Source organism: Maritimimonas sp. 2210JD6-3, assembly GCF_056591795.1.
Genome location: NZ_JBWQOJ010000023.1, coordinates 1 through 56497, shown reverse-complemented (window position 1 = coordinate 56497; position 56497 = coordinate 1). Strand labels below are relative to the sequence as shown.

Here is a 56497-nt window from a genome sequence, read left to right as displayed (position 1 = left end):
ATTATATAAAAAAGAAAAACTCTTAGCAAACTCAAATGAAATTCTTGAAATAAGGGAAACACAAGATAATAGAACAGTAACGTTAGATGATATTCCATTTGCTGTTGTTGATGAGGCTCCAATATTTCCAGGTTGTGAAGGAAGTAGTAACCCTAAAGATTGCTTTAATAAAAAAATACAAGAGCATGTAAAGAATAATTTCGACATAACCTTGGCAAATTCTCTTAATTTATCTTCTGGTAAAAAAAGAATTTTCACTTTATTTAAAGTAACTGCGCAAGGTGATATCGAAATATCTGGTATAAGAGCTCCCCACAAAGAATTAGAAGATGAAGCTAGAAGAATAGTAGCTAATTTACCTAAGTTGAAACCTGGAATGCATAATGGTAAGAATGTTAGAGTACCTTATCAACTTCCCATAACATTTGAAGTAGAATAAGTTTATGAATAAGATTTTAATCTTTATTTTATTTTCATTGTTGATTTTTAAAACCGAAGCACAAATTTCGGTTTTAAAAATTGCGGATAGTTTACTTAAAACGGGTGATTATAAATCTGCACTAATAAGGTTAGAAGAACAAAAAGAACCTACATTTTTTGAAATTCAAAAAATAGCCAATATTTATCAAAAAGTGGGTAGCTACTCAAAAGCTATTAAGTTTTATCAAAAAGCTTATACTGTAAAGCCATCTCTAAAAATAAAAGAAGAAATGGGTAAATGCTACCAAGCAATTGGTAACGCAGAAAAGGCAATACAGTTGTACAATGAAATTGTTCAAAACAATCCAAACAATTTATTATTAAAATATCAACTTGCCAAATTATACATGGGTAATAGGAAAGTGAATAAAGCTGTTGATTTATTGCAAGAACTTATTGACAAGGATCCTGAAAATCCGAATTATCACTACCAGCTAGGAGAAGCTTATAACAAATTAAAAAAGGATGCTTCAATAGGATATTTACAAGCGTATAAGCTAGATACAACACATATAAAGAGTATTTATGAATTGGCAAAATTCTACAAAATTGTAAATGTAAAAGACTCGTCTCGTTTATTCATTGATAAAGGATTAAGACTGTACCCTAAAAGTTTAAATTTTTTACAATTAAAAGCACAGACTGAATATGCAAGAAAACAATATGATACGACCTTAGTGTATCTCAAAAAACTAGAAAAATTAAATTTCGAAACAAGCTTTACATTAAAACTATTCGGGTTGTGTTATAATAGAATAGAAAATTATGAACAAGCCATCTTATATTTAGAGAAAGCGGCTCGAAAAGATACTAACGATGCCTCCATAAATTATAATATAGGTCTAAATTATTACAAATTAGAAAAATTTAAGAAAGCGCAATTACATTTTATGCTGGCAATTTTTAAAGAACAGCCAAATATGGCTGAATATTATTATTACTTGTCAATGGCTCAAGTAGAGCAAAAGCTTTACAAGGTAGCCTTAAAGACGTTAGAAAAAGGATTAAAAATTAATCCTTCTGATTATACTTTAAAATATCAATTAGCTATTATCTCAGATACATATTACAAGGATAAGAAGATTGCTTTACAACATTTCGAGAACTATATTTTAAAACACCTTAATAAGAATAAAGAACAAACAGCCTATGCTAAGCAAAGAATAAAAGAAATTAAAAAAGCATTGTTCATAAAAGCAGAATAATCAATTTACATTGAACTAAAAAAATTGTACTTTCACGTTGTCAATCGGTTAACAATGTCTTTGCGTACAGTAGCAGTCATTTTCTTACTATTTACTTTAATTTCTTGTAGCAAAACGTCTTCAAGTAGTACTGCCTCTAAAAATATTCAGGTGTTAGATACCGTTATTGATTACACTTCGGTAGATGATTATCCTTTATTTTCAAATTGTAGTGAATTAGATGATAAACAAGCTCAAAAGTCTTGTTTTGAGGCTACTTTAACGAAGTTGTTATCAGAAAAACTTCATCAAATTAATTATCAAGTTAAGGAAACTGTTAATGACTCGTCGTATGTCGAGCTCTTAATAAATAGTAACGGTAAAACGAAAGTTATAGCCATTAACTCTCCACAAAGTATTACACAAAATGTGCCTGAGTTAGATAGTATAATACGACAAAGTATTAATGAACTTCCTATTTTAGATTTACCCGCTAAAAAGCGAGACATACCTGTAAATTCTCAATATAAATTAGCAGTAGTGGTGCGAACAATACGTTAAAATCTAATGGCTAGTTTTTTCATGAGTCGTAATACTTCAATGTATAACCATATTAATGTTACGAGCAATCCCCAAGTAGCTACCCAATCGTAGTATTTTGGAGCACGTCCTATTTTTCTATCTATAAAGTCAAAATCGAGTAATAATGAAAATGAAGCTACTAAAGCTGCCACGACATTAAAGCCTATAGCGAACCAAGACGTACCCCAAACGAATGGTAAACTGAGGTCGAAAATGGTTAATATCCAGTTAATAATATAAATAAACATGATGGTTATAGCGACACTTATCACAACACTTCTAAAGCGTCTGGTAACCTTGATAATGCTGGCTTTGTAAAGTATAAGCATTACAAAAAACGTAAGTATCGTAATACTAACGGCTTTCATAGGCATTCCAGGAAAACGCTGTTCTGCGTATGCAGAAATTCCTCCTAAAAAAAATCCTTTTGCTAAGGCATATAATGGTGTCGTAAAAGGAGCCCATGTACGCTTAAAGGACGTTAATAAACTAAAAAATATAGCAGCTAACATACCTATTGAGGTGTACCACTTTACATTAACACCTTTATTTACCAAATCCCAAACGTACCATGTCGTTAATCCAACGAGTCCCAAGCAAAAAAGTGACTTCAAAAAGATTCCGGTAAGCGACATTTTCTTAATCGTTGATTTTTTACTCTTCCAGATATAATTTGTGAAAGCAGGATTTGAAGTTCTATAATTAAGTATTGACATGTAGGCTGATTTATTTTTTAAACCGTCGGTCTTTCCATCGGTACCCTCCAGATAAAGAAGGTATTACTACAAACATACTAAAAAAGGGATAGACGAGACTGCTGATAACAAATGATGCTAAAACACTTTTTTGATTGAAAAAACGAGCCATTTTAAATAGAAGACTCATATCTGCTAAAGCCTTGACGCCGAATAATAAAATTAAATAAGACCATTTAAAATAACCTACTACAGATGCGACTAAAAGAAATACCAATAGAAGACTCATTAAAAAAACGGTAATAGCAACAAAACGGCTAAAGTTATTGTTATATCCAGTAGCTTTTGAAGCCCAACGTATTCGTTGTTGTATTAAATCTTGTAAACTAGCTTCGGGTTTTGTAGTAACTAATGCCTCTAAAGATTTTATATATCTCACTTTTGTGGGATGTTTTTTCACAATTTTTTCCATAAGGAACATATCATCTCCACTGGCTAGAATCATGTTTCCTTCAAAACCATGTACCTCCTTAAAAACAGCTTTTGTATAACATAAATTTGCTCCATTACATAAGAAGGGTTTTTTAATACCAAAAGCTCCTATAGTACTTCCTTGTAAGCTTAATAGATCTAATAGTTGAAAACGATCTAAGAAGGTCGTTGTATTTTTATAAGTTACGGGAGCGGCAATCATGAATGGTTGCTTATTTTGTATAAAATCATCAAATGCTTTTAACCAGTTTTTTGATACCTCGCAATCTGCATCTGTGGTAAGTATCCAATCAAATTTTGCTTGTTCAATGGCAGTATTTAGAGCATCTTTTTTAGGAGAATTTGTTTTTCTCTGGTTTTTTAAAATAGTAACGTTGTAGGATGTATTCATAAAAGAAGTCTCAATAATCGTAATTGAATCATCTGTAGAGTCATCGTCAACAAAAATAAACTCGAATTTATCCTTTGGATAGTTAAGTTGCTTTAAACTATTTAATAATTCAGGGAGATTTTGAGCTTCATTTCGAAAAGGAATAATAATAGAAAAAGAATTAATTAGCTTGTCATTTAATAGTTCAAATTTTTTAACACGATCAAAGCCAATGATAAATGAACAAATAATGGTAACATACACTAATGTTATGATGATAGCTGCAATAATCATTCAATACCGTTTTTTGTCTCATATAACGCTGAGAAATTAAAATTTAACACAAAATAGCTCCCGAAAATTGCAGGAATGGCAAAATTTAATACCCACATCACTAAAGTGATGGTAATAATACGAAGTTCATTAACCGGATAAAAACTAAATACCCAAACCGCTACAGATCCTTTAATAAGCCAATCAAAAAAAGTTAAACTCGGTATTAATGATGCTAAAAGATACATACTACTTATAAGCATGATGGCAGTAAAATAATCGATATCAACCTTAAAAACGGTTAACAGAAAGTAAAACTGAAATGAAAATATTAAATACCTAATTGCAGAAAAAAATAAATTTTTAACATGTAGTGAGAAGGGCATTTTCTTAATAAAACCGATAACTTTATCAATATAAAATCCTCGAATTTTTTTTGCGCCATAACGCTTTCCAAAAAAGCCAAAAATCATAATAAACGCAAACAAATATATAAATCGTCGTAATCGATAGACTTCTAAATCTACTTGATATGTACTAAGAAAATAGATAAGACCAACAACACCAAAAAGCGTCGTTATAGCCATTTGGTTTATATTACCTAATAAATTAAGCAACATGATTTTTCGTCTTTTTCCTTTACCAAAATAAATAGCTTTTGCTCCGTACTCACCAATTCTATTCGGTGTAAACAACGAAGCCGTTAAAGAACCTAAACTTTGTTTAGCAGCGGCAGTAACAGAAATTTTAGATACATACGATGCTAAACTTTTCCATTTTAGAATTTCAAAGAACCAATTGCATATTGTTAATGCTAAAAGAATAAACAAAGTACTAGTACTTGCGGCAATACTTTTTTCGAGCTGAATTAAAAAATCTTGAAAACCGATTTGTTCATTATAAACGACCTTATTATATATAAAATAAAAAGCGCCAACTATAATGGCTAATTTCACTAAAAGAAACAGGAATTGTTTAGTTTTGTATGGCAACGAATTGTACATTGTTGCAAAGTAATTCTTTTTATTTGAGTTCAGAAAAAATAATATTAGGCATTGATCCGGGAACTACAATTATGGGTTTTGGTTTGATTAAGGTTGTGAAAAAGCAGATGCAATTTATGCAGCTTAATGAGCTACATCTAAAAAAATATGAAGATCACTATACCAAGCTCAAAATCATTTTTGAAAGAACTATTGAATTAATAGAAACCTACCACCCAGATGAAATTGCTATTGAAGCCCCTTTTTATGGTAAAAATGTGCAATCCATGTTGAAATTAGGTCGGGCGCAAGGTGTAGCGATGGCTGCAGGTTTATCGCGTCAAATACCTATTACAGAATATTCTCCTAAGAAGATTAAAATGGCCATTACTGGTAATGGTAATGCGAGTAAAGAGCAAGTAGCAAGAATGTTGCAAAGTACGTTAGGACTAAAAGAATTACCAACTAATTTGGATTCTACGGATGGCTTGGCTGCTGCTGTGTGTCATTTCTACAATGCCGATCGTGTTACAGTAGGTAAAAGTTATTCTGGTTGGGCAAGTTTTGTAAAGAACAACCCTAAGAAAGTTAATTAGATAATTGACTAATTTAACAATGAGAGTTTTAGAAAAATTATTTAGTCAACTAATTGTCAAATCATCAAATTAATCATTTGGCAGGAATCTATATCCATATTCCATTTTGTAAGCAAGCATGTTATTACTGCGATTTTCATTTTTCTACGTCACTTTCGCAGAAAGATAATATGATGAATGCATTAATGAAAGAATTACAGTTGCGCAAAAATGAGTTTGCTGAGCTAAAAGTGCAAACGATCTATTTTGGTGGAGGTACTCCCAGTTTACTTTCAGCAGATGAAATTAAATTACTGATTGATACTGTTTATCAAAATTATCACGTTGTAAATGATCCAGAAATAACACTAGAAGCGAATCCAGATGATCTATCGAAAGAGAAAATTACTGAATTAGCTAACACACAAATTAATAGACTCAGCATTGGTGTTCAATCCTTTTTTGATAATGACTTAAAATTGATGAATCGTGCCCATAATACTAAAGAAGCCAAAAAGTCATTGTCACTCGCGACTTCCCACTTTAAAAATATTTCGGTCGATTTGATTTATGGTATTCCAAATGCGACAGATGATCAATGGTTGGAGAATATAGAGACAGTTTTGTTATTTGAAATACCACATATCTCAAGTTATGCCTTAACCGTAGAACCAAAAACAGCTTTATATAATTTTATTAAAAAAGGTATTGTGAAAAATGTAGATGATGAACAAGCACAAAGGCAATTTTATATACTAGTTGATAAACTTTCTGAGCATAACTATGTACATTATGAAGTATCAAATTTTGGTAAAGAAGACTTTTTTAGTCAAAATAATTCGGCCTATTGGCAGAGGAAATCCTATATGGGTATTGGTCCTTCAGCACATTCATTTAATGGTGAAAAAAGAAGTTGGAATGTCAGAAATAATATAAAATATATAAAGGCATTAGCCGAAAATAAATTACCAAGAACTGAAGAGCTTTTAACAAAAACCGATCGCTATAATGAAACAGTAATGACAGGGCTTAGAACCATGTGGGGTGTTTCTTTACCATATGTTGAGGTAACCTTTGGTAGTACATATAAAGACTATCTTTTACAGCAAGCATTACCTTATATTAAGCAACAATTGTTGTATATTGAAAACGATAAATTGTTAACTACAAATGAAGGAAAATTTTTAAGTGACGGAATTTCTTCAGATCTATTTAAATTAAACTTGTAATGCTGGCAACGATACTTTACAATTCAAAAAAACATCAAATTAACTTAACAAAACCTATTGATCTTTCAATACCACTTCGTGCTTCTAAAGATAATGTTAGTGTTTGGTATATAGACGAACCTACTATTCAACCAGAGAAGTTAGATGATGCTATTATAAGCGTCGAAGAAGGTGCAGCAATAAATTTTAATACCATACGCTTTAATCCGCATGCGCATGGCACTCATACCGAATGTGTAGGTCATATCACAGAAGATGTACTGTCAGTTAATCAGAATTTAAAGCAATTTTTCTTTTTGGCTGAATTAATTACGGTGGCTCCAGAGAAAAAGGAAGATGATTTCGTGATCTCTAAAAAGCAACTACAGTTTGCACTAGGGAATAAAAAAAGAGAAGCGGTAATCATTCGTACTTTGCCTAATACGAATGATAAAAAGAGTGCACAGTACTCACATACAAATTGGCCTTATTTACTAGAAGAGGTAGCTATTTATTTGAAATCTAAAGGTGTAAAGCATTTATTAATTGATTTACCGAGTGTTGATAAAGAGCATGATGACGGAGAATTGGTATGTCACAATGCTTTTTGGAATACTTCTGGAAAGCTTCGTATGGATGCTACCATTACAGAACTTATTTATGTACCCAATCAAGTAAAAGATGGTACATACTTCTTAAATCTTCAAATTGCGCCATTTGAAAATGATGCCTCGCCAAGTAAACCTATTTTATATGAAATAGAGGAGTAAATACGTATCAATTAAAGAGATAAAATCTAAGCAACGTAAATACGTATTTTGTATCCTATTATTAATAAATAAGCGTATTATGAAAAATATGATGTTACTTTTAGCTGTTTTTTATCTTATTTCTTGTAGTGAAAATGAAATCTCTCAAAATGAGATTATAATAGAAGATTTAAAGGGTACTTGGCAATGGCTTGAATCAACAGGTAGCATTGCAGGTATTACTGTGAATCCTGAAAACTCTGGAAAGACGATGTTTATCAGTTTTACCAAAGATAATAACTTTAAGAAATTTATTGATGGTAATGAAGTGTATTCTTCACCTTTTATCTTATCTGATAAAGAAGATCAAATTAGTATTGAATATACTACATTGGCAATTTTTGAAAGTCAGGGACTTGGTTTTGATCATCAGGCGCAACAAGAGATTAAATTTGTATCTGAAAGTACACTACAAATGACTGATCCTTGTTGTGACAATTTTGTATTTATTTTTACTAGAGTTTTTTCTTCAGAACGATAATGCATATAGAAGAACTACGCGAATATTGCCTGAATAAAAAAGGAGTAACAGAAGAGTTTCCTTTTGATGAAACTACATTAGTTTTTAAAGTATTAGGTAAGATGTTTGCGTTAACAGGATTAGAGCGCTTACCACCTCAGGTAAATTTAAAGTGTGACCCTGAATGGTCAATTGAATTACGAGAAGAATACAATGGGCTTATTTATGGAGGTTACCATATGAATAAAAAGTTATGGAATACCGTTGAGTTTTCTAATTTACCTTCAGATTTTATAAGAAAATTAATTGATCATTCGTATGATTTGGTGGTAGCAAAAATGCCTAAGAAATTAAGAGAACAATTATAAAAACCGCTCTAAATTGAGCGGTTTTTATATTCTTATTTTAGTATTATATACACTGCACCTTTTTTACCTTCACTTTTTTTAACATTTACGCTTTTTATCATTTTCAGATCAAGTTTTTCTACCTTTTTATAATTTACTTTTTTTCCATTGATATAATAATCTACATCTTTTTTAAAAGGTGGTGGAGGAACATCTTTGTTCTTTTTGATTATAATTTTTCCATCCTTAGATTTAAAAGTCATTTCACTTTTTTGCGTTGGCGGAGGTGGAGGTGGAATCGGGCTTACGCTTTCCTTTTGCTTATCAGACATTAAATTATAAATGTATTTAAGTCTTTTTACATCACTTCCTTTAATAACATTGTCTTTAGTTTTAGAAGTATATTCTTTCATAAGCTCTCTAGACGCCCCCTTTTCTTGAGCCTCTGCATTTGTACTAAATAAGAATACAAAGCATATAAATATTGGAATTAGCAATAGTTGTTTAAATAGCATTTTTGTTTTTGACTTATTTTTTGTCATCATAGTAAACCTTTTTTTAGTTAATGAATAATTTATACTACTGGCCAAGTAGCTTGGGTTATTCCGGAAAATATTTTTGAGTAATGTATTTATATAAATTGATGAATCTCCTATTGACGATAGTACAGCTGAATCAGCCAGAAATTCATGATTTAATTTTATTGCTTTTTTATAGTAATATAATATTGGGTTAAACCAAAATAATAATTGCAATGCTTCAATAAAAATGATATCTAATGAATGTTTTTGTTTTACATGACTTAATTCATGCTGAATAATACAATCATTTATTTTGCCATTTTCATAGAGTGATTTATTAATGAAAATTGTGTTTAAAAAAGAATGAGGTGGAAGTGATTTCTCTAATAAAACTAACGTATAGCCATTTCTCTTAATAAGAGAACCTTCTTTTTTTGAAGAATATATTTTATACAGATTTCTAGAAAATCTAAAAAGCATTATTGATGTACCTAACAAATAAACCACTAAAAAAAAGTATTCTAAAAAAGAAGAATTGACGCTCTCATCTATCTGTACTACTTCAAAATTTTGATTTGCTAATAATAAATCTTTACTTACTTCGGTAGTATTAAATAAAGTGAAATCTAATTGTAAAAATGGAATAGAAAAAGAAAATAATATTGTCACCAATAAAAACAACCTATTAAACTTATGCATTTTTTCTTGTTCTAAAAATAAATGATAAATCACTAAGAAAAGAGATAGACAAATGCTTGATTTTATTAAGTATAGTATCATTTTTTCTTCTTTTTAAGTTCTTTTTCTGCTAGTTTAATAATATCCTCTAGTTCAGTGGTTGATAAATTTGTTTCCGAGGTAAAAAAGGAAGCAAACTGAGAAGCAGAATCATTAAAAAAATTTTTTATCAACCCATTTACATGCTTAGAAAAATAAGCTGATTTCTTTACGAGTGGATAATATTCTCTAGACTTACCATATAGATTGTAAGCAACAAACCCTTTGTCGATCATTCTTTTTAAAAGAGTAACAACTGTAGTTGTGGCAGGTTTGGGTTCAGGATAAGCATTTAATAAATCTTTCATAAAAGCTTTTTCAAGCTTCCAAAGATGTTTCATAAGCTGTTCTTCAGTCTGAGTCAATTTCATGCTCTACAAAATTAGAATTAACTCTATAAATGTAGAGATTAAAATTTAAGAATCAAAATAATTTTGACTTTTTAAAAATTAAAATGATGTTTTGTAGTTACATGGGGTTGCATTTTTAAGTTTTTTGAATGTACGATTGAAATTAGAGATGTTGTTAAAACCTGATTGTTCAGCGACTTCAGAAATAGATAGTTCTTTATGAGCTAATAATAGTTTGCAAGCATGTTCAACTCTCAATTCATTTAAAAAAGAAAAATAAGTTTTGTCAGTTCTTTTTTTAAAATATTTGCAAAAAGCATTTTTTGTCATGTTTGCTATAGAGGCTACTTCTTCTAATGTGGTACCATTCTTAAAATTGTTGAATGTAAACTCCATAACCGCACTCATACGCTTTCCTTCATTATCTGAATATTGTTTTCTATAAATGAATGATGATAATAGTTTGTGTTTTGCTTTAGATAAAATTTGAAGTAAGGTCATTAATGATAGGAACCGTTCAAACTTGTTTAGATCTTTTAGTTTTAGAAATATATCATGACATCTGTGTTTTGTTACCTTAAATCCATTGATAGATTTTTCAAAAAATACTTCAGTAGATTTTAATTCTTCTAGTAGAAAAAAATTACTTCCAAATGAATCTTTAGTGAAAAATAAAGTTATCATTAGAGATTTTTTATCAGAATGCTCGCTCTTAAAAACATGAGGAAGATTACTTCCTATAATAAGAATATCTCCTTGGTTATAGGTGTTTACAGTATCACCAACGATTAAAGTTCCAGTCCCTTTTGCGATATAACTCAGTTGAATCTCTTCATGTTGATGTAATTTATCATAAAAGATAAATTCATGGTCTTCTTGATAAATCAAGGCATCATTATTAGGTTTAGGGATTTTAAAAGGCAACACTTTCATAATATAAAATTAATCATAAAATCATTTATATTAAATATTTTGGATAAAATAGTATTATTATTGGATAAAATGTAGTTATTATAGCTAATGTTTCCTCATTAATTTTGAAGTGTAAAATTTATAGAATGAATATAGAATGGAAAGGCGTTATGCCTGCAGTTACCACAAAATTCAATAATGATGATACCTTAGACTTAACCATGTTTGAGGTAAATATCAATGCGCAATTAGATGCCAGAGTGCATGGTATTGTTCTGGGCGGAACTTTGGGTGAAGCAAGCACATTAAGCGATCATGAAAAAAGAATATTAACTAGAACCACTGTTGATATTGTCGAAGGTAAAGTTCCAGTACTGATTAATATTGCTGAGCAAACTACAAAAGGTGCTATAGAAGCGGCGGAAAAAGCTGAAGAAGACGGTGCAAAAGGGCTTATGATGTTGCCGCCCATGCGCTATAAGGCGGGTGATAGAGAAACTGTTGAGTATTTCAAAGCAGTTGCAAAGAGCACATCACTTCCTATAATGGTGTATAACAATCCAGTTGATTATAAAATAGAAGTGACTTTAGATATGTTTGAAGAATTACTTAAGTGTGAAAATATTGAAGCCGTTAAAGAATCTACTAGAGATATTTCTAATGTTACCAGAATTAAAAACCGATTCGGAGATCGTTTAAAAATAATGACTGGAGTTGATACTTTAGGATTAGAGAGCTTACTCATGGGTGCGGATGGTTGGATTGCTGGGTTGGTTTGTGCTTTTCCTGCAGAAACCGTGGCAATTTATGAGTTGCAAAAGGCAGGAAGAATTCAAGAAGCTTTAGAGATATATCGCTGGTTCTTACCATTGCTAGAGTTAGATATAAATCCTAAATTAGTACAAAATATTAAATTGGCCGAGGTAGCCACTGGTATTGGAACTGAAACTGTGCGCGCACCAAGATTACCATTATTTGGAGAGGAACGAGAATATGTGTTAGCGGTTATTAAAGAAGCTTTAAAAACACGCCCAACATTACCAGATTATAAAAATTTATAAATGATTACAGGTAAAAATTATATAGGAAACTCCTTGTCTTCTAAGGCAAATAGAACATATAAAACGTTTAACCCGCAGTTGAATATTGAGAACCAACACGAATTTATTGAGGCAACCGAAAAAGAAATTAATGAAGCAGTTTTATTAGCGTCAAAAGCTTTTAAAGAGTTTAGGTCTATTTCTGGAGATAGAAAAGCAGCATTTTTAAATGCAATCGCTGATGAGATTTTAGCTTTAGATGATGAACTTATTTTAACGTATTGTTCAGAAACAGGTTTGCCCGAAGGAAGAGCCAAAGGCGAAAGAGGAAGAACAGTTGGGCAATTAAGAATGTTTGCCGATTTGGTTACTGAAGGTTCTTGGGTTGAAGCAACGATTGATACGGCCTTACCTGATCGTGAACCCATACCAAAATCAGATATACGTAAAATGATGGTACCATTAGGTCCAGTAGTAGTTTTTGGTGCCAGTAATTTTCCATTAGCGTATTCAACTGCCGGAGGTGATACTGCTTCCGCTTTAGCTGCTGGCTGTCCAGTAATAGTAAAGTCACACCCTATGCATGCTGGTACAAGCGAATTAGTAGCGTCTGCAATCATAAAAGCGGCCCAAAAAACAGGGATGCCGAATGGTGTATTTTCTAATTTGAATAGTGCTGGCATTGAAGTGGGGGTTCAATTAGTGAAACATCCCGATGTAAAAGCTGTTGGTTTTACAGGAAGTATTCGAGGAGGTAGAGCTTTGTTTGATTTAGCCTCTAAACGTGAAGAACCAATACCTGTTTTTGCAGAGATGGGTAGTGTTAATCCAGTTGTTATATTACCAAATGCGTTAAAAAATAGAGTAGATTCTTTAGCAAAGATTTATGCAAAATCAATTACGTTGGGTACTGGGCAATTCTGTACCAATCCTGGGCTCATTTTAGGAGTTAAAAGTACTGAGTTAACGAAGTTTATCTCAAAACTTTCAGAAGAAATTCTCTTGCTTGAACCTTCATGTATGTTACATCCTAATATTATTGGTGCTTACGAAAAAAATAAGAAGAATGCTATTTCTCAATCTGGGTTAAAAGTAGTTGTTGATTATGAAAATGATGTACAAGACAATTATGCGAGACAAACGATAACTACTGTTGAAGGAAATACATTTTTAGAGAATACAACACTCCATCAAGAAGTTTTTGGACCATTTTCTATGATAGTACAGTGTGAGGATGTTCAACAACTAGAAACTATGATCTCACAACTAGAGGGCCAACTTACAGGTACCGTTATTGCTGCTGATGAAGCTTCACAGTACTTGGGAGTTATAGAAGCACTTAAAAATAGGGTAGGGCGCATTATTTTTAATGGTGTACCAACTGGTGTTGAAGTTTGCCCATCTATGTTACACGGAGGGCCCTATCCTGCATCGACCGATAGTAGATTTACGGCAGTAGGCATTCATTCTATTAAACGATGGGTACGACCGTTCAGTTATCAAGATTGGCCGAATGATTTATTACCTGAAGAGTTGAAAAATGAGAATCCTTTAGCGATTTCAAGATTAGTCAACGGCGAACAAAGCAAAGCTGAAATTTAATGTCTCACAGTGTTTTTAAATGTATTGACGGACATACTTGCGGAAATCCAGTTCGTGTTATAAGAGAAGGCGCTCCTAGATTAATAGGGGCAAACATGAGTGAAAAGCGCCAATATTTTTTAAAAGAATACGATTGGATTCGCAAAGGATTAATGTTTGAACCTAGAGGGCATGATATGATGAGCGGTAGTATTCTATATCCTCCACATAACCCAGAAAATGATTTTGCAATTCTATTTATAGAAACATCGGGTTGTTTACCTATGTGTGGACATGGAACTATTGGAACAGTCACTATTGGTATAGAAGAAGGCTTAATACAACCAAAAATTCCTGGGAAGATTAGAATGGAGGCTCCTGCTGGTTTGATTGAAATTGAATATCAACAAACTGAAGGAAAAGTAGATTGGGTAAAATTGATGAATGTTAAAAGTTATTTAACTGCAGAAGACTTAACTATTGATTGTCCTGAATTAGGAGAGCTGAGATTTGATGTTGCGTATGGCGGAAATTTTTATGCCATTGTTGACCCTCAAAAGAATTTTTCTGGAGTACATGATTTTACAGCTTCAAAGATTATTCAATACTCGCAAATTGTTAGAGATCGAATTAATAAAAAGTATTCTGATAGATTTATTCACCCAGAGAATGATACAATTCGCGACGTGAGTCATATGTTATGGACAGGGAACCCTCTGGATTCTACTTCGTCAGGAAGAAATGCTGTTTTTTATGGTGATAAGGCTATAGATAGGTCTCCTTGCGGTACGGGTACTTCAGCTCGTATGGCACAATTATATGCCAAAGGCAAGCTTAAAAAAGGAGAAGAATTTATTCACGAAAGTTTTATTGGTAGTAAGTTTATAGGTGTGGTAGAAGAAGAAACAGTTATAAATAGTAATTTAGCAATAGTGCCAAGTATCAAGGGGTGGGCAAAAGTATATGGGTACAATACCATTATTATAGATGATCAAGACGACCCTTATGCACACGGATTTCAGGTGATTTAATTATGTCAAAAAATGTAGTCGTTATCGGTGGAGGTATTATGGGTTTATGCGCTGCTTATTATTTGCATAAAGAAGGTCATCACGTAACACTGATAGATCAATCGAATATGGATGCAGGTGCATCGTATGTGAATGCAGGTTATATAACCCCAAGTCATATAATTTCTTTAGCTGCTCCAGGAATGATTACAAAAGGTATTAAATGGATGTTCAATGCTTCGAGTCCGTTTTATGTGAAACCACGCTTAGATTATGATTTTTTCAAATGGGCAATAGCATTTAAAAAATCAGCTACAAAATCAAGAGTAGAACGTTCTATACCTATAATTAAAGATATAAACGTATTAAGCAAATCTCTTTATGAAGAGATGAAATCAAGTAATGAATTTGATTTTTTCTATCAGCATAAAGGACTCTTAATGCTCTATAAAACAGATAAGGCAGGTGAAGCAGAATGGAATGTCGCTAAAAGAGCCATCAAAGAAGGGTTAAAAGTTGAAAATCTAACAAAAAAAGAAGTTGAAGAACTAGAACCTAATGCAGGGTTAAATGTTAAAGGAGCTATTTATTATCATTCAGATGCACACATGACACCTAATGAGTTTATGCCTCAATTAAGAACTTATTTAGAAAAAGAAGGTGTAACCATTTTTCCAAATCAAGCGGTACAAGATGTAAAAGTATCTAGCAAAAAGATAATATCAGTGAAAACTAAAGACAAAGAGTATAAAGCTGATGAGTTTGTATTTGCTACTGGTGCTTGGAGTCAAAACTTTGCTAAAAAACTTAATATAAAAATACCCATTCAAGCAGGAAAAGGGTATAGAATTAATGTTGAAAGAGAAACTAACATTACGATTCCTGCTATTTTAATGGAGGCAAAAGTAGCGGTAACACCTATGAATGGTTTTACACGTTTTGCGGGTACTATGGAGATTGGTGGTATTAATCATAAAATAAACCCAATTAGGGTGAATGCTATTGCGAAAGCAGGTGAGTCATACTATGATAGATTAAAAATTAACCAACAAGAAAAAGATGCTGCCCAATGTGGTTTACGACCATGCTCACCTGATGGCTTACCGTATATAGGAAAATCTTCAAAATGTAAAAACCTAACCATTGCCACAGGTCATGCTATGATGGGTTGGAGTTTGGGTCCTGCGACAGGAAAGTTAGTTGCTGAAATTATTTCAGAACGCCCCACCTCTTTACCACTCAAGAATTTTAGCCCAGATCGTCGATTTTAATTCTTTAGATTTCCTTTAGATTCTATTTTTATATTGTCGCTTATTAGTTTAGGAGAACTAATTTTTTTAACATAAAATTTCTGAAAAGTCAAGTATTTCTACCCAGAAACCACGAATTTTAAAAATCATGGTTTTAACTATTGACAACAATAAGAATTACAAATATGTTTGCTTCGTTAGTTTTTAACAAGCTGCTAACAATAGTTTTTAATTAGGGGAGAAAGGAGAGAAGTTGTTGAAAAAGTGTATTTATTAATGCTTTTCTCCTTGATTTTTACAATAGTTTTTAAAAAAAACAGTTAGTATAGTAGGGTTTTTAAAAACTCAGTTGTTTTTATAGTGAATCAATTAAAACGCTAAGACATGAATCATAATTTTGAAATAGGAGAAATAGTAGTTTGTACAAATGCAAGAAGAAGGTGGTATCGTTTAGGTGGTCTTAAAAAGAACGAAATGTACACTATAGAAGGTTTTAATCCTTATGATGGAGGTCTTATCCTTAAAGAAGCAAAATCGCCAAGTAGTGGTTTTAATGCTTATAAAGCTAGTCGTTTTAGAAAAGTAGATTATGCTTTTGCTGAAAACATATTAAGTAATATACAACCTCAAGTTGAAGAGGTTAAAAGGGAACGTGAACATGTTCCTATATTCGAAGAGGCTAAGAATTTTATGTTAGCCTTATTAAATTAGTAGGAATAGCCGTTAGGCTATTTTTTTTGTCTTAAAAAGACAGATTTCTTCAGTTTCATCGGGTAATAATATCATACTATCAAATTGCAGCCCTAGTTTTTCTAAGAGCATATGTGATTGTTTATTATCACTATTAGCAATAGCTACGACAGATTGCAAGTTTAATACGTTTTTAGCATAATTTAATATTGCTTTAGTACTTTCATACGCATACCCTTTCCCTCTACCTTTTGGCAAGAAAGCAAAACCTACATCTACATGTTCTAAAGTATCTCTATCTACCAAGCCAGAAATACCTATTGGTGAATTATCTGATTTAAGAGAAACTTTATAAAATCCAAACCCCCAATTTTTGTAGCTAGGTATAATTCTTTTGGTTAAATAGTTTCCGGCATCTTTTAATGATTGTAGGTTTCTATCGCCAATAAAACGTTTCCAATCAGGATCATTTACCAATTCTAAAAAGAAAGGAGCATCTTTTTTAGTAAGTTCACATATTAGCAATCGTTCTGTTTCTAAGATCATATATCAAAAATAGAAGAATAAATTATAAAGGTTACTTTAGCCAAACTAAAATTTAAAAATGGGTTTATTAGAAAGACTAAAAGATAGGAGTGAAAATGAATGCGAGTTATGTAACAATGCAGAAAACTTAGAGAGTTATCAGATACCTCCTTCAAAATCGGAAAGTTTAGAAGAAAATGTATTACTCTGTAAAGTTTGTATTGATCAGATTGAAAACACAGAAACTACCAATGTAAATCACTGGCGTTGTTTAAACGATAGTATGTGGAGCGAATATAGTGCTGTAAAAGTTGTTGCTTGGCGGATGTTATCAAGATTAAAACATGAAGGTTGGCCGCAAGATCTATTAGACATGCTTTATTTAGATGAAGATGCATTAAAATTTGCGCAAGCCACAGGAGAAGGGTTAGATGATAATGATAAGGTTATTCATAGAGATAGTAATGGAATTGTGTTACAAGCAGGTGATTCAGTAGTGTTAATTAAAGATCTAAAAGTAAAAGGATCTAGTATGGTGGCAAAACAAGGTACGGCAGTTAGAAGAATATCTTTAGATCGAGATAATGAAAAATACATCGAAGGAAAAGTTGATGGTCAACATATTGTGATTATTACAGATTATGTCAAAAAAATATAACGTTTTTTAAGACAATATTATTAAAAATATAAGAGGAAATAACATACCCGCTATAGCAAGTTTCCAGCCTCGTTTTTTAAATCCGTTTTTACCAGCAGGAATTAACATCCCAGTAACTGCAATGATCAGCATAGCAATTCCAAAAATATCAGAATACCATATCCAGAATTTATCTGTAGATTTATGCAAATACATACTATGACCAATAATCGGTGTTTTGCGTTTAAATTCTAGATTGCCCTTGCCGCTTGCCATATCTATATCCAGAATTTTATTGTCTTTAAAATAAACACGTAATTTATTGTCTCGAATTCTGTGATCGTCATATTCTACGTTCCAATCCTTTGAGAAACTTTCTACAAATTCTTTTGTAATCATTTTTTCATTATCCGGTAGTTGAACTTCAACGGCTTTATCTTCATATGTATAATCCATAGGATACCAATCTTGTCGATGATTTAAAATAATTCCCGAAAAAGAGAAAGCAATAATCAATCCTACATAAAAATAAGCAATATCTCTGTGTAAACTCCTGTTTGTAATTTTCATTTTTATGATTTTTTGAAAAGCTAAAATAATGAAATAAGTATTGTGTCTGAAATACTGAAAATCTACTGTAGAATCACATATTTTCTCTATTTTTGCCTTTCAATTTTTAGAGATGTCTGAAGAGAAAAAATCATTAAATTTTTTAGAACAAATAGTAGAAGAAGATTTAGCGAACGGATTAGCAAAAAATAAGCTTCGTTTTCGTTTTCCACCAGAACCGAATGGCTATTTGCATATAGGACATGCTTCTTCTATTTGCTTGAATTTTGGATTAGGATTAAAGTACAACGCACCTGTTAATTTACGTTTTGACGATACCAATCCTGCAAAAGAAGAACAAGAGTATGTCGATGCTATAAAAAATGATATTAAGTGGTTAGGGTTCGATTGGGCCAATGAATTCTATTCTTCAGATTATTTTCAGCAATTATATGATTGGGCAATAGAATTGATCAAAAAAGGAAAAGCCTATGTTGACGATCAGTCTTCTGAAGAGATTGCTAAACAAAAAGGAACACCAACAGAACCAGGAACAAATAGCCCCAATAGAAATCGCTCTGTCGAACAAAATTTAGAACTCTTTGAAAAGATGAAAAATGGTGCGTTTGAAGAAGGTTCACATATATTGCGAGCAAAGATCGATATGACGTCACCAAATATGTTGATGCGTGACCCTATTATATATCGTGTATTGCGAAAAGCACATCATAGAACAGGTACAGATTGGAATATTTATCCTATGTACGACTGGGCGCATGGTGAATCAGATTATATTGAAAGTATTTCACATTCATTATGTACTTTAGAATTTAGACCGCACCGTGAATTATACAATTGGTTTTTAGATCAAATTTATAGCGGAGGATTACGACCTAAACAACGTGAGTTCGCTCGTAGAAATTTGAGTTATACTGTAATGAGTAAACGCAAATTATTGCAATTGGTTCAAGAAGGGCATGTGTCTGGCTGGGATGACCCAAGAATGCCTACTATTTCTGGTTTGCGAAGAAGAGGTTATACGCCAAAGTCTATCAGAAAATTTAGTGAAATAGCTGGTATTGCAAAACGAGATAATGTAACCGATGTGGCATTACTTGAATTTTGTGTTCGTGATGATCTTAATAAAACAGCGCCTAGAGTAATGGCAGTGCTCAATCCGTTAAAATTAGTAATAACGAATTATCCTGAAGGCGAAGAAGAATGGTTAGATGCTGAGAATAACCCTGAAGATGAACATGCAGGAAGTCGAAAAGTGCCTTTTTCGAGAGAACTGTATATCGAACGTGAAGATTTTCGTGAAGAAGCCAATAAAAAGTTCTTTAGATTAAAACTTGGTAAAGAAGTACGTCTAAAAAACGCATACATTATAAAGGCTGAGTCTTGTGTAAAAGATGAAAATGGAGAGATTGCAGAAGTGCATTGTACGTACGATCCAAAGAGTAAAAGCGGAAGTGGTTCTGAAGAAAGTATGCGGAAAGTAAAAGGGACACTACATTGGGTTTCTATTAAACATGCCGTAAAAGCCGAGGTGAGAATGTACGATAGATTATTTAATGACGAAGCACCAGACGGACATAAAGACAAGGACTTTAAAGAATTTATCAATCCTAATTCGTTGCTCATCAATAAAAACGCTTTTGTAGAACCCAGTTTAAAAGAGACAAAACTTGGAGATCGTTATCAATTTCAACGTTTAGGTTATTTCTGTACAGATACTAACAGCACATCCGAAAATTTAGTATTTAATAGAACCGTACCTTTACGAGATAGTTGGGCCAAGATAGAACAAAAAGGAAAATAAATGTCATTGCGAGGAATGAAATGACGAAGCAATCTGCGAAATATGGCCTCAATATTTCAAGAGGTAATCGGTATTGTACTTAATAAGATTTGAAAGTAGTTGAGCACATAAAAGCACCTATTCAAGAAGAAATGGAACTCTTTGAACAAAAGTTTAAAGAATCGATGATTTCTAAAGTACCACTACTCAATAGAATTACACATTTTATTATTCGTCGTAAAGGAAAGCAAATGCGACCTATGTTTGTGTTTTTGGCAGCAAAAATGGTTTCTAATGGTGATTTTAGAGAGAAAACCTATCGAGGTGCAGCTTTAATAGAACTGATTCATACGGGTTCACTAGTACATGATGATGTGGTTGATGATAGCAACCAGCGTAGAGGTTTCTTTTCAATTAATGCCTTATGGAAAAATAAAATTGCCGTTTTGGTAGGTGATTATTTGTTTTCAAAAAGTTTATTACTTTCTATAGACCATGATGATTTCGATTTACTAAAATTAGTTTCTATCGCTTTAAAAGAAATCACCGAAGGCGAATTACTACAAATAGAAAAAGCAAGACAGCTAGACATTACCGAAGAAGTTTATTTTGAGATTATTCGACAAAAAACAGCGACATTAATTGCGGCTTGCTGCGGAATAGGCGCTGCATCTGTAGATGCTGAAGAAGAAGAAATACAACGCATGCGAAAATTTGGTGAGTTGATAGGAATAGCATTTCAAATTAAGGATGATCTCTTTGATTATACCGAGGAAAAAATTGGTAAGCCTACTGGTATTGATATTAAAGAGCGTAAAATGACTTTGCCACTTATTTACACATTAAATAACTGTTCTAAGAGCGAAAAAAGATGGCTCATTAATTCTGTTAAAAATTATAATAAAGATAAAAAACGTGTTAAAGAGGTAATTGCTTTTGTAAAAAAACAAGGTGGGCTTGAATATACTGCTCAAAAGATGCATGAATACAAAGATAATGCACTGTCTATACTTGAAAGTTATCCTAAATCGTCCTACAAAGATTCTCTAGTAGAAATGGTAAGTTATGTAATAGAGCGTAAGATTTAAACCAGATCTTTTAGCACTTCTTTACTTACTTCATGTTTCCCTTTAAATAGTATTACGAAACCTTTATTATGAAACAATTTTATGAAATGTTTTTTCTCTTTTTCTACAAGATCTTCATTTAAATACTCATCCTGAGTACCATAAATAAAAGAAACTTTAGTTGACGTCAAAAACTCAAAATCTTTCGTAGTTAATTCATGAGGTATTCTACCCGATAAGAACACGAGTTGGTCACAAGTTAATTTTCTACTTGCTACATAACGCGCAGCCACAGAGACTCCTTGCGAATATCCCAGAACAATAAAATTTACATTGGGTGGAATTTTTTCAGCTTCGAGAACAGAATCAAAGTAACGCATAATGTTTTCGATCTCTTTTTTAGTATTCTCTTTGGTAAGCCAACTAGCTCCTACATGTTTATATGTTCCACCTAAATAGTATTTACTAGGCGCTTGAGGAGCAATAATATAATTTTCTTCGCGGTTTAGATGATTAAAATACTTTTGAAAATAGCGACTCAAATACCCAATACCATGACATACAAACCAAATATTTTTAGTCTTTTTGGTTAACGTGTTTAAGGTAGTATATGAATTTGTTGAGGTGTATGAAACCTCTTTTTCAGTAGATGTCATTAACCTAAACTATTTATGTTGTATGATAATTATTTGATTTAGAAAGTAACTCTTCAACAAAACTTCTATCGTTTGATAAGCGAGGTACCTTATGTTGCCCTCCTAACTTTCCTTTGTGTTTTAACCAATTGTAGAAAGTTCCTTTTTCAGCCGCTACTACTTTTGGCATTGTTAAAGTCATATTATTATAGCGCTTGGCTTCATAATCAGAATTGATCGATTTTAAAGCATTGTCTAACAATTCTGTAAAGTAATTTAAATTAGACGGAGCTTTTTCAAACTCTATAATCCATTCGTGCGAACCTTTTGCTTTTTCATCCATAAAAATGGGCGCAGCCGTATATTCAGAAATGGTTGCATTGGTTTTTTCGCATGCTAGTTTTAAAGCATCTTCAGCATTTTCTATAATTAATTCTTCACCAAATGCATTAATATAATGTTTTGTTCTTCCCGTAACTCGTATTCTATATGGATATAAAGAGGTAAATTTTATAGTATCACCAATGAGATAGCGCCATAACCCAGAATTCGTAGTGATGACAACGGCGTAGTTGGTATCTAATTTAACTTGATCTAATGGAATTGCAACCGAATCTTCACCTTTATATTGATCCATTGGAATAAATTCATAGAAAATCCCATAGTCTAGCATCAATAATAGATCACTAGAATTGTTTTGATCTTGAATTGCGAAAAATCCCTCAGAAGCATTATAAATCTCATAATATCTGAAATCATTTTTTGGTAATAAAGTCTTGTATTGTTCTCTATATGGATTGAAATTAACACCACCATGAAAATAGACTTCAAGATTGGGCCAAACTTCAAGAATATGGTTTTTACCTGTTTTTTCTAAAACCGAATTGAGTAGTACTAGCATCCATGAAGGAACACCTACCAAACTCGTCATATTTTCGTTAACTGTTTCATTAATGATAGCTTGCATCTTGGTTTCCCACTCACTCATCAAAGCGGTTTCTGTTTTTGGGGCACTACTAAAATCTGCCCAAAAAGGCATGTTTTCGATAATAATTGCTGATAAATCTCCGAAATACGTATTGTTGTCTTGATATAGCTCACTACTCCCACCAAGTCGTAAACCCTTACCATTAAATAACCCAGCATCTTCATTGTTATTTATGTACAAAGCTAGCATATCTTTACCTGCTTTCATATGACAGTTTTCTAAGGCCTCATTACTTACTGGAATAAATTTACTTTTCGCATTGGTAGTTCCGCTCGACTTTGCAAACCATTGAATAGACGAAGGCCAAAATACATTCTGTTCACCTCTTCGTGTTCTCTCGATTAAGGGTTCTACAGTTTCATATTTTTGAATGGGGATGCGTTCGGCATAAGTACGATAATCATAAATAGATTTGAAATCATATAGTTTGCCAAACTCAGTATGCTGTGCAATACCTATGAGGCGCATTAAAAGCTCGTTTTGCACATCGACAGGATACTTTAAAAAAAGTTCCATCTGATGCTTACGCTTCTTTAAAAACCAAGAAACAACTGTGTTAAATAAAGGTATCATCGAGCTAGTTTGTCTTTAAAAAGAACTACAAAACTGATTTAAAAACGTAGTTTTTATAGTATCTTTAGCCAATAAAAATACGAATTTCTAAATATCAATGCCATATTGATATTCAATACATTAAAAATCTATTTCTTTTAAAATGGCCAGAGTAGGTATTATTATGGGTAGCAATTCTGACATGCCAGTCATGCAGGATGCCATTGCTGTCTTACATGAATTGCAGATAGAGACTGAAGTTGATATTGTTTCAGCACATAGAACACCAGATAAATTATATGAGTATGCTAAGAATGCACACTTACGTGGAATATCAGTGATTATTGCTGGTGCTGGTGGGGCAGCTCATTTACCAGGTATGGTGGCTTCTATGAGTCCGTTACCTGTAATAGGCGTTCCTGTAAAATCAAGTAATTCAATCGATGGTTGGGATTCTATTTTGTCAATTTTACAAATGCCAGGAGGTGTACCTGTAGCCACAGTTGCATTAGACGGTGCTAAGAATGCTGGCATATTAGCAGCTCAAATTATTGGTACTGCAGATAAAAATGTCTTGCAAAGTGTTTTAGACTATAAAGAAAGTTTGAAAGAAAAAGTAAACAAAGCCGCTGAAGATTTAAAAAAGTAAACTTAATTAAGGTCTCGACTCCGCTAGACCAGACATTTATTTTGTCATCTTGAGCGGAGTCGAGAGGTTTTACAAAAGATATATGAATAATCCATTATTAGAAACATTTAACACTAGATATACAACAGCTCCTTTTTCTCAGCTAAAAGAAGCACATTTTAAACCAGCTTTTAAAGAAGCCATTGCACTTGCAAAAGGTGAAATAGATAAAATAGTAGCTAATGAAGCGATTCCAACTTTTGAAAATACGATTGAAGCATTGGAATCTTCAGGTAAAATATTAGAACGGATTTCCTCTATATTTTTCAATTTGAACGCTGCTGAAACTAATGATGAAATACAAAAAATAGCACAAGAAGTGTCACCATGGCTTTCTGAGTTTTCTAATGACGTTCGTTTGAATGAAGAATTATTCAAGCGTGTAAAAACTGTGCATAAAAATAGAAATAATTTAGATTTAACAGTAGAGCAGCATACGTTATTAGAAAAAAAGTACAAAGGCTTTGCTAGAAACGGTGCTAATTTAAGCGAAGCTGATAAAGAAAAGCTTCGTGAAATTGATAAACAACTATCAAAATTATCTTTGAAATTCGGTGAAAATGTATTGGCAGAAACTAATGGATATGAGTTGCATATTACAGATGAAAGTCAATTAAAGGGTTTGCCAGATAGTGCTAAGGAAGCAGCTCTAATGGTTGCGAAACAAAAAGAAAAGCAAGGATGGATCTTTACATTAGATTATCCTAGTTATATACCCTTTATGACCTATGCCGATGATCGTACGTTACGTGAGCAATTGGCAAAAGCATTTGGTGCTAAAGCATTTCAAGACAATAAATACAACAACGAACAAATTGTTTTAGATATAGTAAAGTTACGCCACGAGCGAGCTAATTTATTAGGCTATAAAACACATGCTGATTTTGTCTTAGAAGAACGGATGGCCGAAAATCCTGCCAATGTATTAAATTTTGAAAATGACTTGTTGGTAAAAGCAAAACCAGCAGCTCGACGTGAGTTCAATCAGTTAGCTGATTTGGCTAAAAAAGATGGGATTGACCAATTACAAAAATGGGATGGAGCTTACTATGCTGAGAAATTAAAAAAACAATTATTTGATTTAGACCAGGAGCAGTTAAAGCCTTATTTTAAGCTTGAAAATGTGATTGATGGTGTTTTTACCATTGCTAAAAAATTATTTGATTTAAACTTTATAGAAGTACATGATATTGATACCTACCATGAAGAGGTATTAACGTATGAAGTTACCAACTCAAAAGATGAATTTATGGCTGTTTTTTATGCAGATTTCTTTCCTAGAAAAGGAAAACGAAATGGCGCTTGGATGACCTCATATAAAAGCCAGTGGAAAAAAGATGGAGAAAATTCGCGTCCTCATATTTCTATAGTTTGTAATTTTACAAAGCCTACCGATACAAAACCTTCATTATTAACATTTAATGAAGTCACTACTTTATTTCATGAGTTCGGTCATGCCTTGCATGGTATGTTGGCAGATACTACCTATCCCAGCCTATCGGGTACATCTGTCTATTGGGATTTTGTAGAACTACCAAGCCAGTTGTTAGAAAATTGGTGCTATGAAAAAGAAGCACTCGATTTATTTGCTAGGCATTATGAAACCAACGAACCTATCCCAATAGAATTGGTACAAAAAATTAAAGATTCCTCTAATTTTTTAGAAGGTATGCAAACCTTACGTCAATTAAGTTTTGGATTACTGGATATGTCTTGGCACGGTGGCGAGTCGCCACAAACAATAAATAATGTAAAAGAATTCGAAAGTAAAATTTTTGCAGATACGCAATTGTATCCTGATGTGAAAGAAAACTGTATGAGTACCTCATTCGCACATATTTTTCAAGGTGGGTATTCGTCTGGGTATTATTCGTATAAATGGGCTGAAGTACTAGACGCTGATGCGTTTGAATATTTTAAAGAAACGGGTATTTTTAACAAAGAAACGGCAAAAAAGCTGGAAGAAAATGTACTCTCACAAGGTGGTACAGAAAAACCAATGACTTTGTACAAACGTTTTCGAGGTAAAGAACCTAACGCTGATGCCTTGTTAAAAAGAGCAGGGTTATTAGAAGCTAATTGAGTTTGTTTTTAGCTTCAATCCATTTACTTAGGTATTTGGTACTTTGTAATGTATGATGTTGTAATAATGAACCCATAAAATTTTGAGTTCGATGTTCTTGCAGGTTCTTTTGTAATTCTCTAATTCTATGAATAAGCTTTAGAGCTAATTCATTTTTGTTATAGAATTGATTAATCAGCTGTATTCCATTCTTTTGAGATTGCTCCCAAAGTGGTTTGTTAGAATATAATTCTACCGCTTCTTTGGCAAATAGTTCAGGGTTATCTTCTATAAATCCATTCCAAGGTAAGTTGTTATACATTCCTTCAGCACCTATAGAAGTGGTCATACTCGGTGTTCCGCAAATCATTGCTTCTGTCAATTTTCCTTTAATACCAGCACCAAATCGTAAAGGAGCGAGCAGGATTTTAGAATTTTGTAAAGCCCTTTCGATATTCTTAGTAAATCCCTTAACTAAAAATCCACTTTTTTCATGATGAAGATTTTTAATTTGTGTTGTAGCATATGCCCCATAGATATGCAATTCAGCATTAGGGAGCTGTTTTCTAATAAGAGGCCAGATGTATTTTTTTAATTGTAAGACAGCATCAACATTAGGTGCATGTACATAGTTGCCAACAAATATAAAATGTTGTCGTTCCTCAAATGTTTTCCAATGACTAACTTGATCATGATCTATAGCGTTTAGTAAAAAAGGAATATGATATACCAGTGCGTCATCTATTTTAAAAATACGTTGTAGCAGCTCCATTTCATAGGTAGAGATAATTAATGAGAGATCGCATCGAAGTATGGATGCTATTTCACGTTTTGTCAAATCAAAAGTCAACAAATCTTGCTCTTTAAAAATTCTATTTTCTTTTAGCACTTTATGACGCGCTTTTCGCAGTGAATGAAGATCTTCAGTGTCTAAAATACGCAATGTATCTGGGCAATGTGTTGCAACGCGCCATCCAAATTGCTCTTCCATCATAAAACGATCGAACATGACAATATCAGGCTGCAGCGCTTTTACAAATATATCAAAAGAGGTATTATTTAATTCAATACCTACTTCATCAACACCTAGATCAGTTAACTTTTTAGTATTTTCATTTCGCTGTGCGGGTGAAGCAAAGGTTACGTTATAATCTTTTTGTAAAAAAGCTTCAATGAGCTGTAGCATTCTACTACCAGCAGCAGAAGAATCGGGTTCAACCCATACATAACCTATAATTAATACTTTCATGCTAACACAAAGTACGTAATAATAAACTACTTTACGCGTTTATAAAAACCAATCAAAATTAGTATTTTTGATGTTCAAAATTTAACAAACACATGAGTACATACGATGTAGCCGTTATTGGCTCTGGTCCTGGTGGTTATGTAGCAGCGATTCGCTGTGCACAGCTAGGTATGAAAACTGCCATTATAGAAAAATACAGTACCCTCGGCGGTACTTGCTTAAATGTAGGATGTATCCCATCAAAAGCACTATTAGATTCATCACATCACTATGAAGATGCGGTAAAGCATTTTGAAGAACATGGTATTGCTATTTCTGGAGAGATCAAAGTGAATTTGAAACAGATGATAGCTCGTAAACAAGGTGTAGTAGATCAGACGACTAGCGGTATTCAGTTTTTAATGGATAAGAATAAGATCGACGTTTATGAGGGAGTTGCAAGCTTTAAAGATGCTACTCATATTGCCATTACAGGTAAAGAAACGAAAGAAATAGAAGCTAAATATACAATCATTGCAACGGGTAGTAAACCTTCTAATTTACCATTTATTGATTTAGATAGAGAGCGAATAATTACTTCTACAGAAGCTTTAAAATTAAAAGAAGTACCGAAACATCTATTGGTTATTGGTGGTGGGGTGATTGGCTTAGAATTAGGGCAAGTATATAGAAGATTGGGTTCAGAAGTAACCGTTGTTGAATATATGGATCGAATTATCCCGACCATGGATGCTGCGCTTTCTAAAGAACTCACGAAGGTTTTTAAAAAGCAGAAATTCAAGATAAATACATCGCATAAGGTTAAATCTGTTGAAAGAAATGGTGAAGAGGTTATCGTAACGGCTGACAATAAAAAAGGAGAAGAAGTAATCTTTAAAGGTGATTATTGTTTGGTTTCTGTTGGGAGACGCCCTTATACTGATGGTTTAAATGCAGAAGCTGCGGGTGTAAAACTAGATGAAAGAGGTCGTATTGAAGTAAATGAGCATTTACAAACGAATGTGGCTAATATTTATGCTGTTGGTGATGTTGTTAAAGGAGCAATGTTAGCCCATAAAGCGTCAGAAGAAGGAGTGTTGGTTGCTGAGATTATTGCAGGGCAAAAGCCACATATAAATTATAATTTAATTCCTGGAGTTGTATATACATGGCCAGAAGTTGCTTCGGTAGGTAAAACAGAAGAAGAATTAAAAGAAGCAGGCGTTGCGTATAAATCAGGTCAGTTCCCTATGCGTGCTCTAGGGCGTTCGCGGGCAAGTATGGATTTAGACGGATTTATTAAAATACTCGCAGATAAAGAAACAGATGAAATTTTAGGAATGCATATGATCGGTGCCCGTGCTGCTGATCTTATTGCTGAAGCAGTAGTCGCTATGGAATACAGAGCTTCTGCCGAAGATATCTCTCGCATGAGCCATGCACATCCCACTTTTGCTGAGGCTATCAAAGAAGCAGCATTAGCAGCTACCGATAATAGACCATTGCATGTTTAATTGAAAACTTTTGAAGATGAGATTTTTTAATACGATTGTTAAATTACCACAGTATTGTTAAGAAATCTCATCTCCTTTTTATAAAAAGCGTTTGCGCACTTCACAAAAAATAAAGCTTAAAGATGTCTCAAATTTTAAGGCTACATTACTTTCTTGGTCTCAGCGGTTTGAGACCTTTCTTTTTTTAGATAGTAATAAGTATCCGCAGAAATATACCAGTTTCGATGCTGTTTTCGCTTTAGGAGAAGAAAGCAGAATTCAATGTAGTTATAAGGATGCTTTCGCGGAATTAAAGCACTACAAGAATAAAGTTCAAGATTATATTTTTGGCTATTTGAGTTATGATCTAAAAAATGATGTTGAGCATTTATCATCAAACAATTTTGACGGATTAGACTTCTCAGAATTGTATTTTTTTCAACCTAAAAAACTATTCTTTATAAAGGATGATGAGTTAGAGCTTAAATATTTATATGAGTACACAGATCAAATTGAAAGTGATCTAGAAGAAATTTTTAATCATCTCGAAACATCAAGTACAGAGGAACACGAAGTAAAAATTCACAAACGTATTACGAAGAAAAAATACTTAGAACACCTTGAAACTATTTTAGATCATATTCACAGAGGTGATATTTATGAAATGAATTTTTGTCAAGAATTTTATGCCAAAGATGCTGTTATAGATCCCTTTCGCGTATATAATCATCTAAACAAGATTTCTTCACCACCATTTGCTGCTTTTTTAAAAGTGGAAGATAAATACTTGCTTTCCGCGTCTCCTGAACGATTTGTAAGAAGAGAAGCAGATAAGATTATTTCACAACCTATAAAAGGTACTGCAAAACGATTACAAAAGAAAAAGCTTGATAAAAGAATGGCAGATCAATTGGCAAATGATGAAAAAGAGCGCTCAGAAAACATCATGATTGTTGACCTAGTTCGAAATGATCTTTCTAAAACAGCGATTAAAGGTTCAGTAAAAGTTGAAGAATTATGTAAAGTGTATTCCTTTGAGCAAGTACATCAAATGATTTCAACCGTAACATCTCAGGTTTCTGGTAAGCTAGATAGCGTAGAAATTATAAAAAGCCTATTTCCAATGGGCAGTATGACTGGCGCGCCAAAAATATCGGCGATGCAAATTATTGAAAAAGAAGAAAGTACAAAACGTGGTTTGTATTCAGGATCAGTAGGGTATTTTGCTCCTAATGATGACTTTGATTTTAATGTAGTAATACGAAGTATTTTATACCATCAGTCAAAACACTACTTATCGTATTCGGTCGGTGGTGCTATTACAGCCAAATCAGACCCAGAAAAAGAGTATCAAGAGTGTTTGTTAAAGGCAATTGCGATGAAGAGCGCTTTGAAGTTCTAGAAAGCACAAGCGAAGTCAGCTGTTTTCCAAATTAATTTCCCATTTGATTGAATCTCAAAAGGAACATCTTGAGTTCTGCTTCCCAATAGACCAATACGTTCACCTGCACAATTGTAAACAAGCGCTACTTTATCGATTACAGGATTACAGTCACCGAATATAAAAACGGTTCGACCTTCATAGTTCGATTGCATAATATAACAATACTTCGAATCTTTAGTTATGTTTTGATTTCTTTGATTAATTTCATTTTTCAACCAAATCAAATCTTCAGTGGGGTTTGTTACTTGGCAATTCAACAATTCATCATCAGACTGACATGAAGAAAATAAATAAGTTAAGATTACAAGATAAACTATTTTTTTCATACTTTAATTCAACTTCTTTTAGTTAAGATACCAGTAATGTCTATGGTTGCGTCTAATTCAATATGCATTTGGCATGTTACTTGTTAAAGACTAATTGGTTATAGAATATTCTATAATAAAATGTAAATTTGCAATCAATTTAAAGTAAACCTTAGAGATGGAGATAAATATGCTTAAATGTAAGATTCACAATGCTACAGTTACTGAAGCCAACTTAAATTATGTTGGTAGTATTACTATAGATAGTGATTTGCTAGAAGCGGCAGGAATGCTTGAATATGAAAAAATTCAAGTAGTGAATAATAATAATGGTGCACGTATAGAAACATATACATTTAGAGGAGAACCAGGTAGTGGTATTATCTGTTTAAATGGTTCTGCAGCGCGTCATTTTGAAGTAGGAGATGTAGTGATTTTAATGTGTTATGCACAGATGTCACCAGAAGAAGCGAAAGAGCACAAACCAACCGTGGTTATGGTAGATAAAGAAAATGAGATTACAAGTGTTGGTAATTATGAATCAAACGGTTTGATAGCGTATTAACTATCATTACTTTGTAAAAGTATAGCTTAGGTCGCTTATCGAAAGATAAGCGACCTAAGTTTTTAGCACTTTTCAACAATTTTGCTATCGCAGATAAGTCATTCGTTACTTTTGGTTAAAACCAGAAGCAATGTCACCTCACGAATTTGACTTTACTTTTCAAAACATCACTTTTTTTGGTCAATACTTTCAACCCGATACTATACGTGGAGTAGTGGTGTTGGTTCATGGTATGGGTGAACATTCAGGTAGATATACAGAATTCGTAATTCCCAAACTAGTAGAAAACAATCTCGCCGTAGTTACCTATGATCAATTTGGGCATGGAAAAACTTCTGGTAAAAAAGGACATAATCCAGGATACAAATATTTACTAGATGCCCTAGCATTAGTGATCGATAAAGCTCAGAATCTTTTTGCCAATTCGCCTATTTTTCTCTATGGGCACAGTATGGGTGGTAATGTTGTCATTAATTATGTGCTAAAGAGAGATAATTCGATAAGAGGAGTTATAGCTACAAGCCCATTATTACGTTTAGCATTTAAACCACCAAAGTGGAAATTAAAAGCAGGAAAGATCATGCAAAAATTAGCACCTTCTGTTACCTTACCAAGTGAACTAGATGCGAATGCTATTTCAAGAGATCCTGATGAGGTGCAAAAATATAAGAATGACCCGTTAGTGCATGACAAGATTAGTGCAAATTATTCTCTTGCCGTATTTGAGGCTGGTGAATGGGCCATAGCGCATGCACATACGTTGTCAATACCGATGTTAATCATTCATGGAACTGGAGATCAAATTACAGACCATCAAGCTTCTGTAGCCTTTGCGTCTAACAGTGAGAATAAAGCGACGATACAATTATTTGAAGGAGGATATCATGAACTGCACTATGATTTAGAAAAAGAACAACTAGTAAGTACCATAATTAACTGGATTCATAAACAACTAACCTAATGAAAATCAACTTCCCTCTTCTTATTTCTGTATTATTTTTTTACTGGTGTACAACCGCTCAAGATATCGCCTACAACGACAATGCTTTTTATACTACTTTGGCTACCGAATCAAATCGATTTACACCAGATGTCGAAGAAGGGTTTTCAATAAATGTGTTAAAAGAACGATTTGAAATTTTACAAGAAAATACAGAAGTATCAATATCCTATAACCCTACTATTGAATATTCAATTAATTCATATATAAAAAGTAATAAGAATGATTTATCTGATCTTATCGATAAATCAAAGTTATACTTTCCAATTTTCGAAAAATATTTACAGGCATATAATCTTCCTGATGCGATTAAATATCTCGCAGTCGTAGAATCTCGCTTAGAGCCAAATGCTAGATCATATATGGGAGCAAAAGGTTTGTGGCAATTTATGCCTAACACAGCGAAGGAATACGGTTTAACCATAAATTTTTCCATCGATGAACGCTTAGATGTTATAAAAGCTACACAAGCTGCTTGTAAATATTTAAAAGAATTACACCGTATTTTTGGTGATTGGAATTTAGCTATAGCAGCATATAATGCAGGCCCGAGTACTGTAAAAAAAGCCATACGACGTTCGGGTGGTCATAAAGATTTCTGGAAAATACGACCGTATCTGCCAAAAGAGACTCGCAATTATATACCCTCTTTTTATACTACATTTTATATGTTTGAGTATGCTGATGAGCATAAAGTTTATCCTAAAAACATAGAAATATCGTATGATGAAGTCACAATCATTGAGGTAAAGAATGATCTTACTTTTTCAGAAATTCAACATAGATTTGATATTGATGTGAAATTGTTAAAGCAATTAAATCCGCAATATAAGTTGGGTAGAATTACGTATTCAACCAATAAGAAGAGCTATCTTATTTTGCCAAATTCTATCGTTAGAAAATTGGTACCTTGTAAAAGTAAAGTATATGAATTGGCAAAAAGAGCAGCAAGAAAAACTTCTTTTTATTTGGGTGCAGTAACATCAGAAAAAGAAACTAAGTGTTACGGCGATAAAGAAGTTATTTCATATACTGTAAAAGAAGGAGATTCATTATGGAAAATCGCAAAAGAATTTCCTGATACTACAATAAATCAGATTAAAAGTTGGAATAACTTATGGAGTGTTACCTACCTAAAACCAGGTACCCAACTCAAAATTTTAACAAATAAATAATAATCTTAGTTAAAAATTGACGTTATTAACAACTAGAAATGAAAATAGGCAGTTGTTAATGCATTTTAGGTAATTATAAAAATTAGTTATTTTTGCGTCAGCCGTCTTAGTGAAGGTAATTTTATAAATGATAGAAAGATGACGAAACCCCTTATTACAGTTCTATTCTTATTCGCTTGTTTAGTGGCTTTTGCACAAGAAAGTGACACGTCAAGTCTAAGCCCTAAAGAAGTAAAAAGTAAAAAGAAACTTGATTTAAAATCTGAAGGAAAGGATGCGAAACAAGATACTTTAAGTTTAGTAAATCATAAAGAGGCAACTTTAATAGATAGTCTTTGGTTAGATAAACTGTATGAATCACCATTATATGATTCAGTCCAATATGTATTACCAGATTCTAAAATTATCGATTTAGGTGCTTACGAATTATCTTCTGAGCTGTTAAAAAAGCGGCTAGCACATCTCAATAGTAAAACTCCTTTTAATGTAGCATACAATCCGTCGTTAGAGCGTATTATAAAATCCTATTTAAAACATCGCAAGAAAAGCTTACCAGAGTTAATGGCAAAGGCGCAATTTTACTTTCCGATGTTCGAAGAGCATTTAGATAAATATGATCTTCCATTAGAGATAAAATACCTTGCCATTGTAGAATCTGCATTAAGACCAAGAGCGAAATCTAGAGTAGGAGCTGCGGGTCTATGGCAATTTATGTATTATACAGGTAAGCAGTTTAACCTAGATGTAAGTTCGTATGTAGATGAACGCCATGATCCCTTAAAAGCTACAGAGGCAGCATGTAAATACCTTTCTAGTTTGTATAGAATTTTTGGTGATTGGGATTTGGCATTGGCAGCCTATAATTCTGGGCCTGGTAATGTTACAAAGGCAATTCGTCGTTCTGGTGGTAGTAAAAATTATTGGAATCTACGCCACTATTTACCAAGAGAAACTGCAGGATACCTACCAGCTTTTTATGCTACATATTATATTCTAGAATATGCTAAAGAGCATAATTTACATATCAATAGAAAGTATGTTACAAATTTTGAGACCGATACTATTCACGTAAAGAGACAGCTTACGTTCGACCAAATTAATAGAGTACTGAATACAGACGATGAACTGTTAGAGTTTTTAAACCCTCAGTATAGGTTAAACATCATTCCTTATGTTGAAGGAGAAAACTATACATTAAGACTACCTAAAAACTTGTTAGGCAAGTTTGTATCGAATGAAACTCAGATTTATGCATTCGCTGAAGCGGATGATGCCAAACGCGAAAAACCACTGCCAAAATATTTTGAACAAAAAGATAAAATACGCTATCGTGTGAGAAGTGGTGACTATTTAGGAAAAATTGCAAACCGTTATCGTGTGAGTGTATCACAAATTAAACGATGGAATGGGCTTAGAAGTAATAGATTGAAAATAGGACAGCGTCTAACCATCTATCCTAGAAATATGGTAACCTCTTCTTCTAAGAAAACGAAAAGTAAATCAACGAGTACGTCTAAAAAATCAGTAGGAAAAGGAAAATATACTACCTATACAGTGAAGAAAGGTGATTCATTATGGACAATCTCTAGAAAGTTTTCAAAAGTTTCTGTCAATGAAATCAAAAAATGGAACAATATTTGGAGTGTTAAAAGCCTAAAACCTGGTACTAAACTTAAAATTTACAAGAGCTAATCTACCTTTTTTGAGTTTATTCCCGTTAAAACTAATTCGATGAAAAAACTCTTACTTATTACAATGAGTGTAATTCTTTTTATGTCTTGCACCAAATCTCAACCCATTTTAAAATCTTCGACAGGTAACATGAATAGCTTGTTAATCGTTATGAATAATAGCGAATGGAAAGGAAAAGCAGGCGATGCATTACGCGACATTATTGCTTCACCCGTAATAGGATTGCCACAAGATGAAAATCAGTTTACAGTACATCAAGTAGCCCCAAAAACATTTTCGAAATTATTTAAAACTAGCAGAAATATTCTATTTGTAGGTGTAGATAAAAGTGATACGTATAATGTAAATAATAACCTATATGCAGCACCTCAGGTAGCCATGACCATTCTTGGTAAAGATGAAGCATCATTAATTGATCAGATCAATGCACACAAAAGTGAGATTGTTTCGGTTTTTAAAGAAGGAGAACTTGCCTTTTTTCAAAGACAATTAACTAAAAAAGAGTTTAAATCAGATACTTTAAAAACGATAAATGCTATGGGTATTTCTATGAAAATACCTTACGATTATCGATTGGTTGCAGATAAAGGAGATTTTTTATGGATGCGTTATGAGCACGATGACGTAAGTAAAAACTTATTGGTGTATTCGTATCCTATGACTTCATCATTAGATTCAATCGATTTGGTAATACCATCTATGAGAGATGCAATAGGTAAAAAGTTTATTCCTGGCGGGCCTGAAGGATCATATATGATTACTGAAGCTGCGTATTCTCCGTTTATAAAAAAGACTACCATAAGCGATAAAGAAGCTTTTGAAACCAGAGGCAAATGGGAAGTTAAAGGTGATTATATGGCAGGACCTTTCTTAAATTATACTATAGTTGATAAAGAAAACAATCGCTTTGTAGTAGTAGAAGGTTTTACCTACGCCCCTAATATTAATAAGCGCGATTATATGTTTGAATTAGAGGCAATTCTAAAAACCTTAAAAGTTTAGAAGTTATCGGTGGTGTAGTTTTCTAAAGTACCCTTATTATTCGTATAAATAATATAAGCACGAAGTTCTTGGTGATTAGCCAAGAACTTTTTTGCTTCTTCAAGCGACATTGCCATGAGTGCTGTTGCGTAACCATCAACGTCAGCACAATCTGTTTTACCAATTACAGAAACACTTAGTAAATTACTTTGCATAGAAAAGCCTGTTTTAGCATTTAAGATATGTGCATATTTTTTTCCAGTTACAGAATCTATTTTAAACTTTCTATAATTACCAGAAGTCGCCATAGCTTCATTAGTTAATTCTATTGCTTTCTGAACTGAACGTGTGCCGTCAAAATTAGGATTTTCTATACCTACTTTCCATTTAGAACCATCTAGTTTTTTACCTCTGGTTCTAATCTCTCCACCTATTTCAACTAAGTAATTAGCAATATTTTTACCTTCTAAAAAACGCCCAGCAATATCAACGGCATATCCTTTGGCAATGGCATTAAAATCAAAATAAGTACTATCATGTTCTTTAACTATCTTGCTATTGATTAAATGTACTTTATCGAATCCAGTAAGGGTTAATAGTTGTTTAATTTTTATAGAATCTAGTTTTGATTTTATTTTCTTAGGGCCAAAGCCCCATGCATTTACTAGTATCCCAATGGTTGGATCAAAAACGCCATTGGTTTCTTTATAAATTCGTTCTGATTTCTCAAATACTTCCTTAAAAAATGCATCTACTACAATGGTAGTATCACCATCATTTATTTTTGAAATATCAGAATTGGGAATGTATGTTGATAATGAACTATTAATTAAATAGAATAAACTATCAATCTGCTTGGTGTAATCATTTGCATCTTGATAATTCATTGAGAAAGTCGTGCCAAAAGCATGACCTTCTAATTTTGTCATTTTATGTGTGAGCTCTTTTTTACAGCTCAAAGTAATATATAAAATGATTATAAGTAGCAGATAATTTTTAATCTTCATAATTGCTTTAGAATCTCTTGTTACCATTGTCAAAGATAAAACTTTGTTTACTGTTAAAATCGTGCTAAATATTATTTTATCTGGGTATATTTTTAATACCTTAGTAACTGAATTAAAAGCTCAAATTATGAAGAAATTATTAGTACTAACTATTACCTGTGCAGTAGTATTATCTTCTTGTGTTTCGCAAAAGAAATTTGCAGAATTACAAGGTGAATACGATGCCGCCAAACAACAATTAGCTGATTCTAACGCCAAAGTATTGGCTTGTCAGGTTGAAAAAGATAAATATGCAAATCAACTAGCCGTATTAGAATCTCAAAATAAATTTTTAACTGAAAATAATCAGGCGAATATCAAGCAGATTGAAAGTTTAACAAAACTTTCTGCTTCTGCGAATGATAATGTAAAAGACATTGTTGCGCAACTAAGTGAAAAAGATAAATATATTAATGGTATTCGAGGAGCCATGTCACGTAAAGATTCGGTGAATTTAGCCTTAGCAGTTAATTTAAAAAGCGCCTTAGCAAAAGGAATTCAAGACGAAGATATTATTGTAGATGTTGAAAAAACAGTAGTGTATGTTTCAATTTCTGATAAAGTATTATTTAAAAGTGGAAGTTCTATTATTTCACCAAATGCAAAAGATATTTTAGATAAGGTAGCTACTGTAATTTCTGATAGGCCAGAAATGGAAGTAATGGTCGAAGGTTATACTGATAATGTGCCAATTAAGAATGCTCGTAATTTAGATAATTGGGACCTAAGTGCACATCGCGCAACAGCGGTAGTTAGAGTGTTGCAAAATGATTTTAAAATAGATCCTAAAAGGTTGATTGCTGCGGGTAGAAGTGAGTATTTACCACTATCAACAAATAATACTGCTGAGGGTAGATCAAGAAATAGAAGAACACGTATCGTTATCTTACCAAAATTAGATCAGTTTTTTGATGTGCTAGAAGAGAAGCCAGATGGTATTAAAGGAAGTAGTGAATAAAACATTAATTACTACTTACTCTTTTCAAACAAATAGTATTTTTTGTAAATTAGAAACAATAAACTAAAAACTTTAATAATGGATACTTCAGAAAAATACTCTAAAGAAGAATGGAAAATGATTTCGTCATTACCTCAAGCGGTTGGGGCTATTATGGCAAGTGCTGGCTTTAGTGGACTAATAGGCTCTGGTAAAGAAATGTTTGCTAGTGTGAGAGGCGTTATGAATGCTAAAAAAGATTTTGCAGATAATGCTTTAATTCAGCAAATAGTGCCTGATGCTTCAGATCGAAGTAAAGCTATGGAAACAGCCAAAGAACAACGAAAATTTTTAATGAATAGAATCAAGGAAAACAATATAAAAAATTCTGATGGTTTAAGAGAATTGATACTTAATGATTGTAAAAAAGCAGTTGATTTAATTAATGCTAAAGAATCATCAGAAACTGCTGATGAGTATAAGAAATGGGTACTGAATGTTGCTGAAGGTGTAGCGAATGCTGCAAAGGAGGGAGGCTTTTTAGGCTTTGGAGGCGAACGTTTTAGTGAAAAAGAACAAAACCTTTTCGGTGATCTTAAGAATATTCTAAATTAAAATTTAGGTATAATTAAATGAAAAAGCGCTGTTAACAACAGCGCTTTTTTAATGCTTTTAGTTAAGTTTATACTTCTTCTACTGAAGCATCAGGAGCATTTTTACGCACAGAAGCAATACCATTCTCCATTGCTGAAGTTGATGAATATCGTTCGCTTGTACCAATAACTTGTCCGTTAGTAGATTTTAAATTGAAATAAGGTTCCCCTTTAGAAGATTCTAATCTTTCAAAACAAGCATCATCCATACAATTTTTTCTAACTGATTCGATACCGTTTTCACATCCAGATTTAGATGCATACCCTTGACTAGCAAGAATATTTTGTCCGTTTCCTGCTTTTAGTCTAAATCTATGTTTACCACCTTTATCAGTATAAACTTCAAATTTTCCCATAATTTTAACTGTTTAATAATTTGTTATTGACTAATTTATAAATTTCGTGGCGAATTTAAAAGTCTTTTTCTTTTTCTTTTTCAAGGACTTATTAGAGGTCTCAAAAAAAATACTAGTGAATTTTTACAAATTCTTCAAAAGCTAAGTAATAGGGTTTGTCTCTGAATACAGGCATTTCAACACTCTCAGAATTTGCTAATCCTATTCCAGCAAACCAAACTTGTGCGTCTTGTTCTTTGGCATGTTGTACAAAAGTTTCCATCCAAATTTTATCATATTCATTTGGGTTTTGAATGTTGCTAGTAGCTTTTACGAGTACAAAAATGGTAGGTTCTCCTTTCTTATACAATACAAACTGAGGGTGTTTCTTAAGCTTACTATTTACTGCAACAAACTCATAACCCATTTCTTGTAGTTTTTTTCCGGCAATGTTCATTGCAAGGTTATGTAGTTCTTGCTCAGAAAGCGGTGTCATCATCTTTTGAAACATAGTTTTCTATTCAATAGATTAAAGTTTGGTTTCAGTTACATATAAAACACAAAAAAAGAGATTGTATTGTATAGTGATGATTTTTTTGATGCTATAATTTGTTTTTGTACCTTTTAACAAAATTAAATGAATACTTGATAATGACTGAGAGATTAGAACAAGCATTAATTAAACTTTATAACGCTTTTCATAATGATGAGTTGAATCCTGAGTGTTGCTCGGCGTGTGCTGTAGGTAATATACTTGATAATCATGATAGTTGGAAGCACTTATCTGACACCCATGGTTCTCTTGAATTAAGTTATGTGGGTAAGGTACATCAGCAATTAGGTAGAACTTTTAACGGATATACTCCTTTAGAATTATTACATATCGAAAAAGTTTTTTTAGAAGCTTGTGGGTTTAAAACACCGTTATGCCATTATGATCCTAAACCTAAAAATGCAAGAAATAAAGAGACATTATTTAAAGGTTTGTCTTCTGTAGTTAGTTTTTTATGCGATTTAGATGGTATTGCTAATGTAATGGATTATTCAAAGATTTTTGAATATGAGCAGGATAATCCTGTGTATAAATTTGAAGTGATTTATCAGTAAAGTACTTTAACGTTACCTAACTAAATCGAAATAAGCTTAAAAAGCAATTGACTAAGTTTAATTTTAAGTGTGTCTTATTACAACTATAGCATACATACCTTCTACTGCTAGGAAACAGTAGCCTTTGGTGTTTTTTACGCTGAATACGCTCTAATTCGTAGTTACACTTTTGACAATTCATGGATTGACTTTTTATATAAACGCTTTGAAAGCTATAATATTCTCTAAAAAAGCATAAAAAAACCGAGCAATAGCTCGGTTTTATATACTTAATGACACTCTGTGTCTATCCTCCAAAGTCATCGAAGCGAATGTTCTCGTCTGGTATGCCAAAATCTTCACCCATTTTCTGTACGGCTTTATTCATTAATGGTGGTCCACAGAAATACAATTCTATATCTTCTGGGGCTTCATGATGATTTAAATAATTATCGATCACACAATTATGAATGAAACCAACAAAACCATCACCTTCACCATCAATACCGTCTTTAACTTTCCAGTTATCTTCTTCTAAAGGCTCAGATAAAGCCATATAGAACTTAAAGTTAGGGAAGTCTCTTTCTAATGCTCTAAAGTGTTCAATATAAAATAACTCACGCTTAGAACGACCACCATACCAATAGGTTACTTTTCTACCAGTTTTTAAAGTTTTGAATAAGTGATATAAATGAGAACGCATGGGTGCCATACCAGCTCCACCACCAACATATAACATTTCAGCATCAGACTCATTGATAAAGAATTCACCATAAGGTCCAGAAATGATTACTTTATCACCAGGTTTTTGAGCAAATATGTATGAGGATGCTATTCCAGGATTTACATCCATCCAGGCATTCTTATTGCGATCCCATGGCGGCGTAGCAATACGTACATTCAACATGATTTCACGTCCTTCAGCAGGATATGAAGCCATAGAATACGCACGCTCAACCGTTTCATTATTTTTCATTACCAATGGCCATAGACCAAATTTATCCCACTCAGCTTGAAACTTATCTGGAGTTTCATGCTCCTCAGGGTGCGCAGTAATATCAATATCTTTATAATTAATAGTACATGGTGGAATCTCTATTTGAATATATCCACCAGCTTTATAACCCATATCTTCAGGAATTTCAACAACGAATTCTTTAATGAAAGATGCTACGTTATAATTACGCACAACAGTTGCTTCCCATTTTTTAATACCAAAAACTTCTTCTGGAATGGTGATTTCCATGTCTTGTTTTACTTTTACCTGACAGGCTAAACGAGCACCATGCTGTAACTCTTTACGCGTAAAATGAGGTGTTTCTGTGGGGAGTGCTTCACCACCACCTTCTAATACATGACATTCACATTGAATGCAGGTACCACCACCACCACAAGCAGATGGTAAGAATATTTTCTGACTCCCTAAGGTTGTCAATAAAGAATCACCTGAAGCAACCTCAATCTCTCTTTCACCATTGATGGTTAATTTTACGGGACCCGATGGTGCTAATTTTTGTTTAACAAATAATAGGAGACCCACTAATAGCAAAGTAATCGCTAAAAAGGCTATTACAGTGGCTAAAATTACTCCTGTTGTTGTAGCTGCTAAAAACATATTATTTATTTAATACAGTTGTTGTGTTTTCTACTAATTCTTTTTCCTTTTTTTCGTCTTTAACTTGACTTACTTCTTCAATTTTTTCTTTACCATTGCCTTCATCACCCGTTAACATACCCCCAAAACTTAAGAAGCCAATACCCATTAATCCGGTAATGATAAACGTAATTCCTAATCCTCTTAACGGAGCAGGTACTGCTGAATAACGAATTTTTTCGCGAATGGCAGCAATTGCCAAAATCGCTAAGAACCAACCGATACCTGAACTTATTCCATAATTTAATGCCATGCCTAAAGTTGGTATCTCACGTGCTTGCATAAATAGCGAACCTCCTAAAATAGCACAGTTTACCGCAATTAAGGGTAAAAATATACCTAATGAATTATATAAGGCTGGTGCAAATTTTTCGACGATAATTTCTACCAATTGTACCATGGTGGCAATGGTTGCAATAAACATGATAAATGATAAAAAACTAAGGTCATAATCTGCATATTCAGGACCTAGTGTTTTTGCTAAAGCACCTGGCTGTAATATATATTGATCTAATAACCAGTTTAAGGGTACGGTTACTGCTAATACAAAGATTACTGCAGCTCCTAAACCAACCGCTGTTGAGACTTTTTTAGATACCGCTAAGTACGAGCACATCCCGAGAAACGTGGCAAATACCATATTTTCTATAAAAACCGATTTGAAAAATATTTCTAAATGTTCCATAATTTTAAATTTTGATGCGATCCTTAAATAAATTAAGGACGAGACGATGTGTCTAATGATCTTCTACTAATGCAGGGTTTTTAGTTCTTTGAATCCAAATAATAATTCCTACTACAACCAAAGCCATGGGCGGAAATAACATAAACCCGTTATTTTCATAACCTAAAGCGTATAAGCCTGTTTTTGCAATTGGATCACCTAATACTGGAAATCCTAATAAAGTACCTGACCCTAATAATTCTCTAAAGAATCCTACAATAATCAATATTAATCCATAACCAGCAGCATTTCCTATTCCGTCAAGGAATGATTTCCAAGGTCCATTAGCTAAAGCGAACGCTTCAAAACGTCCCATAATAATACAGTTGGTAATAATCAAACCAATAAATACTGATAAGGTTTTACTTAGTTCATATGCAAAAGCTTTTAGTACCTGATCTACAATTATTACTAATGAAGCAACTACGATAAGCTGTACAATAATTCTAATTTTTGAAGGAATGATATTTCGCATTAGCGAAATTACCACATTACCTACGCCCATTACAAAAAATACGGCTATGGTCATTACTATAGATGCTTTTAATTGCGCTGTAATTGCCAATGCTGAACAAATACCTAATACCTGAATGGTAATTGGATTATTATCTGTTAATGGGTCGGTAATTAACTGTCTATTTTTTTTAGAAAACAAAGGTTCGCTTGGTGCCTTTACTTTTTTCTCTGCTACTTCTGCCATGTGTTATTTTTTTAACGTATTAAAATAAGGAAGATACATTGCTAAATCTTTTTTGATCATGGCAGTTACACCATCACCCGTGATTGTAGCACCTGCTATGGCATCAACCTCATTATCAGTTTTATCTTTATTTAAAGGGTCATTATTTCCTTTTGCTACGGTAATTCCTTTAAATTCACCATTCGCATATAATGATTCACCTTGAAAATCATCTCTAAAAAAACTTTCAGTGATATTAGCACCTAAACCAGCGGTCTCACCTTTATGATCAAAGTAGGCACCTTTTACAGTCTCAAGATCTTCATTCAACGCAACATACGCCCAGATAGCATCCCAAAGACCTATACCTCGTATAGGTACGATGTAGAATTTTTCACCATCTTTCTCTCCAACAAAAAGGGGGAGCTTTCTTGTATAATTTCCACTTTTAGCCTTATCTGCTTCTTTTTTAATATCAATTAGATAAGCTTGACTATCTTCGGTAGCTTTTGTACCTTCAATATAATATTGCTTTGTAATATACTTTTCGAATTCAGCTGAAGCTTTGTCTGCAGACACAAAACTATTTGCATCACCTGCATCACCCGTAACAGTTCCTTCATTTACACCCATAGCAAACAAAATATTTTGCTGCTTTTCAGTTTTCAGATTTTGTGTAATTGTAGGTTTTAAATAAGATGCAGTAAATGCTAACAATGAACCTACGACCACTACCATTGCGATGGCAAATAGTACGGTATATAAATTACTATCTGTATTTCTAGCCATAACTTATGCTGTTTTTGCTTTTAAACGTTTTAATCTTTTCTTCACATTACCTTGTACCACATAGTGATCAATTGTTGGTGCAAACACATTCATTAATAGAATTGCTAACATCACACCTTCGGGATACGCAGGATTAAATACGCGAATCATCACCGAGAAGAAACCTATTAAGAATCCATAGATCCATTTACCCTTATTTGTTTGTGATGCCGTTACCGGATCGGTAGCCATATAGACGATACCAAATGCCAATCCGCCAATAAGTAAATGTTGCCAGAACTCAACGGTCATTAATCCGTAAAATTTACTTCCAGAAGTAATCCAGCCTAATTCAACTACTTGATTAAAAATGAAGCCCATTACCAAAGCACCAATCACAGCACTTAGCATGATTCTCCAGCTTCCTATCTTCGTAAAGATTAGAAATAAACCTCCTAAAAGGATTAATAATGTAGAGGTCTCACCTACAGAACCTGGTATAAAACCCATAAATTGTTCCCAAGTACTATAATTAGGGGTAACATTTTGTGCTAAAGTGCCTAACATGGTCTCTCCTGAAATTGCATCTGGTTGACCAACTCTATTCACGGCGTCATGTACCCAAACTTTATCACCACTCATCCAAGTAGGATACGCGAAGAATAAAAATGCTCTGATAGTTAAAGCGGGGTTTAAAATATTCATACCTGTACCACCAAATACTTCTTTACCAATTACTACACCAAAAATTACAGCTACAGCAAGCATCCATAAAGGTATGTCTATAGGAACAATTAGTGGTACTAACATACCTGTAACTAAGTATCCTTCTTCTACTTCATGTCCTTTAATAACTGCAAAAACAAATTCAACTGCAAGACCAACCAAATATGATACGATAACTAATGGTAATACCTTCTTTAATCCAATAAAGAAATTGTTCATATTCCAGAATTCACTGCTAAAAAAGCTCGTAGCTCTTTCTACCTCACCTGTAGCTAAATAATGCTGGTAACCTGCATTGAACATACCAAATAGTAAACATGGTATTAATGCCATAATTACAATATTCATGGTGCGCTTTAGATCATCAGCAGCTTTTATATGAGTGCCCCCATGGGTAGTCTCATTTGGTAAATACAAAAACGTATGAATGGCATTAAATGCAGGTGCCATCTTTGTGCCTTTGTACTTTTCTTTTAAATTATGTAAGTTTTGTTTTAATCCCATTTCTTACTTTTTTAACCGATCTCTTCGATCATTAAATCCAATCCTTCTCTTATAATTTGTTGATGTGGTTGCTTAGAAACACAGATAAATTCTGTTAAAGCAAAATCTTCTGGAGCTACTTCATACATACCTAAAGCTTCCATTTCGTCTAAATCTTTATATAAACATGCTTTTAAGATTTGCATCGGATAAATATCTAACGGAAACACCTGCTCATAAGAACCTGTCAATACAAACGCTCTATGCTCACCATTGGTATTCGTATTTAGGTCGTATTTTTTATTAGGATTTAACCATGAAAAAGTCAATGCCCTAGAATTTGAGATTTTATTAAAGATAGGCTTGTTCCAGCCAAAGAATTCATAATCATCACCTTCAGGAATTGCCGTGATTTGATTATCATAGTATCCTAAAAAGCCTTCTTTGCTTACTTGGGTTCCAGATAATACATTACCGCTAATTATACGTTCATTCTTATCATCTAAATTATCGGCAACTAAATCTTCTATTTTTGCTCCAACAATCGCTTCTACATATTGAGGACGAATAATTTTCGACCCTGTCAACGCTACAGTACGCTTCGCATTGAATTTTCCTGTTAATAATAATTCACCAATAATCACCAAATCTTGTGGGCTTACTACCCAAACAGTTTCCCCTTTATTTACTGGACCGATTTTAGCAATCTGAGTACTCACGTTTCCGCTTGGATGTGGCCCAGTAACTTTATGTAAAGAAACATCTGAAAGATTTACTAGTGGATTGTTGGCAGTAGTACCAACACTCAAGTGTATTTTACCTTCCGTTAATTTTGCCAATGCTGAAACCGCTACTTGTAATTCAGCATCTTTACCAGCTAAAACATAATCAAGATCAGCTGCTAGAGGAGCGCTTGCATGACCAGAAATAAAGATATCTCTTGGTGATTTTTCAGGGTTCGCAATAACATCATAGGGTCGCTGTTTGATAAACGGCCAACAACCTGAAGCTAATAAATGAGCTTTTACTTCTTCAGCATTTAAGCTTCCCACATTTTTTTTACCAAAATCTTGGTATTGCTGTTCTTTATCAGCTAAAATTTTTATTTCTAAAACCTTACGCTTAGCACCACGAACAATCTCAACGACCTCACCACTTACGGGAGAAGGAAATAATAATTGTTCATTTCTTTTAGAATGAAATAAAGCTTCACCAGCTTTTACTTCATGACCAACTTTTACTAAGAGTTTTGGAGTTATTTTGTGAAAATCGTCTGGCTTTACCGCATACACGCTACCTAGTGGAAGTTTGGTAGTTGTTTTTTCAGCTTCGCCAACAAGCTTAATATCTAAGCCTTTTCTAATACGAATGTCTGTTGACATATTTATAAATTATAATTTATTGTCTTTTAAAAACGGTGCAAATTTAAAAATTTTGTAGGTGTTATCTAAGCAATTGCAAGCTTTAAAACGTTATTTATAATAATTCTAAATAAAAGACTAAAGTAGAATGTTTTTGTTTAACTATTTTTGTTTGTTGAAATTGGTATAGCTTTTGAATACTAATACTAAACCAAATACACTTAATGCAAAAAAACAACATAATCGTAGTATTACTTTTTCTTTCTTTATCGCTGCTCACCAGTGCGCAGTCGAATGTAATTGTGAGTCCACCAGATTATATTAAATCGATTGTTTTTCGTTCGAATGCAACGAATGATTTTACGCCTGTCCTACAATTAGGAGGCACTATCTTTTTAGAATTTGATGATCTAGATGGTGATCAAAAACAATATGCTTACACGATAGAACACTATGATTATCATTGGGAAAAATCGAATTTAAATGTAACAGAATATATTGACGGATTTACATCAGACTGGATTCGAAATTTTGAAAATTCTTTTAATACGATTCAAGGATACACGCATTATAAAATGAAATTGCCAAACGATAACATTCGATTAAAAATAAGTGGTAATTATGTGTTGTCTGTATTAAACGAGGATGACGAAGTCGTTTTTACAAGACCTTTTATTGTGTATGAGCCTTTAACAACCGTTGGAGTAAGTGTACATAGAAGTAGAGATATTGCAACGATAAACACGAAACAGAATGTGCAGTTTAGTGTGAATCATCCTGAGATGCTTATAAATAATCCAAGTATGGAAATTAAAGTTGCGGTATATCAAAATCTTGATTGGAATACAGTTAAAAGAGATATCAAACCACAGTTCATTAGAGGTTCTCAATTACTGTATAAATATGGGGCAGATGTTACTTATTGGGCGGGCAATGAGTTTTTGTTTTTTGATACCAAACAAATACGAAATGCAACGAATAATGTATATAGAAGTGAATTAAAAGATATGTTTCATACTTATCTATATACTGACGAAATACGGGCTGATAAGCCTTATACATTTTATCCAGATGTGAACGGTAATTTTGTTTTAAGAACCATCGATGCAGATGATATTGATACCGAAGGCGATTATTCTTGGGTGTATTTTACATTAGAATCAGAAAAGATTGATGATGCCATTTACATATACGGTGATTTTAATGATTGGCAACTCACAGAGGAAAACAAAATGACTTTTGATAAAATTAGTAAGTTATATACTGCTAAGTTATTACTCAAACAAGGTTTTTATAACTACAGTTATGTTACTGTTGATAAAGAGGGTATGCTAAATAAGCATCAATTAGAAGGATCTTTTTTTCAGACCGAAAATAGCTATACAGTGATTGTGTATTACAAACCTTTGGGCAGTCGTTATGATCGGGTTATTGGATTTGGCACTGCAAATTCTGAAAACTTACGCAACTAATTTCTAAAGTTTTCATCTACATCAAGTAAATAGAGATTTATAAGTTTTATATCTTTGTAGTAATTAGACTAAACGTATCTTCTTATGATACAGCAAGTAACAAACGGAATTAAAATATCGGTTGAAACAAATTTCGAAGGTGTTGTCTATCGAAATAGCCTTCCTATGTTTATGTTTAGTTACAGTATCACCATAGAGAATCAAAGTAATGACGCTGTGCAGTTAATTAGCCGTCATTGGGATATCTACGATGCCTTAAATAAATTAGAAGTAGTAGAAGGGGAAGGGGTTATTGGTAAAAAACCAATTATTCAGCCTAAGAAAAGTTATACTTACAATTCATATTGTAATTTAATATCACCTGCGGGTTCTATGAAAGGCTATTTTAATATGATTAATTTTACTACCACGAAAAGTTTTAGGGTGCATATTCCTTCGTTTCAATTAAATATGCCTGCTGTTTTAAATTAACCTTTTTTTATTTTAGAAATTCGAGTACTTTTAGGCAATGCTTTCATTGTTTAAGAAAACCAAAAAGGAAAAATTACCTGCAAGACAACGTGGGAATCGTTGTTTAAATTGCGAGGAACTGTTAACAGGAGAAGAAAATTTCTGCCCAGAATGTGGCCAGCGAAACAATACCAATCAACTTACCTTTAAATTATTTTTAGACGAGTTTATAGGGAATTTATTTACTTATGATTCTCAGGTCTGGAGAACTATTGTACCGCTTATTTTAAAGCCTGGCAAGGTAGCGCATCAATTTATCTCTGGGAAACGGAAAAAGTTTGTAAATCCCTTTAGAACCTACCTTACAGTTTCGTTAATTTTCTTTGTTATTTATGGATTGCTGAATACCATTAACGAATATAGAGGTAAAGAAACTGATACTGCGCTGTTTAATTTTAATACAGGAAATGGTAAAAATTTGACAAAGGTGCAAAAAGATTCTATTGTTGATGCTGCCTTAGCGGAAGTGGAAAATAATGCAAAAATTAATATAGATTCTACCCTAAAAGCAAATAATGTTCCTTTAGATAGTATTCGCAATGAAATTTTAAAGGATTCAACTGATGAGGGTAGTGTATTTTTTAATTCATCAAATAAAAAGATTCAAGAGTTTTGGACATTTCGCAGAAAACATAAGGATCTAGCAATCGAAGATGCTCTTGATAGCATGGGTTATGAAAATACCTTTTGGAATCGCTTCTATTACGATAAAGCCAAAGATACTCAGAATATGATGGATGACGGCGGTAAAGAATTCTATGATAAATTATTCTCTGGACTTTCATTAGCCATTTTTATCTTTTTACCTTTATTCGCGCTATTTCTAAAGCTTATTTATATACGTAGAAAATATACATATATGGAGCATATGGTATTTGTATTCTACACACAAACCGTATTCTTTTTATTAATGCTTCTCTTTGTAATTATTAATTTTTTCATCGAAGTCAGATCGACAAATCTCATGCTGATTTCTGTGGGAGTCTTTGCGATTTATCTGCTATTGGCCATGAAGCATTTTTACAAGCAGGGTTGGTTAAAAACAATTTTTAAATATGTACTCGCAAATTTTTCCTTTATAATAATGGCAACGATAGGCTTCACAATTTTAGCTTTGGTTGCATTTTTCTTTAACTAAGGTTTAAGAAGTTGACCTATAAAATTTCGCTTATCGTATTTTAAGGTAACCTTTAGAGAAATCTCATTTTTATTGTTAATACGAGCCGAAAAATAGTTTAAAAGTTCTAAACGCCTATCATTTTTGAGAGGGTATAGGTCTAGCGGATTCTTTCTATATTTATCTATATTTATTCCTAATACAAAACTATTATTTTCAACACCTTTGGCTATTTTATAATCCTTATCAGAAGATAAATGAATATAACTGTGGTCTTTTTTAGGATATAATTGAAGTAGCGGAATTGCAGTAAATAAAGAATCACCTTCAATAGACTGTATAGCTTTAGCGTTTATTAAATAATCATAGAGTAAATCTCCTTTTAGTTTAATATCTAGATCAGGATCACTAATCTTCTGAATATCCTTTTTTTCTAGTTGATTAAAATCATCATCATATTCATACGTAATAATGGTGTCTGTTTTATTTTTAATGGCATTTACTTTCAATATAAAATCACCATCCCATTTTTTAGAAATGGAATCTAACGATAGTGAGGTAATTTTTTTAAACTTATTGCTTAGGGTTTTGGTTGTTATAGATTGTAATGCTTGTGTGTTTATTTTACCTGAGCTATAAGCTACAAGATTGTAATCTATGGGGTTTGTCTTATGTGGTAAAAATATATTGAAATCATTATTTAAATAACCGTTCAAAATCAGTTCACCATTTTTAAAATTCAACTCTAAAAAATCATTCTTACGGGTAACCAAACTAATATCACTGCTTGAATTTTTAAGATTACCGAGTAAAGTGTCTTTTTTTCCTAAAAAAGTATCCTGATCAAAAAGTGTTGCTAAACTTGAAATTGCAATATCCGATTCTTTGTAATTATAGGCTAAAAACAATGCATCATTTTTTCTTACAAAGAAAATTTTACCCTTTTTATAAAACTCAATTGTATTACTACTAGATTGATTAAAACCTTCTTGTTTAAGAAAAGAACTAAGGTCTTTATGATCTTTTATCTCTAAGAGATTGCTAGTTAAAAAGCCGTCAAAATTGTTGCTGTTTGTAAAGAAAAAAACATTTTTAGGAATTGAAATTCCATCAAAAAGCGTTTTCTTTTTTTTATCTATTGAAGACCATTTAAAATCAATATACGATGATGGATTTTGTATAGCATCTACCAATACATGATGTTCTATTTGACGCGTATTAATACGTATAATGGTTTCAGCAGAAGCTGGAATTTTATTATTGAAGTCAGCGCCTAATTTATACCTCATAAAATAGGCTATAGCAATGCTAAAGCCTATAAAAAGTAACGCATAAAAAATCTTTTTTTTCATTTAGATTATTTAGCAACTTCATTCATGAGTTTAAATAAAAGTTTCAGTGAATTTTCCTGATTACCATTGGTGTTAATTTTGAGCTCAGATGACATTTTATTACCCTTTAATTTTGAAGATTTTAAATAAGCATCTTTAAAATTAGCACTAAATAGGTCTAACATCTTTCTTTTCTTTTTACCAAGTTCTTTTTCAGGAATTCTCGAAACAATTTTTTGCCCGTTTATATAAAATACTGAAGCATTCTTCTTGATTAATTTGGTGTATTTACCTGAGTTAGTTGAGTTTCTGTTTTTAACAATATTATCGGCTTTTGCTTTAGAAGTTGTTAAAAATAAAATATCATTTTTAAAAACAGAATATAAGTCAAATGGAACTTTCCCTCTTTTTGGAAATACAAATTGGAAAGCACCGCCATCAGCTCTCATAACTTTATGCTTTATACCTAATCTATATAATTTATGAAGTAATTTTTGTTTTTTAGAACCAAGCATGATGGTGAAATCGGGTACAGGCTCCTTTTTTGTTTTTTTAACCTCTTTAGATTTATACTCTTCATCATATTCATAGGTAATATATTCTACTTCTTTTTCGGCTACATCATCAAGAACAAAAAGCATATCGCCTGTCATGAGTTCTCCTATAGCTTCTTCATCTAATAGTAGAGAGAAAAGATCAGTAGAAACTTCAACTTCTTCTTTAAAAGCGGGTAACATGCCTCCATACATGGTATTTACAAGATTTGGGTACTCTTCGAACATTGCCTGTGTGTCAAAAGAAAAACTCCAAAAAGCCATGGCTTTGTCTTGATCGAAATGATTAAAGAATTTTTTATCGATTTTCTTATTATAAATCTTTTTAAATGACTTTTGCATTGCTGGCGCAATGGCCATATCTAAAGAAAATCGCACAGCATCTTTCTCAAAGAAAAGATTCCCTACGATTTCTTCAAATCCGTAAAAGTTTTTATTTCCCGTAACGAGATATGAAGGAGAAAGCATTCTTGAATATGCGCTCATCATTTGTGAAAGCACCATGCCATAATTTTTTACCCAAACGGTACCTACAGCATCTTTGTGTTTACTAGCTTGAAATTTTGAATTCGAAATAATCGACCTTTCAGCATTAGTGTTAAAGATGTTGAATGCATGCTTTTTAATCCAAGAATTTATGATTCGTTTGTGAATACTATATTCTAATTCTTCTTCAGTTTCGGCTTCTTTTAGAAAACGATCTTTGTGTTCATTAAAATAAGCATATGATTTCATGCCATCTACAAATAAGAATAAGTTGTTATTCCAAATCTTAATGCCATTGTAACTTTCTACATAGCTTGAAGTACCGTCATTTTTAACTTTTTCTTTTTCATACTTAGAAAGTGTTGCTTCAAACTGTTCTCTATTGTTGATTTGAATTAAAAAATTATGGTACGTTATGCTATCATTCAATTCTAAAAAATAGTATGCTTTCGAAGCAAGGTCAAATCCTAACTCTTCAATAGAATTTATTTTATCTTCTCTATTTCTATTGGCATCTTTTAGCATTTCTTTTCCCATAAACGAGGCATTTATATCAACTACAGATATTAAATCGAAAATACGATTACCATTTGTGGTGATAACTACTTCAGAACTACTCGGAATTTTAGCTTCTAGATTTTGTGCACTAATAACAAATGAAATACTTAGTAATGCTAAGCTTAAAAGATTTTTCATGATTGATTTATTTCTGTAAGGTTATTTGATTTTTTATTGATTTTTTTCCTTTAATGAGATCTTGGGCATTTGCTCGTAACATAATAGCTTTCTTACTACCTGCTATTTTAGCATCTTTATTTTGAGAAACTAAAATAGGATTTTCAAAACGATAGATACTTGTAAAAGTTGCTGTTTTAAAAACTTCACGATCTTCAATTTTGGTTTTGTTGAATTCACTAGTTAAATTTAGGTGATGACTTCTTACAAAAGTATTTTTTGTTTTGTCAAACTTAAAATGTTTATGCTTTTTTATGGCAGCTGCATCTTTGGCAGAGCTAAAACTTGAAATTACAGTATTTAAGGCATCTACATCTGTAAAATCACACGACACTGTAAAAATATAATTATCAAAATTTGTGGTATTTTGTACATTAGAAATGCCAGGTGTTTTTCTAATTTTTGAAATAGCATTCGCAATTTCTTTTCGTATTGCATCTCTAGAGGGAACTTTATAACCATTTACACTATCTAATAGCATTATAGAATTAAGCTTTGTCTTACTCTTACTCATGTTGAAAGTTAAGTTCATATGGCCAGAGCCATCTTTATTGAAGCTTACTTCTTCAACAATTTCGAAGCAGCTAGATACTAATAGAAGCAAACAAGCACATATAATGAAAAGAATCTTTTTATTCATAGCTTTTAATAATATACATAAAAACACTTTTTTGGGTGTTTTAGTATATGGTTAGTTTAGATTTTTGTTGTGTTTTTATATCTTCATAAAGCATGTCAAGTGAACCACTTTGTTTTTTAATTGAAGTAATACTAACTGTGCCACCTAGACCTCTATCCATAAGTACATCTATAAATTTATCGCCAATGCCTGCTTTTTTATGAAAAGAGAGTATGTTTTTACTAGAAAAATTATGATCATTTTGCCATTGTTCAAACCAATCTTCACGTAACTCTTTTACACTTTTATCGTATAGTGTAGCAGAAGACCAAATGCTAGGCAGTTGAGGTAAAGATTTTATGTGCTTTTGTGTGCCATCCCAAACAAATTCAATAAGTTCTAATGATTGGTTCCAATCAACAATGGTTAGTGTAAATTGTTCTACTTTTTCTAAGTTTACATTATTTAAACCTTTACGGATATCATCAGCTTTCAACAATTCTTTTACAATAAGTCCACGACTTTTTTCATAATAAACTCTAGAGGTATGATATTCAAATCCACCATTTAAGAGACATAGTAAACGGTTTTTTGAGCTAACTCCTATCCATGTGCCTCCAGCTTTTCCATCCTTAGGGTAGTAAATTTCGATACCATCTTCTACATATTTTTTAGGATGCGAGGCGCTTTTCCGTGAAAACGGAACGTCTCTACTTGAGGTCAAAATAAAATCAGAATTTCCAAGAGGAAGATATGTTACTGTACACATTGTTTTGTTGATTTGTTTAATCGTTTATTTGTGTAATTGTCTTCATAAAAACTACATAAATAAATCGTAACTTTGCGCTTCAAATTTAGTTGATTAACACTTAAAAACATACAATAATGGGTAAAGGATTTTTTCAAGTACCAGTAGCCGTAAATGAGCCTGTAAAAGGCTATGCACCTGGTTCACCCGAAAGAGAAGCAGTAGTAGCACAATATAAAGCCTATTTTAATGGGTCTGTTGATGTACCAATGTACATTGGCGGCGAAGAAATTAAAACCGGAAACACGCGTAATATGACACCACCACATGATCATAAACATGTAGTTGGTCAGTATCATGTAGCAGAAAAAAAGCATGCAGAACAAGCGATTGCTACAGCTTTGGAAGCAAGAAATGAGTGGTCTCAAATGCCTTGGGAACAACGTGCAGCTATCTTTTTAAAAGCTGCTGATTTATTAGCAGGACCTTACAGAGCTAAGATCAATGCAGCAACGATGATTGCACAGTCTAAAACAGTGCATCAAGCAGAAATTGATGCTGCCTGTGAGTTAATTGATTTTTTACGATTTAATGTAGAATTTATGTCTCAAATCTATGCTGAGCAACCCGATTCGGCAGAAGGTATCTGGAACCGTGTTGAGTATAGACCTTTAGAAGGCTTTGTATATGCGATTACACCTTTTAATTTTACAGCAATTGCAGCTAATTTACCCGCATCTGCAGCGATGATGGGCAATGTGGTTGTTTGGAAACCATCAGATAGTCAAATATTTTCTGCAAAAGTAATTGTAGATGTGTTTAAAGAAGCGGGTGTGCCAGATGGTGTTATTAATGTGATTTATGGTGACCCAGTAATGATTACAGAAACTATGTTAGATTCTCCAGATTTTTCAGGATTACATTTTACAGGATCGACTTTTGTTTTTAAAGAAATTTGGAAAAAGATAGGAGAGAACATCCATAACTATAAAACCTATCCGAGAATCGTAGGAGAGACGGGAGGTAAAGATTTTATTATCGCGCATCCATCTGCCAATCCTAAACAAGTTGCTACAGGAATTAGCCGAGGTGCTTTTGAATTTCAAGGACAAAAATGTTCGGCGGCTTCAAGAGTATATTTACCAGAATCAATTGCTGATGAGGTGCTAGCCTATGTAAGAGAAGATGTGAAATCGTTTAAAATGGGTTCGCCAGAAGATTTAAGTAATTTTATTACAGCTGTTATTCATGAAGGATCGTTTGATAAATTGGCAAAATATATAGATCAAGCAAAAGTTGATACGGATGCCGATATTATCGTGGGAGGGGGTTATGATAAGTCAAAAGGATACTTTATTGAGCCTACAGTAATTTTGACGAGAGATGCAAAATATGCTACCATGTGCACGGAACTTTTTGGTCCAGTAGTAACAGTATATGTGTATAAAGACAGTGATTGGAAGGAAACATTAGCATTGGTTGATGGTACTTCTGAGTATGCTTTAACAGGAGCAGTTTTCTCAACAGATCGCTATGCAATTACAGAAGCCACGAAGGCACTAGAGAATTGCGCAGGTAATTTTTATATTAACGATAAACCTACGGGTGCCGTTGTAGGACAGCAGCCTTTTGGTGGTGCGCGCGCTTCGGGTACCAATGATAAAGCTGGTTCAGCACAGAATTTATTGCGTTGGGTGTCACCAAGATTGATTAAGGAAACATTCGTTAGCCCTACAGATTATAGATATCCATTTTTAGGGTAGTAAAAAATAATATATTTTCAGAATTAAAAGCCGTATCATTTTGATGCGGTTTTTTAGTTTTAATGAAAGCGATATTCAAAATTTAAACTAAATACCGAACTTCTTCTTTTAAAACCGTTATCAAATCTAGAAAGATCTCCCTTAAAAAGCCGATTAAAACCATAATTATAACGGAGTCCAAGTCCCATATTTTCCTTAAAATCATAACCTACGCCGATATTTACGCCGAAGTTAAACTCACTTACATTTTCGTCGTTATCTATAACACCTTCATTGGTAAATGTTAAGACGCTAGAATTAGAACTAAAAAGATAGTCTAATTGCGGTCCAAACTCAATATTAAAATTATCAGATAGATAATACTTTAACATTATGGGTACAAGAATGGTTGATTCGTTAACGCTATTTTGAATGTTGCCAGCGAATAAATCATCTATATCATTTTGTGGTAATTGGATTGATACCAAGTTCAAATCAAAATTGGCCCCTTGTAAACTATACAATAACTCTGGCTGCAATAAAAGACGATCTGTAAGAGGAATCCTTGCTAAACCACCAATTTGAAAACCAAATTTATATTTAAAGTCAAAAGGGCTATTAAAATTTTCATTAAAGGTGGATAAATTAGTGCCACCTTTCACGCCAAAAATTACTTCTTGAGCATTGATGCATTGAAAGTAGGCAATTGCAAATATTAATAGTAAAATTTTTCTCATGATTGATTCATTGGTTTT

Annotated in this window: 58 protein-coding genes; 32 read left to right on the top strand and 26 right to left on the bottom strand. The window is 32.8% G+C overall.

The genetic code is table 11. The features are described from left to right. The 3 genes from AC1EUY_RS10710 to AC1EUY_RS10700 form a co-directional block, all read left to right on the top strand. Window positions 1-439, top strand: a 439-nt coding sequence (locus AC1EUY_RS10710; RefSeq protein WP_480195528.1) for an energy transducer TonB, incomplete at its 5' end; no start/stop codon positions are given. 4 nt (window positions 440-443) lie between these two features. Continuing rightward, on the top strand, window positions 444-1685 hold the full coding sequence (locus AC1EUY_RS10705; RefSeq protein ID WP_480195527.1) for a tetratricopeptide repeat protein: 1242 nt from the start codon (window positions 444-446) through the stop codon (window positions 1683-1685). A gap of 54 nt (window positions 1686-1739) precedes the next feature. Beyond that, complete coding sequence (locus AC1EUY_RS10700) at window positions 1740-2225, top strand: hypothetical protein (protein WP_480195526.1); 486 nt, start codon at window positions 1740-1742, stop codon at window positions 2223-2225. Here the strand turns inward: AC1EUY_RS10700 and AC1EUY_RS10695 are convergent. Genes AC1EUY_RS10695 through AC1EUY_RS10685 form a run of 3 tightly spaced genes read right to left on the bottom strand, consistent with a single transcriptional unit; the run spans window position 2222 to window position 5032 of the window. After that, on the bottom strand, window positions 2222-2962 hold the full coding sequence (locus AC1EUY_RS10695; protein ID WP_480195525.1) for a Bax inhibitor-1/YccA family protein: 741 nt from the start codon (window positions 2960-2962) through the stop codon (window positions 2222-2224). The two genes, AC1EUY_RS10700 and AC1EUY_RS10695, sit on opposite strands and share 4 nt — an antisense overlap. A gap of 10 nt (window positions 2963-2972) precedes the next feature. Beyond that, on the bottom strand, window positions 2973-4097 hold the full coding sequence (locus AC1EUY_RS10690; protein WP_480195524.1) for a glycosyltransferase family 2 protein: 1125 nt from the start codon (window positions 4095-4097) through the stop codon (window positions 2973-2975). Continuing rightward, window positions 4094-5032: a hypothetical protein gene (locus AC1EUY_RS10685; protein WP_480195523.1), complete on the bottom strand. Its 939-nt coding sequence runs from the start codon at window positions 5030-5032 to the stop codon at window positions 4094-4096. The genes AC1EUY_RS10690 and AC1EUY_RS10685 overlap by 4 nt, the downstream gene beginning before the upstream one ends. Before the next feature lie 71 nt (window positions 5033-5103). Here AC1EUY_RS10685 and ruvC point away from each other — a divergent pair, with 71 nt between their 5' ends. The 5 genes from ruvC to AC1EUY_RS10660 all read left to right on the top strand — a co-directional run bounded on the left by ruvC (window position 5104) and on the right by AC1EUY_RS10660 (window position 8479). After that, complete coding sequence (gene ruvC, locus AC1EUY_RS10680; RefSeq protein WP_480195522.1) at window positions 5104-5655, top strand: crossover junction endodeoxyribonuclease RuvC; 552 nt, start codon at window positions 5104-5106, stop codon at window positions 5653-5655. A gap of 77 nt (window positions 5656-5732) precedes the next feature. Continuing rightward, the gene (gene hemW / locus AC1EUY_RS10675; RefSeq protein ID WP_480195530.1) at window positions 5733-6863 is read left to right on the top strand and encodes a radical SAM family heme chaperone HemW; all 1131 of its coding nucleotides are present in this window, start codon (window positions 5733-5735) and stop codon (window positions 6861-6863) included. After that, window positions 6863-7612, top strand: coding sequence for a cyclase family protein (locus AC1EUY_RS10670; RefSeq protein WP_480195521.1), 750 nt, complete (start codon window positions 6863-6865; stop codon window positions 7610-7612). The genes hemW and AC1EUY_RS10670 overlap by 1 nt, the downstream gene beginning before the upstream one ends. Window positions 7613-7691: 79 nt before the next feature. Beyond that, on the top strand, window positions 7692-8132 hold the full coding sequence (locus AC1EUY_RS10665; RefSeq protein WP_480195520.1) for a hypothetical protein: 441 nt from the start codon (window positions 7692-7694) through the stop codon (window positions 8130-8132). Next, entirely contained in the window at window positions 8132-8479 is a 348-nt protein-coding gene (locus AC1EUY_RS10660) for an MmcQ/YjbR family DNA-binding protein (RefSeq protein ID WP_480195519.1), read from the top strand. The genes AC1EUY_RS10665 and AC1EUY_RS10660 overlap by 1 nt, the downstream gene beginning before the upstream one ends. 32 nt (window positions 8480-8511) lie before the next feature. Here AC1EUY_RS10660 and AC1EUY_RS10655 read toward each other — a convergent pair whose 3' ends face one another. The 3 genes from AC1EUY_RS10655 to AC1EUY_RS10645 form a co-directional block, all read right to left on the bottom strand. Then, window positions 8512-9759, bottom strand: coding sequence for a M56 family metallopeptidase (locus AC1EUY_RS10655; protein ID WP_480195518.1), 1248 nt, complete (start codon window positions 9757-9759; stop codon window positions 8512-8514). Next, window positions 9756-10127 (bottom strand): BlaI/MecI/CopY family transcriptional regulator, encoded by a 372-nt coding sequence (locus AC1EUY_RS10650; RefSeq protein WP_480195517.1) that lies wholly within the window; start codon window positions 10125-10127, stop codon window positions 9756-9758. Before AC1EUY_RS10650 ends, AC1EUY_RS10655 begins: the two co-directional genes overlap by 4 nt. Window positions 10128-10205: 78 nt before the next feature. After that, the gene (locus AC1EUY_RS10645) at window positions 10206-11039 is read right to left on the bottom strand and encodes an AraC family transcriptional regulator (protein WP_480195516.1); all 834 of its coding nucleotides are present in this window, start codon (window positions 11037-11039) and stop codon (window positions 10206-10208) included. Between the two features lie 125 nt (window positions 11040-11164). Between AC1EUY_RS10645 and AC1EUY_RS10640 the strand changes: the two genes are divergently transcribed. The 5 genes from AC1EUY_RS10640 to AC1EUY_RS10620 all read left to right on the top strand — a co-directional run bounded on the left by AC1EUY_RS10640 (window position 11165) and on the right by AC1EUY_RS10620 (window position 16610). Next, window positions 11165-12079 (top strand): dihydrodipicolinate synthase family protein, encoded by a 915-nt coding sequence (locus tag AC1EUY_RS10640; RefSeq protein WP_480195515.1) that lies wholly within the window; start codon window positions 11165-11167, stop codon window positions 12077-12079. Next, window positions 12080-13660 carry an aldehyde dehydrogenase (NADP(+)) gene (locus tag AC1EUY_RS10635; protein WP_480195514.1) on the top strand — a complete coding sequence of 527 codons (1581 nt, stop codon included), beginning with the start codon at window positions 12080-12082 and terminating at the stop codon, window positions 13658-13660. Next, on the top strand, window positions 13660-14670 hold the full coding sequence (locus AC1EUY_RS10630; protein WP_480195513.1) for a 4-hydroxyproline epimerase: 1011 nt from the start codon (window positions 13660-13662) through the stop codon (window positions 14668-14670). The genes AC1EUY_RS10635 and AC1EUY_RS10630 overlap by 1 nt, the downstream gene beginning before the upstream one ends. Before the next feature lie 2 nt (window positions 14671-14672). After that, window positions 14673-15920, top strand: coding sequence for an NAD(P)/FAD-dependent oxidoreductase (locus AC1EUY_RS10625; protein WP_480195512.1), 1248 nt, complete (start codon window positions 14673-14675; stop codon window positions 15918-15920). 363 nt (window positions 15921-16283) lie between these two features. Beyond that, window positions 16284-16610, top strand: a complete 327-nt coding sequence (locus tag AC1EUY_RS10620; RefSeq protein WP_480195511.1) for a hypothetical protein — start codon at window positions 16284-16286, stop codon at window positions 16608-16610. 12 nt (window positions 16611-16622) lie between these two features. On the opposite strand, the gene AC1EUY_RS10615 is transcribed toward AC1EUY_RS10620, so the two are convergent. Continuing rightward, window positions 16623-17135 (bottom strand): GNAT family N-acetyltransferase, encoded by a 513-nt coding sequence (locus AC1EUY_RS10615; protein WP_480195510.1) that lies wholly within the window; start codon window positions 17133-17135, stop codon window positions 16623-16625. A gap of 58 nt (window positions 17136-17193) precedes the next feature. Between AC1EUY_RS10615 and AC1EUY_RS10610 the strand changes: the two genes are divergently transcribed. Beyond that, the gene (locus AC1EUY_RS10610) at window positions 17194-17772 is read left to right on the top strand and encodes a PhnA domain-containing protein (RefSeq protein ID WP_480195509.1); all 579 of its coding nucleotides are present in this window, start codon (window positions 17194-17196) and stop codon (window positions 17770-17772) included. Window positions 17773-17778: 6 nt separating this feature from the next. Here AC1EUY_RS10610 and AC1EUY_RS10605 read toward each other — a convergent pair whose 3' ends face one another. Further along, complete coding sequence (locus tag AC1EUY_RS10605) at window positions 17779-18321, bottom strand: PepSY-associated TM helix domain-containing protein (protein WP_480195508.1); 543 nt, start codon at window positions 18319-18321, stop codon at window positions 17779-17781. A 112-nt stretch (window positions 18322-18433) separates the two neighbouring features. Here AC1EUY_RS10605 and AC1EUY_RS10600 point away from each other — a divergent pair, with 112 nt between their 5' ends. Both AC1EUY_RS10600 and AC1EUY_RS10595 read left to right on the top strand, forming a co-directional pair. Next, window positions 18434-20122 carry a glutamine--tRNA ligase/YqeY domain fusion protein gene (locus AC1EUY_RS10600; RefSeq protein ID WP_480195507.1) on the top strand — a complete coding sequence of 563 codons (1689 nt, stop codon included), beginning with the start codon at window positions 18434-18436 and terminating at the stop codon, window positions 20120-20122. 89 nt (window positions 20123-20211) lie between these two features. Next, window positions 20212-21189, top strand: coding sequence for a polyprenyl synthetase family protein (locus tag AC1EUY_RS10595; RefSeq protein WP_480195506.1), 978 nt, complete (start codon window positions 20212-20214; stop codon window positions 21187-21189). On the opposite strand, the gene AC1EUY_RS10590 is transcribed toward AC1EUY_RS10595, so the two are convergent. Next, complete coding sequence (locus AC1EUY_RS10590; protein WP_480195505.1) at window positions 21186-21824, bottom strand: alpha/beta hydrolase; 639 nt, start codon at window positions 21822-21824, stop codon at window positions 21186-21188. The genes AC1EUY_RS10595 and AC1EUY_RS10590 overlap by 4 nt on opposite strands. Before the next feature lie 13 nt (window positions 21825-21837). Then, window positions 21838-23364 carry a GH3 auxin-responsive promoter family protein gene (locus tag AC1EUY_RS10585; RefSeq protein ID WP_480195504.1) on the bottom strand — a complete coding sequence of 509 codons (1527 nt, stop codon included), beginning with the start codon at window positions 23362-23364 and terminating at the stop codon, window positions 21838-21840. 142 nt (window positions 23365-23506) lie between these two features. On the opposite strand from AC1EUY_RS10585, the gene purE reads away from it, so the two are divergent. Further along, window positions 23507-23992, top strand: coding sequence for a 5-(carboxyamino)imidazole ribonucleotide mutase (gene purE / locus AC1EUY_RS10580; RefSeq protein WP_480195503.1), 486 nt, complete (start codon window positions 23507-23509; stop codon window positions 23990-23992). 82 nt (window positions 23993-24074) lie between these two features. Further along, window positions 24075-26114, top strand: a complete 2040-nt coding sequence (locus AC1EUY_RS10575) for a M3 family metallopeptidase (RefSeq protein ID WP_480195502.1) — start codon at window positions 24075-24077, stop codon at window positions 26112-26114. Here AC1EUY_RS10575 and AC1EUY_RS10570 read toward each other — a convergent pair. After that, a complete protein-coding gene (locus tag AC1EUY_RS10570; RefSeq protein WP_480195501.1) occupies window positions 26107-27342 on the bottom strand; it encodes a glycosyltransferase family 4 protein in 1236 nt (411 codons plus the stop codon). The two genes, AC1EUY_RS10575 and AC1EUY_RS10570, sit on opposite strands and share 8 nt — an antisense overlap. A 92-nt stretch (window positions 27343-27434) precedes the next feature. On the opposite strand from AC1EUY_RS10570, the gene lpdA reads away from it, so the two are divergent. Both lpdA and pabB read left to right on the top strand, forming a co-directional pair. After that, complete coding sequence (lpdA, locus tag AC1EUY_RS10565) at window positions 27435-28835, top strand: dihydrolipoyl dehydrogenase (RefSeq protein ID WP_480195500.1); 1401 nt, start codon at window positions 27435-27437, stop codon at window positions 28833-28835. Window positions 28836-28926: 91 nt separating this feature from the next. Continuing rightward, complete coding sequence (gene pabB / locus AC1EUY_RS10560; RefSeq protein ID WP_480195499.1) at window positions 28927-30216, top strand: aminodeoxychorismate synthase component I; 1290 nt, start codon at window positions 28927-28929, stop codon at window positions 30214-30216. Here the strand turns inward: pabB and AC1EUY_RS10555 are convergent. Next, entirely contained in the window at window positions 30213-30584 is a 372-nt protein-coding gene (locus tag AC1EUY_RS10555) for a hypothetical protein (protein WP_480195498.1), read from the bottom strand. The two genes, pabB and AC1EUY_RS10555, sit on opposite strands and share 4 nt — an antisense overlap. A gap of 157 nt (window positions 30585-30741) precedes the next feature. On the opposite strand from AC1EUY_RS10555, the gene panD reads away from it, so the two are divergent. From panD to AC1EUY_RS10530, 5 genes are all read left to right on the top strand, one after another. Further along, window positions 30742-31128, top strand: coding sequence for an aspartate 1-decarboxylase (gene panD / locus AC1EUY_RS10550; protein ID WP_480195497.1), 387 nt, complete (start codon window positions 30742-30744; stop codon window positions 31126-31128). 130 nt (window positions 31129-31258) lie between these two features. Further along, on the top strand, window positions 31259-32089 hold the full coding sequence (locus AC1EUY_RS10545) for an alpha/beta hydrolase (protein WP_480195496.1): 831 nt from the start codon (window positions 31259-31261) through the stop codon (window positions 32087-32089). Then, window positions 32089-33303 (top strand): lytic transglycosylase domain-containing protein, encoded by a 1215-nt coding sequence (locus AC1EUY_RS10540; RefSeq protein ID WP_480195495.1) that lies wholly within the window; start codon window positions 32089-32091, stop codon window positions 33301-33303. The genes AC1EUY_RS10545 and AC1EUY_RS10540 overlap by 1 nt, the downstream gene beginning before the upstream one ends. 138 nt (window positions 33304-33441) lie before the next feature. Then, window positions 33442-34995: a lytic transglycosylase domain-containing protein gene (locus AC1EUY_RS10535; RefSeq protein ID WP_480195494.1), complete on the top strand. Its 1554-nt coding sequence runs from the start codon at window positions 33442-33444 to the stop codon at window positions 34993-34995. Between the two features lie 39 nt (window positions 34996-35034). Further along, entirely contained in the window at window positions 35035-35997 is a 963-nt protein-coding gene (locus tag AC1EUY_RS10530; protein ID WP_480195493.1) for a DUF4837 family protein, read from the top strand. On the opposite strand, the gene AC1EUY_RS10525 is transcribed toward AC1EUY_RS10530, so the two are convergent. After that, the gene (locus AC1EUY_RS10525; protein WP_480195492.1) at window positions 35994-36905 is read right to left on the bottom strand and encodes an FAD:protein FMN transferase; all 912 of its coding nucleotides are present in this window, start codon (window positions 36903-36905) and stop codon (window positions 35994-35996) included. The genes AC1EUY_RS10530 and AC1EUY_RS10525 overlap by 4 nt on opposite strands. 205 nt (window positions 36906-37110) lie before the next feature. Between AC1EUY_RS10525 and AC1EUY_RS10520 the strand changes: the two genes are divergently transcribed. Both AC1EUY_RS10520 and AC1EUY_RS10515 read left to right on the top strand, forming a co-directional pair. Beyond that, entirely contained in the window at window positions 37111-37980 is an 870-nt protein-coding gene (locus AC1EUY_RS10520) for an OmpA/MotB family protein (RefSeq protein ID WP_480195491.1), read from the top strand. 78 nt (window positions 37981-38058) lie between these two features. Next, window positions 38059-38574, top strand: coding sequence for an SAM domain-containing protein (locus AC1EUY_RS10515; protein ID WP_480195490.1), 516 nt, complete (start codon window positions 38059-38061; stop codon window positions 38572-38574). A 67-nt stretch (window positions 38575-38641) separates the two neighbouring features. On the opposite strand, the gene AC1EUY_RS10510 is transcribed toward AC1EUY_RS10515, so the two are convergent. Both AC1EUY_RS10510 and AC1EUY_RS10505 read right to left on the bottom strand, forming a co-directional pair. Then, the gene (locus AC1EUY_RS10510) at window positions 38642-38968 is read right to left on the bottom strand and encodes a YegP family protein (RefSeq protein WP_480195489.1); all 327 of its coding nucleotides are present in this window, start codon (window positions 38966-38968) and stop codon (window positions 38642-38644) included. 112 nt (window positions 38969-39080) lie between these two features. Next, window positions 39081-39443 carry a Na(+)-translocating NADH-quinone reductase subunit F gene (locus AC1EUY_RS10505; RefSeq protein ID WP_480195529.1) on the bottom strand — a complete coding sequence of 121 codons (363 nt, stop codon included), beginning with the start codon at window positions 39441-39443 and terminating at the stop codon, window positions 39081-39083. Window positions 39444-39598: 155 nt separating this feature from the next. On the opposite strand from AC1EUY_RS10505, the gene AC1EUY_RS10500 reads away from it, so the two are divergent. Further along, window positions 39599-40054, top strand: coding sequence for a Na(+)-translocating NADH-quinone reductase subunit F (locus AC1EUY_RS10500; protein WP_480195488.1), 456 nt, complete (start codon window positions 39599-39601; stop codon window positions 40052-40054). 286 nt (window positions 40055-40340) lie between these two features. Here AC1EUY_RS10500 and nqrF read toward each other — a convergent pair whose 3' ends face one another. From nqrF to AC1EUY_RS10470, 6 genes are read right to left on the bottom strand one after another with little or no spacing between them, the layout of a single operon-like run. Continuing rightward, a complete protein-coding gene (gene nqrF, locus AC1EUY_RS10495; protein WP_480195487.1) occupies window positions 40341-41648 on the bottom strand; it encodes an NADH:ubiquinone reductase (Na(+)-transporting) subunit F in 1308 nt (435 codons plus the stop codon). Between the two features lies 1 nt (window position 41649). Next, the gene (gene nqrE, locus AC1EUY_RS10490; RefSeq protein ID WP_480195486.1) at window positions 41650-42372 is read right to left on the bottom strand and encodes an NADH:ubiquinone reductase (Na(+)-transporting) subunit E; all 723 of its coding nucleotides are present in this window, start codon (window positions 42370-42372) and stop codon (window positions 41650-41652) included. Between the two features lie 52 nt (window positions 42373-42424). Further along, window positions 42425-43111 carry an NADH:ubiquinone reductase (Na(+)-transporting) subunit D gene (locus AC1EUY_RS10485; protein WP_480195485.1) on the bottom strand — a complete coding sequence of 229 codons (687 nt, stop codon included), beginning with the start codon at window positions 43109-43111 and terminating at the stop codon, window positions 42425-42427. Window positions 43112-43114: 3 nt separating this feature from the next. After that, a complete protein-coding gene (locus AC1EUY_RS10480; RefSeq protein ID WP_480195484.1) occupies window positions 43115-43879 on the bottom strand; it encodes a Na(+)-translocating NADH-quinone reductase subunit C in 765 nt (254 codons plus the stop codon). A 3-nt stretch (window positions 43880-43882) separates the two neighbouring features. Continuing rightward, window positions 43883-45088, bottom strand: coding sequence for an NADH:ubiquinone reductase (Na(+)-transporting) subunit B (locus tag AC1EUY_RS10475; protein ID WP_480195483.1), 1206 nt, complete (start codon window positions 45086-45088; stop codon window positions 43883-43885). An 11-nt stretch (window positions 45089-45099) separates the two neighbouring features. Next, window positions 45100-46449: a Na(+)-translocating NADH-quinone reductase subunit A gene (locus AC1EUY_RS10470; protein ID WP_480195482.1), complete on the bottom strand. Its 1350-nt coding sequence runs from the start codon at window positions 46447-46449 to the stop codon at window positions 45100-45102. A gap of 203 nt (window positions 46450-46652) precedes the next feature. Between AC1EUY_RS10470 and AC1EUY_RS10465 the strand changes: the two genes are divergently transcribed. The 3 genes from AC1EUY_RS10465 to AC1EUY_RS10455 all read left to right on the top strand — a co-directional run bounded on the left by AC1EUY_RS10465 (window position 46653) and on the right by AC1EUY_RS10455 (window position 49548). After that, window positions 46653-47900 carry a type IX secretion system plug protein gene (locus tag AC1EUY_RS10465; RefSeq protein ID WP_480195481.1) on the top strand — a complete coding sequence of 416 codons (1248 nt, stop codon included), beginning with the start codon at window positions 46653-46655 and terminating at the stop codon, window positions 47898-47900. A gap of 84 nt (window positions 47901-47984) precedes the next feature. Next, on the top strand, window positions 47985-48371 hold the full coding sequence (apaG, locus tag AC1EUY_RS10460) for a Co2+/Mg2+ efflux protein ApaG (RefSeq protein ID WP_480195480.1): 387 nt from the start codon (window positions 47985-47987) through the stop codon (window positions 48369-48371). 37 nt (window positions 48372-48408) lie between these two features. Then, window positions 48409-49548: a DUF3667 domain-containing protein gene (locus AC1EUY_RS10455; RefSeq protein ID WP_480195479.1), complete on the top strand. Its 1140-nt coding sequence runs from the start codon at window positions 48409-48411 to the stop codon at window positions 49546-49548. Here the strand turns inward: AC1EUY_RS10455 and AC1EUY_RS10450 are convergent. The 4 genes from AC1EUY_RS10450 to AC1EUY_RS10435 are packed head-to-tail and all read right to left on the bottom strand — an operon-like array spanning window position 49545 to window position 54021. Next, a complete protein-coding gene (locus tag AC1EUY_RS10450) occupies window positions 49545-50879 on the bottom strand; it encodes a hypothetical protein (RefSeq protein ID WP_480195478.1) in 1335 nt (444 codons plus the stop codon). The two genes, AC1EUY_RS10455 and AC1EUY_RS10450, sit on opposite strands and share 4 nt — an antisense overlap. Before the next feature lie 5 nt (window positions 50880-50884). Further along, window positions 50885-52594, bottom strand: a complete 1710-nt coding sequence (locus AC1EUY_RS10445) for a hypothetical protein (protein WP_480195477.1) — start codon at window positions 52592-52594, stop codon at window positions 50885-50887. Between the two features lie 7 nt (window positions 52595-52601). Continuing rightward, on the bottom strand, window positions 52602-53273 hold the full coding sequence (locus AC1EUY_RS10440; protein ID WP_480195476.1) for a hypothetical protein: 672 nt from the start codon (window positions 53271-53273) through the stop codon (window positions 52602-52604). Between the two features lie 40 nt (window positions 53274-53313). Further along, window positions 53314-54021, bottom strand: coding sequence for an NRDE family protein (locus AC1EUY_RS10435; protein ID WP_480195475.1), 708 nt, complete (start codon window positions 54019-54021; stop codon window positions 53314-53316). A gap of 116 nt (window positions 54022-54137) precedes the next feature. On the opposite strand from AC1EUY_RS10435, the gene pruA reads away from it, so the two are divergent. Continuing rightward, the gene (gene pruA, locus AC1EUY_RS10430) at window positions 54138-55763 is read left to right on the top strand and encodes an L-glutamate gamma-semialdehyde dehydrogenase (protein WP_480195474.1); all 1626 of its coding nucleotides are present in this window, start codon (window positions 54138-54140) and stop codon (window positions 55761-55763) included. A gap of 59 nt (window positions 55764-55822) precedes the next feature. Here pruA and AC1EUY_RS10425 read toward each other — a convergent pair. After that, a partial coding sequence (locus AC1EUY_RS10425) for a porin family protein (RefSeq protein WP_480195473.1) occupies window positions 55823-56497 on the bottom strand: 675 nt, incomplete at its 5' end.

Coding starts and splice junctions, on each gene's coding strand:
- AC1EUY_RS10705 (WP_480195527.1), top strand. CDS start 444: ATGAATAAGATTTTAATCTTTATTTTATTTTCATTGTTGATTTTTAAA.
- AC1EUY_RS10700 (WP_480195526.1), top strand. CDS start 1,740: ATGTCTTTGCGTACAGTAGCAGTCATTTTCTTACTATTTACTTTAATT.
- AC1EUY_RS10695 (WP_480195525.1), bottom strand. CDS start 2,962: ATGTCAATACTTAATTATAGAACTTCAAATCCTGCTTTCACAAATTAT.
- AC1EUY_RS10690 (WP_480195524.1), bottom strand. CDS start 4,097: ATGATTATTGCAGCTATCATCATAACATTAGTGTATGTTACCATTATT.
- AC1EUY_RS10670 (WP_480195521.1), top strand. CDS start 6,863: ATGCTGGCAACGATACTTTACAATTCAAAAAAACATCAAATTAACTTA.
- AC1EUY_RS10665 (WP_480195520.1), top strand. CDS start 7,692: ATGAAAAATATGATGTTACTTTTAGCTGTTTTTTATCTTATTTCTTGT.
- AC1EUY_RS10660 (WP_480195519.1), top strand. CDS start 8,132: ATGCATATAGAAGAACTACGCGAATATTGCCTGAATAAAAAAGGAGTA.
- AC1EUY_RS10655 (WP_480195518.1), bottom strand. CDS start 9,759: ATGATACTATACTTAATAAAATCAAGCATTTGTCTATCTCTTTTCTTA.
- AC1EUY_RS10650 (WP_480195517.1), bottom strand. CDS start 10,127: ATGAAATTGACTCAGACTGAAGAACAGCTTATGAAACATCTTTGGAAG.
- AC1EUY_RS10645 (WP_480195516.1), bottom strand. CDS start 11,039: ATGAAAGTGTTGCCTTTTAAAATCCCTAAACCTAATAATGATGCCTTG.
- AC1EUY_RS10640 (WP_480195515.1), top strand. CDS start 11,165: ATGAATATAGAATGGAAAGGCGTTATGCCTGCAGTTACCACAAAATTC.
- AC1EUY_RS10635 (WP_480195514.1), top strand. CDS start 12,080: ATGATTACAGGTAAAAATTATATAGGAAACTCCTTGTCTTCTAAGGCA.
- AC1EUY_RS10630 (WP_480195513.1), top strand. CDS start 13,660: ATGTCTCACAGTGTTTTTAAATGTATTGACGGACATACTTGCGGAAAT.
- AC1EUY_RS10625 (WP_480195512.1), top strand. CDS start 14,673: ATGTCAAAAAATGTAGTCGTTATCGGTGGAGGTATTATGGGTTTATGC.
- AC1EUY_RS10620 (WP_480195511.1), top strand. CDS start 16,284: ATGAATCATAATTTTGAAATAGGAGAAATAGTAGTTTGTACAAATGCA.
- AC1EUY_RS10615 (WP_480195510.1), bottom strand. CDS start 17,135: ATGATCTTAGAAACAGAACGATTGCTAATATGTGAACTTACTAAAAAA.
- AC1EUY_RS10610 (WP_480195509.1), top strand. CDS start 17,194: ATGGGTTTATTAGAAAGACTAAAAGATAGGAGTGAAAATGAATGCGAG.
- AC1EUY_RS10605 (WP_480195508.1), bottom strand. CDS start 18,321: ATGAAAATTACAAACAGGAGTTTACACAGAGATATTGCTTATTTTTAT.
- AC1EUY_RS10600 (WP_480195507.1), top strand. CDS start 18,434: ATGTCTGAAGAGAAAAAATCATTAAATTTTTTAGAACAAATAGTAGAA.
- AC1EUY_RS10590 (WP_480195505.1), bottom strand. CDS start 21,824: ATGACATCTACTGAAAAAGAGGTTTCATACACCTCAACAAATTCATAT.
- AC1EUY_RS10585 (WP_480195504.1), bottom strand. CDS start 23,364: ATGATACCTTTATTTAACACAGTTGTTTCTTGGTTTTTAAAGAAGCGT.
- purE (WP_480195503.1), top strand. CDS start 23,507: ATGGCCAGAGTAGGTATTATTATGGGTAGCAATTCTGACATGCCAGTC.
- AC1EUY_RS10575 (WP_480195502.1), top strand. CDS start 24,075: ATGAATAATCCATTATTAGAAACATTTAACACTAGATATACAACAGCT.
- AC1EUY_RS10570 (WP_480195501.1), bottom strand. CDS start 27,342: ATGAAAGTATTAATTATAGGTTATGTATGGGTTGAACCCGATTCTTCT.
- lpdA (WP_480195500.1), top strand. CDS start 27,435: ATGAGTACATACGATGTAGCCGTTATTGGCTCTGGTCCTGGTGGTTAT.
- AC1EUY_RS10555 (WP_480195498.1), bottom strand. CDS start 30,584: ATGAAAAAAATAGTTTATCTTGTAATCTTAACTTATTTATTTTCTTCA.
- panD (WP_480195497.1), top strand. CDS start 30,742: ATGGAGATAAATATGCTTAAATGTAAGATTCACAATGCTACAGTTACT.
- AC1EUY_RS10545 (WP_480195496.1), top strand. CDS start 31,259: ATGTCACCTCACGAATTTGACTTTACTTTTCAAAACATCACTTTTTTT.
- AC1EUY_RS10540 (WP_480195495.1), top strand. CDS start 32,089: ATGAAAATCAACTTCCCTCTTCTTATTTCTGTATTATTTTTTTACTGG.
- AC1EUY_RS10535 (WP_480195494.1), top strand. CDS start 33,442: ATGACGAAACCCCTTATTACAGTTCTATTCTTATTCGCTTGTTTAGTG.
- AC1EUY_RS10530 (WP_480195493.1), top strand. CDS start 35,035: ATGAAAAAACTCTTACTTATTACAATGAGTGTAATTCTTTTTATGTCT.
- AC1EUY_RS10525 (WP_480195492.1), bottom strand. CDS start 36,905: ATGACAAAATTAGAAGGTCATGCTTTTGGCACGACTTTCTCAATGAAT.
- AC1EUY_RS10520 (WP_480195491.1), top strand. CDS start 37,111: ATGAAGAAATTATTAGTACTAACTATTACCTGTGCAGTAGTATTATCT.
- AC1EUY_RS10515 (WP_480195490.1), top strand. CDS start 38,059: ATGGATACTTCAGAAAAATACTCTAAAGAAGAATGGAAAATGATTTCG.
- AC1EUY_RS10510 (WP_480195489.1), bottom strand. CDS start 38,968: ATGGGAAAATTTGAAGTTTATACTGATAAAGGTGGTAAACATAGATTT.
- AC1EUY_RS10505 (WP_480195529.1), bottom strand. CDS start 39,443: ATGACACCGCTTTCTGAGCAAGAACTACATAACCTTGCAATGAACATT.
- AC1EUY_RS10500 (WP_480195488.1), top strand. CDS start 39,599: ATGACTGAGAGATTAGAACAAGCATTAATTAAACTTTATAACGCTTTT.
- nqrF (WP_480195487.1), bottom strand. CDS start 41,648: ATGTTTTTAGCAGCTACAACAACAGGAGTAATTTTAGCCACTGTAATA.
- nqrE (WP_480195486.1), bottom strand. CDS start 42,372: ATGGAACATTTAGAAATATTTTTCAAATCGGTTTTTATAGAAAATATG.
- AC1EUY_RS10485 (WP_480195485.1), bottom strand. CDS start 43,111: ATGGCAGAAGTAGCAGAGAAAAAAGTAAAGGCACCAAGCGAACCTTTG.
- AC1EUY_RS10480 (WP_480195484.1), bottom strand. CDS start 43,879: ATGGCTAGAAATACAGATAGTAATTTATATACCGTACTATTTGCCATC.
- AC1EUY_RS10475 (WP_480195483.1), bottom strand. CDS start 45,088: ATGGGATTAAAACAAAACTTACATAATTTAAAAGAAAAGTACAAAGGC.
- AC1EUY_RS10470 (WP_480195482.1), bottom strand. CDS start 46,449: ATGTCAACAGACATTCGTATTAGAAAAGGCTTAGATATTAAGCTTGTT.
- AC1EUY_RS10465 (WP_480195481.1), top strand. CDS start 46,653: ATGCAAAAAAACAACATAATCGTAGTATTACTTTTTCTTTCTTTATCG.
- apaG (WP_480195480.1), top strand. CDS start 47,985: ATGATACAGCAAGTAACAAACGGAATTAAAATATCGGTTGAAACAAAT.
- AC1EUY_RS10455 (WP_480195479.1), top strand. CDS start 48,409: ATGCTTTCATTGTTTAAGAAAACCAAAAAGGAAAAATTACCTGCAAGA.
- AC1EUY_RS10450 (WP_480195478.1), bottom strand. CDS start 50,879: ATGAAAAAAAAGATTTTTTATGCGTTACTTTTTATAGGCTTTAGCATT.
- AC1EUY_RS10445 (WP_480195477.1), bottom strand. CDS start 52,594: ATGAAAAATCTTTTAAGCTTAGCATTACTAAGTATTTCATTTGTTATT.
- AC1EUY_RS10440 (WP_480195476.1), bottom strand. CDS start 53,273: ATGAATAAAAAGATTCTTTTCATTATATGTGCTTGTTTGCTTCTATTA.
- AC1EUY_RS10435 (WP_480195475.1), bottom strand. CDS start 54,021: ATGTGTACAGTAACATATCTTCCTCTTGGAAATTCTGATTTTATTTTG.
- pruA (WP_480195474.1), top strand. CDS start 54,138: ATGGGTAAAGGATTTTTTCAAGTACCAGTAGCCGTAAATGAGCCTGTA.